General features: G+C 65.0%; 54 protein-coding genes (2 of these 54 running past the window's edge). 24 read left to right on the forward strand and 30 right to left on the reverse strand.

Annotated features, from left to right (window positions below; all coding sequences use genetic code 11):
• From JQ592_RS01645 to JQ592_RS38715, 3 genes are all read left to right on the forward strand, one after another.
• Positions 1–387 carry the 3' portion of an MBL fold metallo-hydrolase gene (locus JQ592_RS01645; protein WP_211401179.1) on the forward strand. Its footprint begins 1203 nt before the window's first position, so only the last 387 of its 1590 coding nucleotides appear in the window; its start codon lies beyond the left edge, outside the window; it ends in the stop codon at positions 385–387.
• A 297-nt stretch (positions 388–684) separates the two neighbouring features.
• Complete coding sequence (locus JQ592_RS01650) at positions 685–3438, forward strand: beta strand repeat-containing protein (RefSeq protein WP_211401180.1); 2754 nt, start codon at positions 685–687, stop codon at positions 3436–3438.
• Between the two features lie 341 nt (positions 3439–3779).
• On the forward strand, positions 3780–3995 hold the full coding sequence (locus JQ592_RS38715; RefSeq protein WP_349630433.1) for a hypothetical protein: 216 nt from the start codon (positions 3780–3782) through the stop codon (positions 3993–3995).
• 130 nt (positions 3996–4125) lie between these two features.
• On the opposite strand, the gene JQ592_RS01660 is transcribed toward JQ592_RS38715, so the two are convergent.
• The 6 genes from JQ592_RS01660 to JQ592_RS01685 form a co-directional block, all read right to left on the reverse strand.
• The gene (locus tag JQ592_RS01660; RefSeq protein WP_211401182.1) at positions 4126–4431 is read right to left on the reverse strand and encodes a putative quinol monooxygenase; all 306 of its coding nucleotides are present in this window, start codon (positions 4429–4431) and stop codon (positions 4126–4128) included.
• A gap of 95 nt (positions 4432–4526) precedes the next feature.
• Positions 4527–5204 (reverse strand): type 1 glutamine amidotransferase domain-containing protein, encoded by a 678-nt coding sequence (locus JQ592_RS01665; RefSeq protein ID WP_211401183.1) that lies wholly within the window; start codon positions 5202–5204, stop codon positions 4527–4529.
• Positions 5205–5330: 126 nt separating this feature from the next.
• Positions 5331–5966 (reverse strand): hypothetical protein, encoded by a 636-nt coding sequence (locus JQ592_RS01670; protein ID WP_246820083.1) that lies wholly within the window; start codon positions 5964–5966, stop codon positions 5331–5333.
• Positions 5967–5972: 6 nt separating this feature from the next.
• Positions 5973–8228 carry a xanthine dehydrogenase family protein molybdopterin-binding subunit gene (locus JQ592_RS01675; protein ID WP_211401184.1) on the reverse strand — a complete coding sequence of 752 codons (2256 nt, stop codon included), beginning with the start codon at positions 8226–8228 and terminating at the stop codon, positions 5973–5975.
• 1 nt (position 8229) lies between these two features.
• Entirely contained in the window at positions 8230–8694 is a 465-nt protein-coding gene (locus tag JQ592_RS01680) for a (2Fe-2S)-binding protein (protein ID WP_211401185.1), read from the reverse strand.
• 82 nt (positions 8695–8776) lie between these two features.
• Positions 8777–9712: a helix-turn-helix domain-containing protein gene (locus JQ592_RS01685; protein WP_211401186.1), complete on the reverse strand. Its 936-nt coding sequence runs from the start codon at positions 9710–9712 to the stop codon at positions 8777–8779.
• A gap of 338 nt (positions 9713–10050) precedes the next feature.
• On the opposite strand from JQ592_RS01685, the gene JQ592_RS01690 reads away from it, so the two are divergent.
• From JQ592_RS01690 to JQ592_RS01725, 8 genes are all read left to right on the forward strand, one after another.
• The gene (locus JQ592_RS01690) at positions 10051–10806 is read left to right on the forward strand and encodes an alpha/beta fold hydrolase (RefSeq protein ID WP_246820085.1); all 756 of its coding nucleotides are present in this window, start codon (positions 10051–10053) and stop codon (positions 10804–10806) included.
• Positions 10807–10846: 40 nt separating this feature from the next.
• A complete protein-coding gene (locus JQ592_RS01695; RefSeq protein ID WP_211401187.1) occupies positions 10847–11860 on the forward strand; it encodes an aldo/keto reductase in 1014 nt (337 codons plus the stop codon).
• Positions 11861–11942: 82 nt separating this feature from the next.
• Complete coding sequence (locus JQ592_RS01700; protein WP_211401188.1) at positions 11943–12785, forward strand: VOC family protein; 843 nt, start codon at positions 11943–11945, stop codon at positions 12783–12785.
• Positions 12786–12912: 127 nt separating this feature from the next.
• Positions 12913–13284 (forward strand): putative quinol monooxygenase, encoded by a 372-nt coding sequence (locus JQ592_RS01705; protein ID WP_349630440.1) that lies wholly within the window; start codon positions 12913–12915, stop codon positions 13282–13284.
• A 144-nt stretch (positions 13285–13428) separates the two neighbouring features.
• Positions 13429–16359, forward strand: a complete 2931-nt coding sequence (locus tag JQ592_RS01710; RefSeq protein ID WP_211401190.1) for an ATP-binding protein — start codon at positions 13429–13431, stop codon at positions 16357–16359.
• An 87-nt stretch (positions 16360–16446) separates the two neighbouring features.
• The gene (locus JQ592_RS01715; protein ID WP_283816080.1) at positions 16447–18102 is read left to right on the forward strand and encodes a thiamine pyrophosphate-requiring protein; all 1656 of its coding nucleotides are present in this window, start codon (positions 16447–16449) and stop codon (positions 18100–18102) included.
• 94 nt (positions 18103–18196) lie between these two features.
• Complete coding sequence (locus JQ592_RS01720; RefSeq protein ID WP_246820087.1) at positions 18197–20209, forward strand: GAF domain-containing protein; 2013 nt, start codon at positions 18197–18199, stop codon at positions 20207–20209.
• Between the two features lie 35 nt (positions 20210–20244).
• Positions 20245–21957: an alpha/beta hydrolase gene (locus tag JQ592_RS01725; RefSeq protein ID WP_246820088.1), complete on the forward strand. Its 1713-nt coding sequence runs from the start codon at positions 20245–20247 to the stop codon at positions 21955–21957.
• Positions 21958–22018: 61 nt separating this feature from the next.
• Here JQ592_RS01725 and JQ592_RS01730 read toward each other — a convergent pair whose 3' ends face one another.
• The gene (locus JQ592_RS01730; RefSeq protein ID WP_211401741.1) at positions 22019–23605 is read right to left on the reverse strand and encodes an MDR family MFS transporter; all 1587 of its coding nucleotides are present in this window, start codon (positions 23603–23605) and stop codon (positions 22019–22021) included.
• Positions 23606–23765: 160 nt separating this feature from the next.
• The gene (locus tag JQ592_RS01735) at positions 23766–24281 is read right to left on the reverse strand and encodes a YcgN family cysteine cluster protein (protein ID WP_211401192.1); all 516 of its coding nucleotides are present in this window, start codon (positions 24279–24281) and stop codon (positions 23766–23768) included.
• Positions 24282–24577: 296 nt separating this feature from the next.
• Here JQ592_RS01735 and JQ592_RS01740 point away from each other — a divergent pair, with 296 nt between their 5' ends.
• From JQ592_RS01740 to JQ592_RS01750, 3 genes are read left to right on the forward strand one after another with little or no spacing between them, the layout of a single operon-like run.
• Positions 24578–26869: a transglycosylase domain-containing protein gene (locus tag JQ592_RS01740; protein WP_211401193.1), complete on the forward strand. Its 2292-nt coding sequence runs from the start codon at positions 24578–24580 to the stop codon at positions 26867–26869.
• 9 nt (positions 26870–26878) lie between these two features.
• Entirely contained in the window at positions 26879–27457 is a 579-nt protein-coding gene (locus JQ592_RS01745; protein ID WP_211401194.1) for a DUF1214 domain-containing protein, read from the forward strand.
• Positions 27454–28038 (forward strand): DUF1254 domain-containing protein, encoded by a 585-nt coding sequence (locus tag JQ592_RS01750; RefSeq protein ID WP_211401195.1) that lies wholly within the window; start codon positions 27454–27456, stop codon positions 28036–28038. The genes JQ592_RS01745 and JQ592_RS01750 overlap by 4 nt, the downstream gene beginning before the upstream one ends.
• A gap of 671 nt (positions 28039–28709) precedes the next feature.
• On the opposite strand, the gene JQ592_RS01755 is transcribed toward JQ592_RS01750, so the two are convergent.
• From JQ592_RS01755 to JQ592_RS38190, 10 genes are all read right to left on the reverse strand, one after another.
• Positions 28710–29348 carry a class I SAM-dependent methyltransferase gene (locus JQ592_RS01755; RefSeq protein ID WP_211401196.1) on the reverse strand — a complete coding sequence of 213 codons (639 nt, stop codon included), beginning with the start codon at positions 29346–29348 and terminating at the stop codon, positions 28710–28712.
• A gap of 63 nt (positions 29349–29411) precedes the next feature.
• Positions 29412–30260, reverse strand: coding sequence for an SDR family NAD(P)-dependent oxidoreductase (locus tag JQ592_RS01760; protein ID WP_211401197.1), 849 nt, complete (start codon positions 30258–30260; stop codon positions 29412–29414).
• A gap of 225 nt (positions 30261–30485) precedes the next feature.
• Positions 30486–31502 (reverse strand): AraC family transcriptional regulator, encoded by a 1017-nt coding sequence (locus JQ592_RS01765; protein ID WP_211401198.1) that lies wholly within the window; start codon positions 31500–31502, stop codon positions 30486–30488.
• A gap of 8 nt (positions 31503–31510) precedes the next feature.
• On the reverse strand, positions 31511–32344 hold the full coding sequence (locus JQ592_RS01770; protein ID WP_211401199.1) for an oxidoreductase: 834 nt from the start codon (positions 32342–32344) through the stop codon (positions 31511–31513).
• A gap of 188 nt (positions 32345–32532) precedes the next feature.
• On the reverse strand, positions 32533–33153 hold the full coding sequence (locus JQ592_RS01775; protein ID WP_246820089.1) for a DUF2147 domain-containing protein: 621 nt from the start codon (positions 33151–33153) through the stop codon (positions 32533–32535).
• Between the two features lie 18 nt (positions 33154–33171).
• Positions 33172–34344 carry an MFS transporter gene (locus JQ592_RS01780; protein ID WP_211401200.1) on the reverse strand — a complete coding sequence of 391 codons (1173 nt, stop codon included), beginning with the start codon at positions 34342–34344 and terminating at the stop codon, positions 33172–33174.
• A gap of 28 nt (positions 34345–34372) precedes the next feature.
• Positions 34373–35593, reverse strand: coding sequence for an MFS transporter (locus tag JQ592_RS01785; RefSeq protein WP_211401201.1), 1221 nt, complete (start codon positions 35591–35593; stop codon positions 34373–34375).
• Positions 35590–36954, reverse strand: coding sequence for an NAD(P)-binding domain-containing protein (locus JQ592_RS01790; protein ID WP_211401202.1), 1365 nt, complete (start codon positions 36952–36954; stop codon positions 35590–35592). Before JQ592_RS01790 ends, JQ592_RS01785 begins: the two co-directional genes overlap by 4 nt.
• A 51-nt stretch (positions 36955–37005) precedes the next feature.
• Entirely contained in the window at positions 37006–37323 is a 318-nt protein-coding gene (locus JQ592_RS01795; protein WP_211401743.1) for an ArsR/SmtB family transcription factor, read from the reverse strand.
• Positions 37324–37413: 90 nt separating this feature from the next.
• Positions 37414–37629: a GDCCVxC domain-containing (seleno)protein gene (locus JQ592_RS38190; RefSeq protein WP_433996391.1), complete on the reverse strand. Its 216-nt coding sequence runs from the start codon at positions 37627–37629 to the stop codon at positions 37414–37416.
• A gap of 103 nt (positions 37630–37732) precedes the next feature.
• On the opposite strand from JQ592_RS38190, the gene JQ592_RS01800 reads away from it, so the two are divergent.
• Genes JQ592_RS01800 through arsC form a run of 4 tightly spaced genes read left to right on the forward strand, consistent with a single transcriptional unit; the run spans position 37733 to position 39714 of the window.
• Complete coding sequence (locus JQ592_RS01800; RefSeq protein WP_211401203.1) at positions 37733–38095, forward strand: ArsR/SmtB family transcription factor; 363 nt, start codon at positions 37733–37735, stop codon at positions 38093–38095.
• Positions 38088–38615 (forward strand): arsenate reductase ArsC, encoded by a 528-nt coding sequence (locus JQ592_RS01805; RefSeq protein ID WP_211401204.1) that lies wholly within the window; start codon positions 38088–38090, stop codon positions 38613–38615. Before JQ592_RS01800 ends, JQ592_RS01805 begins: the two co-directional genes overlap by 8 nt.
• A complete protein-coding gene (locus tag JQ592_RS01810) occupies positions 38615–39316 on the forward strand; it encodes an aquaporin (RefSeq protein ID WP_211401205.1) in 702 nt (233 codons plus the stop codon). Before JQ592_RS01805 ends, JQ592_RS01810 begins: the two co-directional genes overlap by 1 nt.
• On the forward strand, positions 39313–39714 hold the full coding sequence (gene arsC / locus JQ592_RS01815) for an arsenate reductase (glutaredoxin) (protein ID WP_211401206.1): 402 nt from the start codon (positions 39313–39315) through the stop codon (positions 39712–39714). The genes JQ592_RS01810 and arsC overlap by 4 nt, the downstream gene beginning before the upstream one ends.
• Before the next feature lie 54 nt (positions 39715–39768).
• On the opposite strand, the gene JQ592_RS01820 is transcribed toward arsC, so the two are convergent.
• From JQ592_RS01820 to JQ592_RS01840, 5 genes are read right to left on the reverse strand one after another with little or no spacing between them, the layout of a single operon-like run.
• Positions 39769–40524 (reverse strand): amino acid ABC transporter ATP-binding protein, encoded by a 756-nt coding sequence (locus JQ592_RS01820; RefSeq protein ID WP_246820090.1) that lies wholly within the window; start codon positions 40522–40524, stop codon positions 39769–39771.
• Positions 40525–40554: 30 nt separating this feature from the next.
• A complete protein-coding gene (locus JQ592_RS01825; protein WP_211401207.1) occupies positions 40555–41244 on the reverse strand; it encodes an amino acid ABC transporter permease in 690 nt (229 codons plus the stop codon).
• Positions 41241–42035 (reverse strand): amino acid ABC transporter permease, encoded by a 795-nt coding sequence (locus tag JQ592_RS01830; protein WP_211401208.1) that lies wholly within the window; start codon positions 42033–42035, stop codon positions 41241–41243. The genes JQ592_RS01825 and JQ592_RS01830 overlap by 4 nt, the downstream gene beginning before the upstream one ends.
• A gap of 48 nt (positions 42036–42083) precedes the next feature.
• Positions 42084–42986, reverse strand: coding sequence for an amino acid ABC transporter substrate-binding protein (locus JQ592_RS01835; RefSeq protein WP_211401209.1), 903 nt, complete (start codon positions 42984–42986; stop codon positions 42084–42086).
• Positions 42987–43008: 22 nt separating this feature from the next.
• On the reverse strand, positions 43009–44169 hold the full coding sequence (locus tag JQ592_RS01840; RefSeq protein WP_211401210.1) for an aminotransferase class V-fold PLP-dependent enzyme: 1161 nt from the start codon (positions 44167–44169) through the stop codon (positions 43009–43011).
• Positions 44170–44343: 174 nt separating this feature from the next.
• Between JQ592_RS01840 and JQ592_RS01845 the strand changes: the two genes are divergently transcribed.
• Together JQ592_RS01845 and JQ592_RS01850 are read left to right on the forward strand one after the other, a co-directional pair.
• Complete coding sequence (locus JQ592_RS01845) at positions 44344–45144, forward strand: IclR family transcriptional regulator (protein ID WP_211401211.1); 801 nt, start codon at positions 44344–44346, stop codon at positions 45142–45144.
• 171 nt (positions 45145–45315) lie between these two features.
• Entirely contained in the window at positions 45316–45723 is a 408-nt protein-coding gene (locus tag JQ592_RS01850; RefSeq protein WP_211401212.1) for a GFA family protein, read from the forward strand.
• Positions 45724–45750: 27 nt separating this feature from the next.
• On the opposite strand, the gene JQ592_RS01855 is transcribed toward JQ592_RS01850, so the two are convergent.
• Complete coding sequence (locus JQ592_RS01855) at positions 45751–46638, reverse strand: DUF1259 domain-containing protein (RefSeq protein ID WP_211401213.1); 888 nt, start codon at positions 46636–46638, stop codon at positions 45751–45753.
• 42 nt (positions 46639–46680) lie between these two features.
• On the reverse strand, positions 46681–46914 hold the full coding sequence (locus tag JQ592_RS01860) for a hypothetical protein (RefSeq protein WP_211401214.1): 234 nt from the start codon (positions 46912–46914) through the stop codon (positions 46681–46683).
• 417 nt (positions 46915–47331) lie between these two features.
• On the opposite strand from JQ592_RS01860, the gene JQ592_RS01865 reads away from it, so the two are divergent.
• On the forward strand, positions 47332–48411 hold the full coding sequence (locus tag JQ592_RS01865) for a Cj0069 family protein (protein ID WP_211401215.1): 1080 nt from the start codon (positions 47332–47334) through the stop codon (positions 48409–48411).
• Between the two features lie 26 nt (positions 48412–48437).
• Here JQ592_RS01865 and JQ592_RS01870 read toward each other — a convergent pair whose 3' ends face one another.
• From JQ592_RS01870 to JQ592_RS01880, 3 genes are all read right to left on the reverse strand, one after another.
• Complete coding sequence (locus tag JQ592_RS01870; protein ID WP_211401216.1) at positions 48438–49415, reverse strand: tripartite tricarboxylate transporter substrate binding protein; 978 nt, start codon at positions 49413–49415, stop codon at positions 48438–48440.
• A gap of 69 nt (positions 49416–49484) precedes the next feature.
• Positions 49485–50387, reverse strand: coding sequence for a VOC family protein (locus tag JQ592_RS01875; protein WP_211401217.1), 903 nt, complete (start codon positions 50385–50387; stop codon positions 49485–49487).
• A 16-nt stretch (positions 50388–50403) separates the two neighbouring features.
• The gene (locus JQ592_RS01880) at positions 50404–51396 is read right to left on the reverse strand and encodes a zinc-dependent alcohol dehydrogenase family protein (protein ID WP_211401218.1); all 993 of its coding nucleotides are present in this window, start codon (positions 51394–51396) and stop codon (positions 50404–50406) included.
• Positions 51397–51516: 120 nt separating this feature from the next.
• On the opposite strand from JQ592_RS01880, the gene JQ592_RS01885 reads away from it, so the two are divergent.
• From JQ592_RS01885 to JQ592_RS01895, 3 genes are all read left to right on the forward strand, one after another.
• The gene (locus tag JQ592_RS01885) at positions 51517–52218 is read left to right on the forward strand and encodes a GntR family transcriptional regulator (RefSeq protein WP_211401219.1); all 702 of its coding nucleotides are present in this window, start codon (positions 51517–51519) and stop codon (positions 52216–52218) included.
• Between the two features lie 94 nt (positions 52219–52312).
• Positions 52313–53176, forward strand: a complete 864-nt coding sequence (locus JQ592_RS01890) for a fumarylacetoacetate hydrolase family protein (RefSeq protein WP_211401220.1) — start codon at positions 52313–52315, stop codon at positions 53174–53176.
• A gap of 9 nt (positions 53177–53185) precedes the next feature.
• Positions 53186–53764 carry an amino acid synthesis family protein gene (locus tag JQ592_RS01895; protein ID WP_211401221.1) on the forward strand — a complete coding sequence of 193 codons (579 nt, stop codon included), beginning with the start codon at positions 53186–53188 and terminating at the stop codon, positions 53762–53764.
• A gap of 19 nt (positions 53765–53783) precedes the next feature.
• On the opposite strand, the gene JQ592_RS01900 is transcribed toward JQ592_RS01895, so the two are convergent.
• Both JQ592_RS01900 and JQ592_RS01905 read right to left on the reverse strand, forming a co-directional pair.
• The gene (locus JQ592_RS01900) at positions 53784–55676 is read right to left on the reverse strand and encodes a TRAP transporter large permease (protein WP_211401222.1); all 1893 of its coding nucleotides are present in this window, start codon (positions 55674–55676) and stop codon (positions 53784–53786) included.
• A protein-coding gene (locus JQ592_RS01905; RefSeq protein WP_211401223.1) for a TRAP transporter substrate-binding protein crosses the window boundary here: on the reverse strand, positions 55673–56605 show its 3' portion. 93 nt of this gene lie beyond the right edge of the window; only the last 933 of its 1026 coding nucleotides appear in the window; its start codon lies beyond the right edge, outside the window; the stop codon is at positions 55673–55675. Before JQ592_RS01905 ends, JQ592_RS01900 begins: the two co-directional genes overlap by 4 nt.

Here is a 56605-nt window from a genome sequence, read left to right on the forward strand (position 1 = left end):
ATCGACGAATATTCCGGACATGCCGACGCCGCGGGGATGGCCGGCTGGATCGCGGCGCGCCGCCCGATCGCGCGCGGCCTGTTCCTCACCCATGGCGAGCAGGATGCGATCGCCGGACTTGCCGAGCGGCTCGCCGAACGCATCCTCCCGGCCGCAAAAATCTATCAGCCGGTGCTGGACGACATCTACGAGCTCGCAGCGGCCGAGCCGCGCGTCCTCGACGTCGACCATCGCCGCCGCCTCGCGCCCGAGGCCGTCACGCATCTCGACTGGCACAACGAGATGTCGGAGCTGATGCTCGACATCAGCGACAAGGTCGCAGCCGCCGCCGACGACCGCGCCCGCGGCGTCATCATCCGCAGGCTGCGGCGGGCGTTGAATGAGTAGAGCAGCGCCGGAATAGCGTTGGGCGACACGGCGCCTTCACAAACTCGTCATTGAAGCGCTGCTGCATGGGCCCCGGCACAGCAGCTCGCAGTCTCGTTTCACGAGTGATGTGACCGCACTCTCGAAAATCAAGCTGCCCTCAAGGAAAACAGGAGCCAGCCCGAAGGCTTCCGTCAAGCCGGAACTGCCATCTCGGCCTACAGACGTGGTCATTTGCCGTTCACCGCGGGCATCGCGAAAAAGCGTCGCGATACCGCCCGCGGTTCGTTTCGGCGATCACGCAAGCGAGAAGCACACATGGCTGTCACAGCAAATTTTTCCGCCGGAATTCTCTCCATCTTTGGCAATGGCCTGAACAATACGATCGCGGTAGGCCGCAATGCGGCTGGAACGATCGTCGTCAACGGCGGCGCGGTCACGATCAAAGGCGGTCCCGCGACGGTCGCCAACACCAAGTTGATCCAGGCCTTCGGCCAGGACGGTAACGACATCATCACCATCGACGAGAGCAACGGCGCGATGCCCGCGGCGAACCTGTTCGGCGGCGCCGGCAACGATACGCTGACGGGCGGGTCCGGCGGCGACATGCTGTTCGGCCAGTCCGGCAACGACACGCTGTTCGGCAAGGGCGGCAACGACCTGCTGTTCGGAGGCTCCGGCAATGACGTGCTGGTCGGCGGCGACGGCAACGACCAGATGTTCGGCGAAGCCGGCGACGACCGCATGATCTGGAACCCCGGTGACGACAGCGACCTGATGGAAGGCGGTGCAGGCACCGACACCGCCGAGGTGAACGGCGGCAATGGCAGCGAGACTTTCGCCATCACGGCCAACGGCACGCGCGTCCGCTTCGACCGCCTCGAGCCGGCGCCGTTCTCGCTGGACATCGGCACCACGGAGGACCTCGTGGTCCATGCTAATGGCGGCGATGACCTCATCACCGCCACCGGAAATCTCGCCGCGCTCATCACGCTGACGCTCGACGGCGGGGCCGGCAATGACACGATCCTCGGCGGCAATGGTGCGGACCGCCTGCTGGGCGGCGACGGCAACGATTTCATCGACGGCAACCAGGGCAACGACACCGCCTTGCTGGGCGCCGGCAACGATACCTTCCAGTGGGATCCGGGCGACGGCAGCGACAAAGTCGACGGTCAGGCCGGAGCCGACACCCTGCTGTTCAACGGCTCGAACATCGGCGAGAACATCGCCCTCTCTGCCGCCAGCGGCGGACGCGTTCTGCTCACCCGCGATGTCGGCAACATCACGATGGACCTCGACGGCATCGAGACCATCACGATCAACGCGCGCGGCGGCAGCGACAACATCGTCGTCAACAACCTTGCTGGCACCGATGTCAATCAGGTCAATGTCGATCTCGGGTCAGCGGGGGCCGGCGACGGTGCGGCCGATACCGTGACGCTCGAAGGCACGTTAAGTGCCGATACGATCCAGGTGTCCGGCTCGAGCAATTCGGTTTCGGTCACGGGCTTGCCCGCCGCCCTCGCCATCAGCAACGCGGAAGGCGCCAACGATGCGCTCGTCATCGAAGGCCTTGGCGGTAATGACACGATCTCGGCGGCCATGCTTGCAGCGGGGGTCGTGCACCTGACGATCGACGGCGGCGCCGGCAACGACACGATCACTGGCAGCGCCGGCGGCGACACACTGATCGGCGGTGACGGCAATGATACCGTCGTCGGCGGCCGCGGCGATGATCTCGCGCAGCTCGGCGACGGCAGTGACGTGTTCCAGTGGAATCCAGGCGACGGCAGCGACACCGTCGAGGGCGGCGCCGGCGTCGATACGCTGCGGTTCTTCGGTGCCAACATTGCCGAGAATATCGTCATTGCGGCGAACGGCGATCACGCCCGGCTCACGCGCGACGTGGCAAACATCACGATGGACCTGCACGGGGTCGAGCAGGTCGATGTCCACACGCTGGGCGGCGCCGACCATATCGCGGTGGGGGACCTGACCGGGACCGACGTGACGCAGGTGAATATCGACCTCGGTGGTTCAGCCGGCACGGCCGACGGCGCCGTCGATACCGTCTCGGTCGATGCGACCCAGGGCGCCGAGACGTTCGGCGTCAGCGGCAATGCCGGCGGCGTGACCGTGTTCGGCCTGCACGCAGCCATCAACCTCGCCTTCATGGACGCAACCGATCAGCTGACGCTCAACGGCATCGGCGGCGACGACGTGATCGACGCCAGCGGGCTTGCTGCCGGTGTGCTGCAGCTGACGATCAATGGCGGACTTGGCAACGACACCGTTCGCGGCAGCCAGGGCGACGACGTGATCAACGGCGGCGACGGCAACGACGTCGCGCTGATGGGCGCGGGCAACGACACGTTCGTCTGGAATCCCGGCGACGACAACGACACGGTCGAGGGCCAGGGCGGCACCGACACCCTGCTGTTCAACGGCGCCAACATCGCCGAAACCATCAACATCTTCGCGAACGGCGACCGTGCCGAGCTGACGCGGGACGTTGCCTCGATCACGATGGATACGCACGGCGTCGAGACGATCGCGTTCAATGCCCGCGGCGGCGCCGATACGATCAATGTCGGCGACATGAGCGGGACCGACGTGACTGAGGTCAAGATCGACCTCGGCGGCGTTCCGGGCACCCCTGGCGGCGACGGTGCGGCCGACAACATCGTGATCAACGGCACCGGCGGCGACGACGTCATCACGCTTTCGCTTAACAGCAATGGCGCGCTGGTGATCGACGGCCTGGCAAGCCAGGTCGTGATCGAGAACTTCGACTTCAACGACACCATCACCATCAATGGCCTCGGCGGTAACGACGTGATCGAAGCGTCAGGCGTCGGTCCCGGCGGGCCGCACCTCGTTTTCGACGGCGGCGCCGGCGACGACGTGCTCATCGGCAGCGCGGGCAACGACACGCTGCTCGGCGGGCTCGGCGACGATGTGCTGATCGGCGGCGGCGGAACCGACGTGCTGGACGGAGGTCCCGGCGACAACATCGTGATCCAGTCGTTGCTGGCACAAGCGAGCTTCCACGCGGGCACGCTGTTCTGAGCCGACTCGTGCTTCGCCCGGCGATGGCATGTTTTGCTCGCCGGGCGATGCAACCGACCGTAGTCCGGATGGAGCTTTGACGGCCGTGGGAGTCCTGATACTCTGCGCCCCGTCGTGGCTCGGCGCGCCATGCGATCAATCGTTAAACCAAAGCTGCCGAGAGGATGCGGATGAGAAGCGTGACGCTCCTGGCTCTCAGCCTCGTGTTTGTCGGCGCATGGTCGCACGATAGCGCGAGGGGCCAGACCTCGGTCGCGCCGCCGGTTTCGCTTGCTCCGCCCGATGCATCGCCACCGCGCCCGAGTGCCAGGAACTCCAAGCCCAGAGGCGAGCCTGGACGGGTGACGACGGACAGAACTCCGCCGGCGGCGCCGAATCCGGCCGCCGACTACGACGGCTTCAGCGTCGGCACCGTCGACGACAATGACACCCCGAGCCGCGTGACGCCGCCTGTGCGGTCACGCGCCGCAAAGGACAGCAAGTCCAATCTGGATGACCTCGATCAGGAAGACGGCGCGTTAAAGCGAAAGCTGATGATCTGCCAGAACTGCAAATAGGACGTTTGTCCACTGGCCGGCCCGAACTGCGGCTGTGGCCGTTCGCAAGTTCGTAGCCCGGATGGAGCGCGGCGAAATCCGGGGCGCAGTTCGCGCGGATGCAATTACTTCAAAGGTTTGCTGACGGCGTTTACCTGCCCCCAACCTCAACCGCTTCCAAGACCACGGCCGTCCGATCAGCCAGTTCGGGAATTTTGGCCAGGTAGGCCTGATAATGCGGCGTGGTTCGGTGAGCTTCGACGGCCGCAACGTCCCGGTACAGCTCGTCGAGAACGTAGCGATCTTCATTCGATGTGTCGCGCCAGACATCCCAGTGCAGGTTGCCAGGCTCGGCCCTGGAATGCGGTGCCATGCCGACAAGCAGTGCTCTGAGTTCATCGGACTTGCCCGGGCGAGCAACCAGGATAGCGGTGATCTTGGATGGCGATTGCGTCATTCGATAGCTCCCGATGCGGGGGTAAACGCGGCTTTTGGAGATGCCGAGCCCGTCCCCCGCGAATTGCGTCCACTCCGACATTTCAGATGTTCGTGTCACCGGTCCTGTCGCTTGAGGGCGGACAGCAACTCCTTTCCCAGCGGTCCGGCCGAAGCGGGGTTCTGCCCCGTGATGAGCCGGTCATCGACGACGACGTGAGGCTGCCAGTTGGCGGCCGACGAGTACTCGGCACCCTCTGCCCTCAACGCGTCCTCCAGCTCGTAAGGCACATCATCGCGGGCGTAGTCGTATTCTTCCTTCTTCGAGAAGGACGTGAGCTTCTTGCCGCGTACGAACGGGGTGCCATCACCGAGGTTGACGCCAAGCAGCGCGCACGGCCCGTGACAAACAGCGGCGACGAGCTTGCCAGTGCTCCAGGCGCGCACGATGGCATTCTGGACCGTTGCATTGCGCTGGATGTCCACCATGGGCCCAAGACCGCCGGGCACCAGGATGGCGTCGTAGTCGGCGGCGTCCACCTCGGACAATTTGCGACTGCGATTCAGGCGGCGAAAGGCTTTGCTCGCGAGAAAATCCTTCTGAGCGGGATCTTTCTCGTCGTACGCATCGTAAGGCGTCCATCCCCCGGCCGGGGACGCGAACTCCACCGCGACGCCCGCCTTGTCGAGCACCTCGAAAGGATGGGCGACCTCGGCGAAAAAGAAGCCGGTCTTGCGATTATGCGGACCGAGCACGGCTGCGTTGGTGACGATGAAGAGGACATGTTGGGTCACGGTTTTCTCCTTGGAATAACGCTGTGCACTCGGGCGGCCAGAACGCCACGACTGGCCGACCAACAACTTTGTTGCCGAGATCCCGTTCCCACCATTGGGATCGCGTTGGCGCGACGCGGAGAACGGTCAATTCGGACACGGCTGCCCCGCCGCGCCCCAGATCGCCATGTCCTTGACGTGATCCTCGAAGGTGCCCGGCGGCGTCGAGCGGCCTGCTCCGGGGGCCCATCCCCTCGGAATGAAGCCGTTCAGAGACGCATCGTGCCGCAAATGGTCGACGAGGCCGGCGGCGTCGCGGCCGCCATTGCGCTTGGGATCCTTCAGCTGCGCGCAGATCTCGGCGCCGCTCTTGCCGAACCAGATGAAAGCCACCGGCGCGAGCTGCCAGTCGATGCCGGCGCGCGGCGGCGACGGTGCCGGCTCGTTCGCCTGGGTCGAGGTCATGTGGCAGGTCGAGCACGGAATCGCCTCCGCGCCGATGCGGCTCTCTCCGCCATGGATGTTCATGCCGTGCACGCGAGGCCTGGTTTCGCCTGCGGGCGTCCATATCGGGATGGCCTTGGCATCGACGTGGCAGTTGGCACAGCGCGGATGCGTCACCACGGCTTCGATCCGCTTCCAGGCGTCCACCCCCTCCGCCCGGCTGACGCTGCCCGGCGGCAAGACATCTTTCCTGGCTTCGTCCTTGGCCGCGACAATGCCCGTGAGGGCTGCGATTGACGAAGCGGCAAGAACCACCGCGATCAGAGATCTCTTCATCATCCGTCCTCACACGAAATCGATGAACTTGTTGAAAGGCATCTCGCGGATGCGCTTTCCGGTCGCCGCGAAGATCGCATTGGCGAGCGCAGGCGCGGCCGGCGGAACCGGCGGTTCGCCGACGCCTCTCACCTTCGGATCGTTCTCGAGCCCCCGAACCTCGATGACCGGGCACTGATAGATCCGCATCGCTTCGTGGTGATTGTAGTTGGTCTGCTGCACCGCGCCCTTGGCGTAAGTGAGCTCGCAATTGATGGCGTGACCGAGTCCCCAGATCACGCCGCCCTGCACCTGGTTCTCGAAATTGACGGGATCGACGACCTTGCCGACATCGACCGCGACCCAGACCTTGTCGATCCTGATGCCTTCCGGCGTCACCGTCACCTCGACGACCTCGGCGGTCGGGGTCCCGAACGACTCCACGAAGGCGACGCCGCGCCCCCTGCCGTTGCCGAGCGGTCCTTTCCAGTCCGACATCTCCGCGACCGTCTCCAGCACCTTGCGATAGTGCGGCACGGTGCACATCGCGATACGCGCCTTCATCGGATCGAGGCCCGCCGCATGGATCAGCTCGTCGATGAAGCTTTCGGTGAAGAAGCCCGATGTCGAGGCGCCGACCGAACGCCATGTGGTGCTCGGCGACAACCCTTGCGCCTCGTAGCTCGTGGCCCGGAAATTGGGGATGTCGTAATAGACGTTCCACAGGCCGGCGGCCAATTGCCCGTCGGGATCTTGCGAGGGCGTACCGGAACGTTCGAGCAGCCCCTTGAGCGGAGTCGTCGAGGCCAGTTGCAGATCGGCGGCGACGATCTTGCTCTTGTCGACGCTGCCCCGGTGCCTGGCGATCGCAATCTGCCGCGGAATGTCCTGAAGGAAATCTTCCTCGCGCGAGAACACGAGCTTGATCGGCGTGCCCTTCATCTGATTGGCGATCTCGGCGAGAACGCGGACATTCTCGTATTCGAGACGGTGGCCAAAACTTCCACCAGTCCATTGATTGTGGAAGGTGACCTGTTCCGGCTTGAGGCCGATCGCCGTCGCCGCGACATATTGCACGAAGCGGGGGCTCTGATGGCCGACCCAGATTTCCATCCCCTTGTCGGTGACGAGGCCGATCCCGTTGAGCGGCTCGAGCGGCTGATGCGCCACGTAAGGAGCGCGATACTCGGCCTCGACGCGCGTCCCCGTCTTCAGCCCGGCTTCGATATCGCCGATCTTCCGCCACTCCTTGCCCAGGAATTCAGGCTTGAACGAGGATTCCAGCACCTTCCAATGGTCGGCCTGCTCGGCGGGATACACCGAAGGCGCCCACTCGCACGCGATGGCGTCGACCGCCTTCATTGCGTACCAGCTGTTCGTCGCGATCACGGCGACGCCATTCTTGATCTCGAGGATCTTCTTGACCCCCGGCATCGCACGCGCCTTGCTGGCATCGTAGGATTTCAGCGGCTGCCCCTTGTTGGGGTTGAGCTTGACGGAGGCGTAGAGCATGCCCTCCATCTTCAGGTCGATGCCGAACTTCAGCTCGCCCATCACTTTCGAGCGGACGTCGAGCCGCATCATCGGCTTGCCGAGCATGCGCCATTTGGACGGGTCGCGCGGCTGCGCATCGAGCACCGGCGGAATCCTGGCGGCGTCCGCGGACAGGTCGACATAGGCGATCTTGGTCCCGTTGGGCAGGATCACATGGCCCGATTGGGTGCGCAGGTCAGCCACGGCGACGCCCGACCGTTTGGCGGCGGCGGCCTTCAGCGTCTCGCGGGCGACCGCGCCGGCAACACGCAGCTTGTCGTAGGTGTCCGGGATCGTGCTTGATCCGCCCGTCATTTGCAGGCCGGATTGCCTCAGCCATTCGAGCGTCTTGGCGCGCGCTTCCTCTGCGGCCGGGCTTTGGTCGGCGGCCACGAACGGGGCGAACTCGTCGGCGAAGCCTGTGTTGAAATAGGCGGGGCTTGGACCGGCGAAGCGGATTTCGAACTGGCCGGGATCGAGGTCCATCTCCTCGGCGATCATGATCGGTTGCACCGAGCCGACGCCCTGGCCGATGTCGGCGTGCTGCGCGATCAGCGTGATCTTGTCCGGGCTGATCTCGACCCAGGGGTTGAAGGTCACCGAATTCGCGCCGAGGCCGGCGGCCAGCGGATTGCCATCGGCGCCCGGCGCGGCCGCCTCAGCATTGCCATAAGCACCGAAAGCGATGCCGCCGGCGACTGCAGCGGAGCCGAAAACGAAAGCGCGGCGCGAAAGGGTCTGCATGTGGCCCATCTCACTTCTCCGCCATCTTCTTCGCGGCCGCCGCGTGGATCGCCGCGCGGATGCGCGGATAGGTGCCGCAGCGGCAGAGATTGCCGGACATCACCTGATTGATCTCGTCGTCCGTCGGATTGGAGATCAGATCGAGCAGCGAGATGGCCTGCATGATCTGGCCGGTCTGGCAGTAGCCGCATTGCGGCACCTGATGCTCGATCCAGGCCTGGAGAACCGGATGCTGCTCCCTCTTCTCCAGCCCTTCGAGCGTGACAACCGACTTGCCGGCGACCTCGCCGATATGCGCCTGACAGGACCGCACCGCCTTGCCGTTGATGTGAACGGTGCAGGCGCCGCATTGCGCGACCCCGCAGCCGTATTTCGGACTGGTGATGCCGAGCTCGTCGCGCAGCACCCACAAGAGTGGCATCTCGGGGACGACGTCGACCCTATGCTTGATCCCGTTCACCGTGAGCTCGATCATGTCGATGTGTCCCCTAACGGATCTGGTCGGCACAACAGCACTGCCTGATGGACGCTGAGCCGTATTCCCGATTCCTGCGGAATCATGCGCAATCCCTGCGGAGTGCCCTATCGGAACGATCGGTCTTCACGTCCGCCTGGCCGCAGCACAATTCGCGATATTGTCCCGGCGTGAGACTTGCGGCCTTGCGGAACACGCGCGTGAAATTGGCTTGCGAGCCGAAACCGAACTCCAGGGCAATTTCGACCAGAGACAAACGGTCGCGCGCGAGTTCTTGCCGAGCGGCCTGGACGCGGCGATCGGTCACGTAACGGTGTGGTGACAACCCGGTCGCTTCGCGAAACAGCCGGGAAAAATGATAGGGGCTGAGGCAGGCCTGGGCCGCCAGATCCTCGAGCCTGACGTCGCTGCCGAGCAAGCCCTCGATATAGTCCAGCACGCGCTGCAGGCGCCGCGGATCGAGCGCCGGCGACTTGTCGGGTGCGCGCCAGCGGTCGATCGTATAGTTCCCAAGAAGATGCGCCGCGAGCGCAACCTGGATGCCCTCCACGAACAGCGCGTCGGTCGGCTGGCGCGGGCGATGGAGCAGATCGCGAAGCGGCGAGCAGATGTGGAACAGCACCTGGTCCGCCAGACCGTGGGCGTAGGCGATCTCGACTTTTGCCGGATCGATATCAAAATCCGCAAGCGCGCTCTGGTCCAGCAGAGTGGGCGGAAGATAGAGATGAAGACATTCCATCCGGTCCGACAGCTCGAGATGACTCTCCTGCGTCCCGACGGGCACGAGGTAGCTCATGCCCGGCCGTGCGAGGCTCTTCTGGATTTCGCCATTGCCGGCCCGGCACACCATGCCGCCGCCTGACAGCACCATGACGATTTCGGTGCAGATGGGAACGGGCGTTGCCTGGCGTCCCGCCTCGAACTTGCGATGCTCGATGCTCAGCCCCGGCCAGTCGCTGGTCGCCGCGAGCTTCTCGCTGTTCTTGTATTTCTGATCTCCATGCGTCACGAGCGCCATCACGACCTCCGCTGGTTGCGGCGAATCCCGGCCCCGTATCGCGAGCGAGCGATCATTCCATCCGGTGATGAGTTGCAGCCCCGGCCGCTGCCACGCCGATCGCGAATTTCTCACAAGCGGCGACAGCGAAGTCCAGAGGCGGCGCGGTTAAAAGAGGTAAAAGCTAGGCAACGCAAAGGCTTGGAGCGCAGCGCGCCTGGCTTCGAAAGCTGGTCTCATCGCAGGATGAGCAAGATGCGTTCGTCATCGCGCAGGAATCGGAAATACCGCAATGCTCGCCTCCGCTAGTTGAGGGCCCATCAACGGCAATGCCGCCGTATCGAGGATCGGAGCCTGATATGAAGACGCTTATCTCCATACTTGCCGCAATGACGATCGCAACGGCCGCCCCCGCAATCGCGGCCGAGAGGACCGTTTCCATCGTTCTTGTCCACGGCGCCTTCGTCGATGGCTCGGGCTGGAAGGACACCTACGACATCCTCTCCAAGGCAGGCTATGAGGTGCTCGTCGTGCAGCAGCCGACGATCGCGCTGCGAGACGACGTCGCGGAGACCGAACGCGTGATCGCCAAGGCGCGGCATCCGGTCATTCTCGTCGGGCATTCCTATGGTGGAATGGTCATCACGGAAGCCGGCGACAATCCGAAGGTTCGCAGCCTGGTCTATCTCGCGGCATATGCTCCCGATGTCGGGGAGTCGGTCAGCACGCTGTCGGAAGCACCCGTGCCGCCCGGCGAGCACAAGGGTCCGCTGGTCACTGAGGGCAATTATCTCTTCGTCGAGCGCGAAAAATTCCCGAGCTCCTTCGCCGCCGGTGTCGACCCGGCCACGACCCGCTTCATGGCTGCGGCGCAATTGCCGTTCGGACTGCAGGCGGTGCAGACCAAGGTCGAGCGCGTGGCCTGGAAGACGAAGCCGACCTATTACATGGTGACGATGGAGGATCACATTATCCCTCCGAGCTTGCTGCGCACCATGGCCAAGCGCTCGGGCGCGAAGGTGACGGAGATCAAAAGCAGCCACGCGGTGATGCTGTCGCATCCGCGCGAGGTCGCGGCGTTCATCAGAAGCGCAGACACGTCCGCGACCGACTGAACACGGATCGTCCTGGCTGTCACACACAAGGACTCGCAACATGGCCCTCAAGGATATTCTGCCGGGACAATTGGGATTCGGCGCGGCGCCGCTCGGCAACATGTTTCGCGACATCCCGGAGCAAGAAGCGCTCGCGACGGTCAACGCAGCCTGGGACGACGGCATCCGCTATTTCGACACCGCGCCGTTCTACGGCGCGGGCCTTGCCGAGCTCCGCATGGGCGCTGCGCTGGCCGGCCGGCTACGAAGCGACTATGTCATCAGCACCAAGGTCGGGCGCCTGATCCTGGACGAGATCGAGGATGTCGGCAGCCGCGACCTCGGCGAGAAGGGCGGCGTCTTCCAATACGGGCGCCCGAACCGGATTGTGAACGATTACTCCGCCGATGCGACACTGCGCTCGATCGAGGACAGCCTGAAGCGGCTCGGCACAGACCACATCGACATCGCCTTCGTGCATGATGTTGCGCAGGATTTTTACGGCGACGAATGGCTTTCGGTGTTCGAAAGCGCGCGCAAGGGCGCGTTCAAGACGCTCGACCGGCTGCGCGACGAAGGCGTGATCAAGGCGTGGGGCCTCGGCGTCAACCGGGTCGAGCCGATCGAGCTGCTGCTCGCGCTCGAGGAGCCGCGTCCCGACGGCTTCCTTCTCGCGGGCCGCTACACGCTGCTCGATCATGCAAGGGCGCTCCAGCGGGTGATGCCGATGGTGGCGGAGCACGAGCTCGCGATCGTCGTCGGCGGCCCCTACAGTTCGGGCGCGCTGGTCGGCGGCCCGAATTTCGAATATGCGCCCGCGCCTCCGGAAATCCTCAACAAGGTGGCGCGGATCAAGGCCATCGCCGACCGCTACGGCATCAGCATGAAGGCGGCTGGATTGCAGTTTGCACTCGCCAACCCGGTGGTGGCAGCGGTCATTCCCGGTGCGAGCCGCCCGGGCCGCATCGCCGAGGATCGCGCTGCGCTCGAGGAATCCATCCCCGCCGATTTCTGGCGCGAGCTCCGTTCGGAAGGGCTCGTCAACGCCGCAGCTCCGCTTCCCGCCGCCGCTTGAGGTGCCGAGAGCGCAGCAGATTCATCCCGGCCGAGCAGCTCTCCGGCCGGCACGATAACGCACGCAGACGAAGGAGAACGACATGACAGATGAAGCAGACAACGCCACCGACATGGGCCGCCGCACCCTGCTCCAGACAGCCGGCGCAGCCGTCGTCACCGGCCTCGTCACCGGCACGACCGACGCGCGGGCCGCGACGCAAGACGGCATGTCGTCAGCAGAGCGCGACGAGGCGCCGCTCGGCGCGCGACTGCAGGGCGTCCAGCATTTCGGGCTGACGGTGCAGAACATGGAGCGCGCCTATCAGTTCTACACCGAGGTGCTCGGCGGCACGGAGGTGTTCCGTCACGGCGATTTCCAGGGCGACGGGGTGCAGAACACGCTGCTGGCCGACCAGGAGATCGAGGCGAATGCGCGCGGGGTCAATCCGCGGACCATCGGCGTTCCCGACCTCAGAAGCGGAGCGCAGCGGCTCGATGTCCGCTTCATCCAGTTCGACAACATGGTGCTCGAACTGCTGCAATATCGCGAGGCCGATCAGCCCATGGGCAGCGCAAAGAGCTTTGCCGAACCGGTGGAGCATATGAGCCCGGCCTTTCCGCGCATGATGCACATCTGCTTCTATGTTCGCGACGATGTCGATTTCAACAAGTTCATCGCCGACCTCGAAGCCGAATCCGCGCGCCGAGGCATGACGCAGGTGCGGGCGAACCGCACCATTCGCGTCATGACGGAGGCAGATCGCAAGGCCGCTCCCCGCAGCACCAACACAAACCGGGTGACCGCTGAACCCTCGAATGGCTGGGAGCTGATCTATTGCAAGGGGCCGGAGGGCGAGCAGCTCGAATTCGTCAAGGCGCTCGGCCCCGTCAAGAAGCGCTTCAGCGAGGCCCTGGCAAAGCGCCAACAGACAATCGTGCGCTGACCGTCAAACGCCGGGCGACCGGCTTCCGCTGATCGCCCGGCAAAGCGCCCACGATCTCAATGTGAAGGACTTCATCATGCAAACGCTCGTCCGCAATTCGCTTGGCGCGCTGCTGTTCGCCGCCGCGATGGCCATCACCGCGCCACCGGCCCTCGCCCAGGAAGCGCCGCGCGTGCGCTATCAGGAGATTCCGGAAGGCGCCTATTCGGTGGTGGCCCAGGTGCGCGCCAAGGCCGGGAAGGAAGACGCGTTGCGTGCGGCCACGCTTCCGCTGATCGACCTGGTTCGCGGCGATCCCAAGAACCTGGTCTATTTTCTCCAGGAAGACCGCGCCAAACCCGGTCATTTCATCTTCTACGAGGTGTTCGCGAGCCAGGCGGATTTCGACGCGCATAACGCGATGCCTTATGTGAAGGACTGGTTCGCCAAGCTGCCGGAGCTTGCCGATGGCGGCGTCGAGGTCATGCGCATGGCGGTTCTTGGCGTGCCCAAGAAATAGCCGGCGCCGGTGCGAGCCGTTTTGTCGCAGGCATCCTGCGGGCAAATGCCCGCCGCAATCGTGCGAATTCAGAACGGCTCACTCCAACAACTTTGCAGCGCATGATAATTGCAGGCGATCGCTTCGATCGATTGGCAATGATCAATGCAGGCTGCCACCGAGACACGGCAACGGGGCACGCGCCGACAGGAACTTACATACTGCTTCGGCCCATTCCGACTGGTTCCCCGCCGCCAGCTGCTCCTTCTCGAGGGGCGTCCCGTCAAACTGGGCGGGCGCGCATTCGAGCTCTTGCAGCTGCTGGTGCAGCGCTGCGGCGAGTTGGTCAGCAAGAATGAGCTGATGGCGGCGGCCTGGCCGGGCACCTTCCTCCACGACAGCAATCTCAAGGTCAACATGTGGAGCTTACGGCGTTCGCTGGGAGATACCCAGATCGAGCCCGTCTACATCGCGACCGTGGCGCGCCGCGGGTACAAGTTCATCGCGGAGGTGCAAATCAGCATGGGCGAGGTCGAGGACGGACTTGCGTTCGCCGAACCCGTCCCCTTGTCCCGGCCGCCCGTGTTGCGCGGCATCGTTGGTCGTGAAGCGGAAATCGTCGAAATCGCCGATCTGCTCGTCGACAACAGGCACGTGACCCTGGCTGGCGCAGGAGGCATCGGCAAGACGACAGTTGCTGTGGCCGTCGCGCAGGCATTTGCGCCAAGGTGCCGCGACGGCATTTGCTTCGTCGACCTCGCGACGATTTCCGATCCAACGCTGTTCGGCGCGGCGCTGGTGACGGCACTGGGCATCAGAGGCAATACGGACAACGGTCTGGCTGCAGCCCTCGATTATCTGAGGCCGCGGCAGATGCTGCTCATTCTGGACAATTGCGAGCATGTGCTGCCCGCCGCCACGATCTTCGCCGGCAAGTTCCTGGCGGATACATCGCCGTCCAGGCTGCTGGCGACGAGCCGCGAGCCGCTGGGCACCGCCACCGAGCATGTCGTGCGGCTTGGCTCGCTTGCCTCGCCGAAGTCTGGCCTCGACCTGTCGATCGATCAGGCCGTCAGGTTTCCAGCGGTACAGCTGTTCGTCCGCCGCGCCGCCGAATGGTCGGACTACCGGTTCGTCGATGGTGATTGCGAGGCCGTTGCCTCGATCTGCCACTCGCTTGACGGCCTTCCGCTGGCCATCGAGCTGGCAGCGGCGCAGATCGGCAGGTTCAATCCACGCGAATTGGTGGCGCTGCTCGACCAGAAGCTGGGCTTTCGCGCTCCCACCGCCGAGGGTGCGTCGCCGCGCCATGAGACCCTGATGACGACGATCGACTGGAGCTTCCGACTGCTGTCGCAGAAGGAAGCCAGGCTGTTCGCCTTGCTGTCGGTATTCAGTGACGCCTTCGACGCCGAGGATGCGGTTTTCGTCGCGGAAGCGGCAGAGCTCACGCCGATCGACGTCGTCACCGGCCTCGGCAGCCTCGTCGCCAAATCGCTTCTGAGCGCGCAGGCCCGCGGAGCGCAGCTTCGTTACCGGCTGCTCGACAGCACGCGCCGCTATGCGGCCGAGCGGCGCCAGGCCGATCCCGCCTGCGGCCAGGCGCTGCGCCGCCATGCACAGCGCGTTCTCGGGCTCTTCGAACGGTCCGAGGAGGAGTGGAACTGGCGCGAGCCGGCCGATTGGACACAGCGCTACCTTGCTCGCATCGCCGATTTGCGCGCAGCTCTTTCATGGGCGGTTGGCGAGGAAGGCGATCCCGTCCTCGGAATCAGGCTCACGGTTGCGGCGATCACCTTGTGGTCGGAAACCTTCATCCTGTCGGAAGCGCAGGCGCGGCTGGAGGATGCGCTCGCCTTGGCCAAGACGGTCGCGTGCGACGATCTGTCGAAGGCAAAGCTCGCCTGCGCCCTTGGATGGAGCCTGTTCTACGCCCGCAAGATGTCGAATGAGAACGAGGTCGCCTGGCTCGACGCGATCGCCTTTGCAAGGCGTGCCGGCAACATCGAGTATCAGCAGCGAGCGCTGGTGGGTTTTGCCTTTTACCTGCTGCAGATCGGTCAGGTCCCGCGCGCCATAACCTATCTCGAAGAGGCCACCGCGCTAGCCGACCGCGGCCGCGACCTGACGGCGACGTCTGAAGCCGATCGGGCACTGGCCTGGGCCCGCGCCTTTGCCGGTGAGTTGAGCAAGAGCCGCCCGGTTCTGGATCGTCTCGCGGCAACCTATTCGCTGGCCGAGGGCCGTTCGCGCAAGGATGCGAATGAGGTCTACCGGTTCATCACCGTCCGCTTCAACCTGCCCTTCGTGGCGTGGATGCAAGGGCAAGCCGACTACGCGGCAAGGCTGGCCCGCGACGCCGTCGACGCCGCGGACCGCAGCGGCCATTGGGTGTCGCAATCGAACGCACTTGGGCTTGCCGCACTTCCCGTTGCGCTCGAAACCGGCAACCTGGATGCGCTCGAGAGTTTTACGATGCGGCTGCGTCGCAACCTGGAACGCGAGCGCATCTCGCGCTGGGTTCCGGTCGAGCGCTATTTCTCTGCCTGTCTTCGCGACCTGCGTGGCGATCAGCGCGCGGCCGAGGATATTCGCGCCGCGATCGACGAACTGATCGAATGCCGCTTCCTGATGCGGATCGGCAGCTATCTCGCGGTCCTCGCCCGCGCCTATCTTCGGCAGGGCCGGATCGCGGAAGCACGCGAGGCCATCACGCGGGCGATCGGCCATCAGGAACGTCAGGGCGAGCGCTGGTGCCGGCCGGAACTGCAGCGGGTCGACGCATCGGTCCTTCTCCAGGCCGGCGAGCCGCAGCGCGCCGAAAAGCGGCTACAGCAGGCGCTCGCCGAAGCGCACGCCATAGGCGCGATGACATTCCAGTTGCGGATCGCCACCGATCTCGCAGCACACTGGATCGCGACCGGCCGCAGGACCAAGGCCATCCGGCTGCTCGCCCCGATTTATGACGAGTTCACCGAGGGCTTCGAAACGCCGGATCTCATTGCTGCCAGGCGCCTGCTGCAGCGCGCGCGGCCAACGGCGGACGGCTGTGGCCACTCACGCCAATCGGAGCCGGTGCACGCTCGCGGTGCATAGCTGGCCTACCGCCGCGCTCGCCGCGCGCGCTTTACGCTTCCCGGAATTCCTGATCCTCTCTCCTCAACCAGCCGGATCAACCGGCCTCTGCCTGAGGAGAGAGACGCCATGAAGCTCGGCACCGCCATCGCGGAAATCATGAGGCGCGAGGGGATCGAGATCCTCTGCGGCTATCCCGTCAACCACCTGATCGAGCATGCGGCCAGGGCCGAGATCCGCCCCGTCATGGTGCGGCAGGAGCGCGTCGGCATCCACATGGCGGATGCGATCTCGCGGGTGACGTCGGGACGCACGATCGGCGCGTTCTGCATGCAGCATGGGCCGGGCGCGGAGAATGCAATGGGCGGCGTCGCCCAGTGCTTCGGCGAATCCGTGCCCGTGCTGGTGCTGCCGATGGGCTATCAGCGCCGGCTGGCGCACATCGAGCCGAACTTCAATTCCAGCGAGGCGATGAAGCCGTTCGCGAAATCGTCCGAGCCGATCATCCTGGCCGCGGAAGTCGCCAATATCTTCCGCCGCGCCTTTACCAAGCTGAAGAACGGCCGCGGCGGGCCTGTCATCGTCGAGATCCCCTCGGACATGTGGAACGAGGAGGTGCCGGAGCCGCTGAACTACGCGCCGGTGCTGCGCACCCGTTACGGCGCCGATCCCGTTCATGTGAAGGAAGCCGCCAGCCTCCTCGTCAATGCCAAGCGGCCCGTGATCTATGCCGGCCAGGGCGTGCATTACGCGCAGGCGTGGCCTCAATTAAAACGGCTCGCCGAGCGTCTCGCCATTCCCGTCACCACCAGCCTCGGCGGCAAATCATCGTTTCCGGAAACACATCCGCTCGCGCTCGGCTCCGGCGGCCTCGCGGTGCCGCGCGCGGTCCCGAAATTCCTCGCCGAGGCCGACGTCATCTTCGGCGTCGGCTGCTCGTTTACCGAGACCAATTTCGGCATCGCGATGCCCAAGGGCAAGACCATCATCCATTCGACGCTCGATCCGAACCATCTCAACAAGGATGTCGAAGCCAGAATCGGCCTCGTCGGCGACGCCGGCCTCGTGCTCGATGCGCTGCTGGAGGAGATCGGCAAGACCGTCACCTCCGATCGCGATGCATCGGCAGTCGCCGCCGAGATCGCGGCCTCGCACAAGGAATGGCTGGCGAAATGGATGCCGAAGCTCACCAGCAATGACGCGCCCTTAAGCCCGTATCGCGTGCTGTGGGACTTGCAGCACACCGTCGACATCAAGAACACCATCATCACGCACGATGCCGGCAGCCCGCGCGACCAGCTCTCGCCGTTCTGGAAGGCGGTCGAGCCCCTCACCTATCTCGGCTGGGGCAAGACGACGCAGCTCGGCTACGGCCTCGGGCTCGCGATGGGCGCAAAGCTCGCAAAGCCCGACAAGCTCTGCATCAATGTCTGGGGCGATGCCGCAATCGGTTTCACCGGCATGGATTTCGAGACCGCGGTGCGCGAGCGCATTCCGATCATGTCGATCCTGCTCAACAATTTCTCGATGGCGATCGAGTTGAAGGTGATGCCGGTCTCGACCGAAAAATATCGATCGACCGACATCTCCGGCGACTACGCCGCGATGGCGCGCGCCTTCGGCGGCTATGGCGAGCGCGTGACTAGGCCGGAGGACATCGTGCCTGCGATCAGGCGCGGCATCCAGAAGACCCGGGACGGCGTGCCGGTGCTTCTGGAATTCATCACCAGCAAGGAGACCGAGGTGTCGCGGCCGGGCACGTGAAGTTGAGTCTTGTTGACTTGACTCTTGGCCGGCCGGGCGTTTGGCGCTAAAGGGCGCGGCTAAGGGACTTGCTCCCGGCCGCACCGGACGATTGATGACCGCGCTTACCGAGGATATGGCCGCCGCGCTGAGGCGCAGGATCGACGAGCTCGAGCAGCAGCTGAAATCGAGCGCGGCCGAGAACTCGCGCCTCGGCGATGAGCGACGGGAAGCCCTCGAGCGGCAGGCCGCCACGGCCGAGATCCTGAAGGTGATGGCGACCTCGCCGTCCGACGTGCAGCCGGTGTTCGACGCCATCGCCGCCAACGCCAACCGGCTGATCGGCGGGTTCTCCACAGCAGTGCTGCGCTACATCGACGGCGCCGCGCATCTTGCGGCCTTCACGCCGACCGATCCGGCCGGCGACCGCGTGCTGCAGGCTTCATTCCCGGTGCCGTTCGCGCAGTTCCCGGCCTACCAGCTCGTGGCCAATGGTGCGGCGGCGCAATTGCCCGACACCGAGCTCGAGCCGGCCGCGCGCGACATCGCGCGCGCCCGCGGCTATCGCAGCATGCTGTTTGCGCCATTGATGAGCGAGGGCGCCGCGATCGGCGTCATCATCGCCACGCGCCGGACGATCGGCGCCTTCGGCGAGCACCATGTGCGCCTGCTCCAGACCTTCGCCGACCAGGCGGTGATCGCGCTGAGCAATGTCAGCCTGTTCAACACGACCAGAGAGGCGCTGGAGCGTCAGACGGCGACCGCCGATATCCTCAGGGTGATCGCGGCTTCACCTGCCGATGTCACCCCGGTGTTCCAGGCGATCTCCGACAGCGCCAAGGCGCTGATCGGCGGGCATTCCTCCACCGTCACCCGCGTCATCGACGGCATGCTGCATCTCGCCGCCTTCACCACTGACAATGAAGCCGGCAATGCGGACCTGCTCAGCTCCTTCCCGGCGCCGCTGTCCTCCTCGGGCATTCACAGCCGTGTGGCGACGAGCGGAGAGTATGCGTTCCGCAGCGACATGCAGAACGAGCCCGACCTCACCGACGCGATGAAGGAGCTGGCGCGGACGAGAGGTTATCGCAGCATCCTCGTGGTGCCGATGCTGCGCGACGGCGTCGCCATCGGCACCATCGCGGTGACGCGGCGGGAGGCCGGTCAGTTTCCGGACAAGGCAATCAACCTGCTCAAGACCTTCGCCGACCAGGCCGTGATCGCGGTCGAGAACACGCGCCTGTTCAACGAGGTGCAGGACCGCACAAGGGAGCTCGCCAGATCGCTCGATGACTTACGCGCAGCGCAGGACCGGCTGATCCAGACCGAGAAGCTTGCCTCGCTCGGCCAGCTCACCGCCGGCATCGCGCACGAGATCAAGAACCCTCTCAACTTCGTCAACAATTTTGCCTCGCTCTCCGCCGAGCTGACGAGCGAGTTGAACGAGGTGCTGGCGCCCGTCCCGCTCGCGGACGATGTCCGCAGCGAGGTCGACGAGCTGACCGGACTTCTGAAGGACAATCTGGACAAGGTCGTGCAGCACGGGCGGCGCGCCGATTCCATCGTCAAGAACATGCTGCTACTTTCGCGCGAGGGCGGCGGCGAGCATCGCTTAAGCGACATCAACGCGCTGGTCGAGGAGAGCCTCAACCTCGCCTATCACGGCGCCCGCGCCGAGAAGCCGCAGTTCGACGTGACGCTGAGGCACGAGCTCGATCCCGCGGCCGGGCACGCCGAAGTGTTTCCGCAGGAGATCACGCGGGTGCTGCTGAACCTGATCTCGAACGGATTTTACGCGGTGACCAGGCGCAAGGCGGAGGACGACGGCGCCGCCGGCTACGAGCCGGTGGTGATCGCGGCAACCCGCGATCGCGGCGACAGCATCGAGATCCGCATCCGCGATAACGGCACCGGCATCCCGCCGGAAGTGAGGGAGAAGATGTTCAATCCCTTCTTCACGACCAAGCCGGCCGGCGAAGGCACCGGCCTTGGCCTCTCCATCAGCCACGATATCATCGTCAAGCAGCACGGCGGCACGCTCGACATCGAGACTGAGCCCGGCAAGTTCACCGAGTTCAGGATCGTGCTGCCGCGAAAGAGCAATTTTTCGGACAAGGACAGCGGATAACCGTATCGTCTACCGGTTCAGGAAATCGTCGCTCGATGGGTGCTTTGAAGAAGCTGGCGCGGCTCATTCGGCGACAATTGGTCTCGCTGTCCGGCGTCGGCCTCATGCTGGGCGCCCTGTTCTTCGCGGCCGCGCTGACGCCGACGCTGGTGCCGCGGAGCTATCTCACCCAAGGCGCCCTCGCCGGCGCCTGCTTTGCGATCGGTTATCTCGCCGGCAACCTTTGGCGCTGGCTGTGGCACTATCTCGAGCTGCCCGAGCCCTCGACGCGCCTGCGCTCGCAGGCCAATGCGCTGGTCGCGGCCGGCTGCCTGATTATCGTCGTCATCTATCTGTGGCGCGCCGCCGAATGGCAGAACTCGATCCGCGCTGTGATGAAGATCGCGCCGGTCGAAACTGCGCATCCGCTCAAGGTCTGCGCCATCGCCCTCGTCACGTTCGCCGCATTGCTGCTGCTGGGGCGGCTGTTCGCGCTTGTGTCGCGATTTCTCGCCGGGCACGCGAAGCGCATCATTCCGCGCAAGGTCGCGAACGTCATTGGTGTGGTTGTCGCTGGCCTGCTGTTCTGGTCGATCGCCAGCAATGTCCTGATCAGCACGGCATTTCGCGCACTCGATTCGTCCTTCCGTGAGCTCGACGCCATGCACGAGCCCGAACGGCCTCAGCCGACGGCGCCGGATCGCACGGGAAGTCGGGCGTCGCTGGTGAAGTGGACGGAACTCGGGCGCACCGGCCGCCGGTTCATTGCCTCGGGTCCGACCGCAGCGGACATCAGCGCCGTCACGGGCCGGGCCGCACGCGACCCCGTGCGCGTCTATGTGGGCCTCGCCGGCGGAGGCACGGCGCAGGCGCGCGCGAAGCTCGCGCTCGAGGAGCTCAAGCGCCAGCACGGCTTTGAACGCAAGATCCTGATCGTGATCACGCCGACCGGGACCGGTTGGATCGATCCGTCCGCGATGGATACGGTCGAATATCTCCACCACGGCGACGTCGCGAGCGTCGCGATGCAATATTCCTATCTCAACAGCCCGCTGTCGCTGCTGTTTCAGCCCGAATACGGCGCCGAGGCAGCGCGCGCCTTGTTCGCGGAAATCTACGGCTACTGGACGACGCTGCCGAAGGACAAGCGGCCGAAACTGTATCTTCACGGGCTCAGCCTCGGCGCCATGAACTCGGAAAAATCCGCGGAGCTGTTCGAGACGATCGGCGATCCCATTGCCGGCGCGCTATGGAGCGGGCCACCGTTCGAGAGCCGCATCTGGCGCTCGGTGACCGCAAATCGCAACCATGGCTCGCCGGCATGGCTTCCGGAATTCCGCGACAGCCGCTTCGTGCGCTTCATGAACCAGAACGGGCCGACGGTGCCGCCGGATACGCCCTGGGGCCCGATGCGCGTCGTCTACCTGCAATATGCCAGCGACGCGATCACGTTCTTCGCCTATCGCGATGCCTTTCAGGCTCCGGCCTGGATGAACGCACCGCGCGGACCTGACGTCTCACCGGAGCTGCGCTGGTATCCGATCGTGACGATGCTGCAGCTCGCCCTCGACATGGCGGTCGCGACCAATACCCCGATGGGTTTTGGCCATGTCTACGCGCCCGAGCATTACGTCGACGCCTGGGTCGCGGTCACCGATGTCCGTGATTGGTCTACGGATGCACTGGCGCGACTCAAGGAACAGCTCGCAGCGAAAGCGCGGAAGACGGGCGCAGGCAATGCCGACGACGATCCCGACCGCGGCGGATAGAGCATGATCCGGAAAAGTGCGCAGCGGTTTTCCGAAAAGATCATGCTCAAACAATACAGCCCTACTCCGCCATCTCCACCTGCTGCGTGACGGAGGGACCGGCCAGCGGCCGCTCCTCCATCAGGATCAGGCAGAGCGCGGCGCCGGTCATCAGCGCGGTGGCGGCGCCGAAGACGTAGCGGAATGCGTGCCGCATGTCCTCGGTGGGGATCGCAGGGATGCCGCCCGCGACATGATGCTCGCCGGCGAGCGGAATGTCGGCGCCGAGCGCGATCAGCAGGATCGCCGCGAAGGCCGCGACCGTGAACGAGGACATCAGCGAGCGGAAGAAATTCAGCGCACCGGTGATGGTACCGACTTGCGGACGCGGGACCGAATTCTGCAGCGAGACCACGCAGACCGGGAAGGTCGTGCCGAGGCCGAGCGCAAACGCGGCCATCAGCGTCAGCAGCCCCCAGAGCGGCAAGGTCGTGAACGTGAGACCGAGGCCGCACAGCGCGGCCCAGGACGTGCCGACGATGGCGACGCGCTTGTAGTGCTTGGCGCGCGCCATGGTGCGGCCGGCGATCGCCGCACCGCAGGTCGAGACCGCCGCGAGCGGAATCAGCGCAAGCCCCGCCTCGCTGGCACTGAGATGATAGACCGACTCGTAATAGAGCGGGAGCTGCACGGTGAGGCCCGTGATCGCGCCGAGCGCACAGCCGCCGGCGGCCAGGCCGAACGGCGCGACCGATCCGCCGAGCATCGGCAGCGGCAGGAACGGCTCGTCCGCGCGGCGTGCATGCCAGACGAAGGTGACGGCGAGCGCGACGGCCCCGCCCACCATCGCGAGCACGGTCGGCGACAGCCAGGGATAGCGCGTGCCGCCCCAGGTCAGCACCAGCATGAAGACCACGGCGGAGGCCATCAGCAGCACGCCGCCGAGCCAGTCGACCTTGCGCTTGCGGTGGAACACCGGGATCTTCTTCATCTTCGGCAGCAGCAGCGCGAGTGCCGCGGCCGTGAGCGGAAGGTTGATCCAGAAGATCATCGACCAGTGCAGGTGCTCGGCGAAGACGCCGCCGATGACCGGGCCCAAAATGCCGCCGACCATCCAGACGCTGGAGAAATAGGCCTGGTACTGGCCGCGCTCGCGCGGGCTCACGACGTCGGAGATCACCGTCTGCACGACCGGCATGATGCCGCCGCCGCCAAGCCCCTGGAGGCCGCGCGCCAGGATCAGCATCGGCATGTTCGGTGCGATCGCGCACAGGATCGAGCCTGCCACGAACAGGCTCAGCGAGGTGATGATCATGGCCTTGCGGCCATAGATGTCGCTCAGCGTGCCGAACACCGGCGCAACCGCGGTCGAAGCGAGCAGATAGGCCGTGATCACCCAGGACAGGTTCGAGACGTCCTGGAACTGGCGTCCGATGGTCGGCAGCGCGGTCGCCACGATGGTCTGGTCGAGGGCCGCCAGGAACATCGTCAGCATCAGGCTGATAACGATGGTGCGGACCTCGTCGGAGCTCAGCGGAGCCGGCGGCGCGATGGACGGGGCGTCATCGACGCTGATGACCTCGCTCGGAAGGCGGGACAGCTCTTCGGCAATGTCGTCGGGCAACGCCTGGATGTCGGCAGAACTGCTCTGCCGGTCGAACTTGTTCATCTCGATCGGACGCATGGCGCGGCGCAACGCCGCGAAGGATTCGTTCTATGCAGCCAATGTAGACAGCAAAGTTCTTCTCAGGCAGGCACCGCGGCGCATGGGTGCATCCCGCCCCGGGGTCATCCCGAAGACGTGATAGCGGAGAGAGTCAAACGACGGCTCAGTCTTTCGGGCGTCGCTTCAGACGGGCCCGTTTCGGCAGCACGGCCGGCCATTGCACGATGTGGTCCTCGAGCTCCTCGTCGGGGACCTCCTCCTCGCTGCCCTCGACCCGGCCGCGCACAGAGACGCCGGCTTCATGAACGGTGTTGGGATCGCCTGACACCAGCGGATGCCACCAATAGAGGTCGCGCCCCTCGGCGACGAGCTTGTAGCCGCAGCTCGGCGGCAGCCAGTTCAGGGTACGGACATTGGCCGGGGTCAGTCGGACGCAGTCCGGAACCTTGTCGGAGCGATTCGGGTAGTCCTTGCAGGCGCAGCTTGTCCCATCGAGCAGCTTGCAGCCGATATGGGTGAAATAGATCTTCCCGGTATCCTCGTCCTCGAGCTTGTTCAGGCAGCAGCGGCCGCAGCCGTCGCACAGGCTTTCCCACTCCTCCCCAGACATCTCTTCCAACGTCTTGGTTTTCCAGAAGAATCCTTCCTGGTCTGAAGTTCGTTTGGGAGCTGCGGTCATGCGCCTCAACAAGATTCGAAAGAGCTACGGCTAACGCCATCTAGGCCGTGCGGCCGGGACGCTGCAAGCAACGCCCCCGGAAGGCCCGTAATGAACCGGGGTTCAATTAGGCCTGTTGTTCAAAATCGTGAGCCTGACCATTGGTTTATAGGCCCTGCTCGGCTAGAAGGAACAGCAAGTCCCCAGAGGACGCGAACCGGGCGCCTTGGGTTTGCCGCAACATTCCCTCAAGACGTCTCGATGCCGCCCCCGGCCGGGTGCTTGAACGCTTTCGAACCAAGCCTCAAGGGTTCTAGGTGCGCCAGATCATACCACCGCATTGGAAGCAGAGGGTCCGGAATTTCTTCCTGGATCTGGATGCGCGCATCGACTCTTCCCTGTTCTCCTCGGCCAAGGGCATCCGCGAGCTCTACGAGCGCTACTCGACCTTCATGGACCGCTTCTATGTCGGGCGGTGGAAACGCTGGGTGTTCATCGAGCCGCTGTCGGAGGCGGCCACCCTCGGGCTCGGCGGCCTGGTCGTGATGCTCACGCTCGCCATCCCCGCCTTCCGCGAGACCGCGGACGAGGACTGGCTGAAGAAGTCCGACCTGGCGGTGAGCTTCCTCGACCGCTACGGCAACCCGATCGGCAGCCGCGGCATCAAGCACAACGACTCCATCCCGCTGGAGGATTTCCCCGACGTCCTGATCAAGGCGACGCTCGCGACCGAGGACCGCCGCTTCTACGAGCATTTCGGCATCGACATCGCCGGCACAGCGCGCGCGCTCGTCACCAACGCGCAGGCCGGCGGCGTCCGCCAGGGCGGCTCCTCGATCACCCAGCAGCTCGCCAAGAACCTGTTCCTGAGCAACGAGCGCACCATCGAGCGCAAGGTCAACGAGGCCTTCCTCGCGATCTGGCTGGAATGGCGCCTGACCAAGAACGAGATCCTCAAGCTCTATCTCGACCGCGCCTATATGGGCGGCGGCACTTTTGGCGTCGACGGCGCAGCCCACTTCTATTTCAACAAGTCCGCGCGCGACGTGACGCTTTCGGAAGCCGCGATGCTCGCCGGCCTGTTCAAGGCCCCGACGAAGTACGCTCCCCACATCAACCTGCCCGCGGCGCGTGCCCGCGCCAACGTCGTGCTCGACAACCTCGTCGATGCCGGCTTCATGACCGAGGGCCAGGTGTTCGGCGCCCGCCGCAACCCGGCCTTCGCCGTCGACCGCCGCGACGAGGCCTCGCCGAACTATTATCTCGACTACGCCTTCGACGAGATGCGCAAGCTGGTCGACACCTTCCCGAAATCCTACGTCGAGCGCGTCTTCGTAGTACGCCTCGCCATCGACGCCAACGTGCAGAAGGCGGCCGAAGACGCCATCGAGAACCAGCTGCGCCAGTTCGGCCGCGACTATCACGCAACGCAGGCGGCGACCGTCGTCGCCGATCTCGACGGCGGCATCCGCGCCATGGTCGGCGGCCGCGACTATGGCGCCAGCCAGTTCAACCGCGCCACCGACGCCTATCGCCAGCCCGGATCGTCGTTCAAGCCTTACGTCTACACCACCGCGCTCTTGAACGGCTTCACGCCGAACTCGATCGTGGTCGACGGCCCGGTCTGCATCGGCAATTGGTGCCCGCAGAACTATGGCCATTCCTATTCCGGCTCGGTGACGCTGACGCAGGCGATCACGCGCTCGATCAACGTCGTGCCGGTGAAGCTGTCGATCGCGATCGGCCAGAAGGAACAGCCGAAGGCGCCGAACCCGGCCAAGATCGGCCGCGCCAAGATCGTCGAAGTCGCGCGCCGCTTCGGCCTCAAGGCGCCGCTGCCCGACACGCCGTCGCTGCCGATCGGCTCCGACGAAGTCACCGTGCTCGAGCATGCCGTCGCCTACGCGACCTTCCCGAACCGCGGCAAGTCGGTGACCCCGCATGCGGTGCTGGAGGTGCGCACCGGCGCCGGCGACCTGGTCTGGCGCTGGGATCGCGACGGTCCGAAGCCGAAGCAGGCCATTCCGCCGAACATTGCCGCCGACATGGCGGGCATGATGAGCCACGTCGTCAGCGAAGGCACCGCGCGCCGCGCCGCGCTCGACGGCATTCCGACCGCGGGCAAGACCGGCACGACCAACGCGTATCGCGACGCCTGGTTCGTCGGCTACACCGGCAATTTCACCTGCGCGGTCTGGTACGGCAACGACGACTACTCGCCGACCAACCGCATGACCGGCGGCTCGCTGCCGGCGCAGACCTGGCACGACATCATGGTCGCCGCGCATCAGGGCGTCGAGGTCCGGGAAATCCCTGGCATCGGCATGGGCCAGAAGCTGCCGCCGCAGCCGAAGGACGCGAACGCGCAGGCCACCGCGGCGCCAAAAGTGCTGGAGACCAAGCCCGGTCCGCCGCCCGTGCTGACCAAGCGCGGCGCCGACATCCTGGTGCGGGTCGAGAAGCTGCTCGATGACGCGGCCAAGACCACGACCAAATCAACCAGCAACGACACCAAGGCGGCCAAGCCGTCGTCGTCGACGAGCGCGCTCGCCTTCCCGCAGAACTATGCGGAAGAGAATGCGAATGCATCCGCCCCGCGCAAGAACTGATCGAAACCCGTGCGGCTGATCCTGATCACATTGACGGCCCTTCTGCTCGCGACCGTGGTCGGCGTCGGCGCGACCTGGATGACGACGACGCGCGGCACCGAGATCGGCGCGCTCACCATCGGCGCCTGGACCGCGCGCCCGCGCACCGGCACCGCCGACGTCGATCCCTATTCGCGCGCCACCATCGTGCGCAACGGCGAGCTGCCGATCGGCACCGGAGACGGCGTCGCCTTCACCGCGACCACTGATGACAAGAAGAAGGCGCTCGACGGCCGCTGCGACGTCGTCGTGTCAGGCGTGACGCCGCCGGCGCGGTTCTGGACGCTGACGCTGTACGACCGCAAGGGCCACCTCGTCGCCAACTCGCTTGCCCGCTACGGCTTCACCAGCCAGGAGATCGTGCGGTCGTCCGACGGCTCTTTCGAGATCCGCATCGCCTCGCGCTCGCGCGCCGGCAACTGGCTGCCGACCGGCGGCATCGAGCGCTACGCCTTGATGCTGCGCCTCTACGACACTCCTGTCGGCGTCGCGACGCGCACCCAGCGCGACGCACCGATGCCCACCATCTCGACGGTGGGCTGCTCATGATCCGCCTCGCCTTCACCATCGTTGCCGGCGTGGTGCTGGGCCTCGTGGTCCATCTCGTCAGCGTGCTGGCGCTGCCGCGGATCGCGACGCAGGACGCCTATTCGCGGCTGACGCCGATGACCAAGCTCAACGGCGTGACGCAGCTGCCCCTCGCCGATCCGCAGACCTCCCCGATGCCGTTCATGGATCCGGCCTTTGCGCTCGCGATCTGCCGCTACGACCTCTCGGGCGGGCCGATCAAGCTGACGGTGCCGGTGAGCCAAGCCTACACCTCGGTGTCGTTCTACACCCGCAACGAGATCGCCTATTACGCCATCAACGATCGCTCGGCCGGCCGCAAGGTGATCGAGCTCGATCTGATGACGGAAGCGCAGCACGAGGAGCTGCCGGAGGACGAAGAGGTCACCGCGGCCGACCGCCTGATCATCGATTCCCCGAGCACCACCGGCCTGATCGTGATGAAGGCGCTCGCCGCCGAGCCCGGCCTGATGCCGCAGGCCCAGGCGACGCTCCAGGCTGCGACCTGCGGCCCGCAGACCGAGCAGCCGGCCAAGGCCGAAGCGCCGCGCGGCCGGCGGTGAGCGCGACCGTTTCGGCGGTGCCAAACAAAAAGTTGCGAAAACAACCCCATGCACAGTAGCGGGGGCATTGAAATCATTGCGCTATCTCTCTTCGGTCGGGTGCACCCATTTCACCCATTTGTAGGGCGTGATGCTTTGCGCGGTCGTCAGCTCGATCATGTGGACGGGTCGCCGTTGAGGCATTGAGCAATGGTGGGGGCACCAGCCTTGGAACAAGTCGCTTGCCCATGCAGTTTCCTCAACTGGAGAGGAAACCCAGATGAGAACAGCAACGCTTACTTTAGCGATCTTACTGGCCTGCTCGACCGGCTATGCCTCGGCCCACGGCGCCAAACGCCATCACCATCACGGTTGGTTCAACTCAATGAACATGATGCACGGCCCCGGCCGGACTGCAGCAAGGACCGACCCGAACGGGACCGCGGGCGGTCCGACCAGCGTCAGCGGCACTGGCTCGTCGAAGTTCGGAGGACAAATCCCGGGAGCTAGTGGTGCAGCCCGACAATAAGTCGGCACAGCTGACGCCTTAAATCGAAAGGGCGCCGCCTTCCGTCAGTTTTGACTCGTCGGGCAAAACACCAGTATACTGGCATCATCGAAAGTTCGTCACACCCGCGCGGAGTAGTCCGTCGCGGGTGTTTTCATTTGGGAACACGCAGCGCCGTGATCCTCTATCCTGGTATCCAGGACGCAGCTTCCCGAGCTTGCTGATCGATGTCGCCCCCGATCCTGAGCTGCGGACGCCGCCGGATTCGATAAACCGATGCCGGCGGAATGTTAAGCGCCGTTCGCCCGACCAGGCTCGCCTTCAGCCCGAGACGGTCGAGGATGGGCCGGGGCACCGGGCAGCGCGGTCCGTAGGTGAACTGATAGAGCGTGCCGCCCTCCTGCATGTGGCGGAAGGCGCCCGTCAGGATCGCGATCACCTTGCGCGGCGACATCGACAGAAGCGGAAGGCCGCTGACGACGGCCGCGGCCGGCGCCGTGAACGGCTCGTACTGGGCGAGCTGGCGTGCATCCATCCAGAGCACGCGTGCTCTCGGGAAGCGCTCCTGCAACAGACGGACGAAATCCGAACCATATTCGATCAGCAGCAGATCGCGCTCCGCGATGCCGCGCCGGAGCAGCGCCCTGGTGAAGATACCGGTGCCCGGCCCCAATTCGATCACCGGCCCGGTCCCCGGCACGATCTCCTGCGTCATCAGGCGTGCCAGTGACTGGCCCGATGGCGCGATGGCGGAGACTTGCCAGGGATTGGACAGGTACGAGCGGAAGAACTGGAAAAAGTCTGCAACGGCTGTGGCGTTCATCACGATCCTCTCTTTTCTGCTCGCGAAGGAGCAGACGGGCTGTCCGGAAAACGGCTGGTGCGACTACGATGCGATGTTGTGCTGTCTTGCCTCGCCCTGAGCAGCGCTGGAAAGAGGCTCCCACGCTTCCCACGTCGCGAGGCGATCGGCATAGGCGGCGCGGGCGCGCGGCAAGCCTTCCGTACCGACGAAGAACCGCAATGGCGGATTGTCGGCGTCGACGATCTTCAGGATCGCATCGGCCGTCGCCTCCGGTTCGCCAAACGCAAGCTTGGCGCCGGCGGCAAACACCTCCGCTCGTGTGTTGCTGTAGGCGTTGATGACGGGCGCGATCCTGAGCGAGGCCGTGCTGGCAAACCCCGTCGCATAGGCGCCGGGCTCGAGCAGCGTGACCTTCAACCCGAAGCCCTTGACCTCCTGCGCCAGACTCTCATGGAGAGCTTCGATGGCGAATTTCGAGGCGTTGTAGAACCCGGTGATCGGCCCGGCGACGATGCCCGCAACGCTCGACACGCCGATGATGTGGCCGCTGCCCTGCCGTCGCAGCAAGGGAAGCGCGGCCTGGATGACGCGGAGGGTACCGAAGAAGTTCGTGTCGAACTCCGCGCGGACGTCGGCCTCGTGTGCCTCTTCGATCGCCCCGACCAGCGCGTAGCCTGCGTTGTTGAGCACGACGTCCAGCCGTCCGAAATGGGCGTGAGCCCGGGTCACGGCATTCTGCACCGCGTGGGCATTGGTCACGTCCAGGGCGATCGGCAGCACGGCGTCGCCGTAAGCTTGCGAAAGATCAGCCACGTCAGCGAGGATGCGGGCGGTGGCAGCCACCCTGTCGCCGCGCTTGAGGGCTGCCTCCGCCCAGACGCGGCCAAAGCCGCGGGATGCTCCGGTGATGAACCAGACTTTGCCAGACATGCGATATCCTCGATGGATTGAGTTGGACTTACTCGGCAAGTCCTATCCGCGCAGGTCTGGATCGGCAGTGACGAGGCGCGCCAACGAAGTTGCCGCAGGCGCCAAAAAAGGACGCAGCAGCCGTCAGAGCCTTTCCCGTTCCGATGGAATCGGAACGGGGCTCTGGATTCCTATTTTGACGCGTTTTCTTGACACGAACCGGTATCCACTTCGCTCGAAAACGCTCTAGTGAATCTTGTTGCCGTGCAGCTCGCGCCAGCGGCTCGGCGTCACGCCTTCCCAGTACCGGAAAGCGCGATAGAACGAGCTTGCATCCTGATAGCCCAGGAGGCATGCGACCTCGTCGATGTCGGCCGTCGGATCCGACAGAAGCTGCCGCCCGAGCTCCTGACGCGCTTCGACGAGGAGCTCGCGGAAGCTCGCACCTTCCTCGGTGATGCGGCGCTGAAGGGTCCGCTCGCTCAAGCCGAGATCGCGCGCCACGTCTGATAGCTCCGGCCGCCCGCTCGCAAGGCTCCGCTTGAGGACGACCTTCACCTGCTCCCTGACGGAGCTGCGCGCTTCCAATTCGCCCAAGGCGGACGCCAGTGCCGGCGTCAGGATTTCGAGCAGTTCCTTGTTGTGCCCGGGAAACGGACGATCGAGGTCCGCGGATTTCAGGACCAGCAGATTCCGTGCCGCGCCATAGCGGATTTGGCATTCGAAATATGTGCGGTGGACGTCGCTCTTGGGGCGAGGACGAACCAGCTCCACCCGCTTCGGCGTCAGGTGCTGTCCCGTCCCGCGACGCCCGAGCTCGACCAGCGAGGCGAAGGTCACGTCGGTCGAGATCGCGGGCTCCGGATCGGTCGCGTACGGCCACTCCGTCGTGACCACGCACTCGTCCTTGCCTTCGTCGACGTGCAGCTGCTCGGGCGAGCACAGCCGCTTGAAGCGCGCGAGGCGGTGCAGCCCGTCGCGATAATCCCGCGCATAGAACGCAGCGAGGCTCGACGGCGGATGCACCGCCGTCTCGACGCTCTGGACCAGCATCAAGCCGAGCCCGGGCTCCGGCTTCAGCTCCTCGAGCGCCTTCCAGAGCGCAAAGTACTGCACTGTGGTGACCTGCCCCTGATCGTTCAGGTGCAAGGTCGCCGGCAATTTGGCCTGCCGCAACAGCACGGCCGGCGGCACGCCGATATGTTCAACGGCCTGCCAGAAAGCCCGGGGAATCTTGCATCTGTCTGCCGCCGACCCGCTCATGACTAATCCTAGCGCGTCTGGCGGCTCATGATGATGCGGTCGAACGCGCGATCACCAAACCATTCGCGGATCTTGATCATGGGCAGGGCGTACTTGCCCGCAACGTAGCGTGTCCGCGGCCTGGCCTCCTTCACGGCCCTGGAGACGACGTCGGCAATGACGCTCGGATTGGTGCCGAGGCCGTGGCCATAAGCATCCCGGGTCGACTTCGCGACCGCCTGCGTCACCTTGGCGTAAGGCCCCGTCCCCGAGCGCTTGAGCAGGCCATTGGCAACCACATCGCCAAATCCCGTCTCGATCAGGCCGGGCTCGACGACGACGACCTTGATGCCGAACGGCGCAAGCTCGAGCCGAAGGCAATCGGACCAGCCTTCCAGCGCATGCTTGGTCGCGTGGTACCAGGCACCCAGGAGTGTGTAGATCTTGCCGCCCATCGAGGTGATGTTGACGATGGTGCCTGCACGCTTCTCGCGCATCTTCGGCAAAAGAAGCTGCGTCAGGCGGGCGGCGCCGAACAGGTTCACCTCGAACTGGTAACGCGCTTCGTCGATGCCGACGTCCTCGACGGGGCCGTAGAGGCCAAAGCCGGCGTTGTTGACGAGCACATCGACGCCGTCGACCTCGCGCAGGATGGCATCGGCCGCCGCCTGGATGTCGGCCTCGCTCGAAATGTCCATTCTCAGGGACCTCGCCCCGAGCTTGACGAGGTCATCCATCTTGTCGACGTGCCGCGCGGCGACGAAGACCTGAAACCCGTCCTTGATCAGACGCCTTGCGATTTCCTTGCCCATGCCGGAGGAGGCTCCGGTGACGAGCGCGGTCTTTTTCGATCTGTCGAACATCTCAACCTCTCTTCGTTCCGGTCCTTATCCTGCCGCCTCCCCGGTACGAATTGACTGACCAAGCGCGCCAATAGACTTGCACAACGCGCCAATCCTGGCGACCACTTCAAGCAGCTGTACTTGCGGGCAAAAAGCGCGGTCCGGGCGGCCGCGCTTGGACAGAACGGTTCGGGATTGGCGGAAAACCGCTACCCGCGAACGCGGTGGAATGTGCGGGTCTGTCCCATCGCCGGCAGGCCGAGATAGCCTCTCAGATGCATCTTGCCGTCCTTGACGGTGGCCTTGCAGTTGTAGGTGCGGCCGGACGAGGCGTCATAGATGGAGCCGCCGGTCCACTCGCCGCCTTCCCAGCGCAAGCCCGTGATAAAGACGATGTTCTTGAGCGACCGCGAACGCAGCGTGGGATCGGGGTTCTTGGCGTCCTTCTTGAAGGTCAAATTGTCCGCCTCGACAATCTCGTTGCCGTAGAGCATGCGGGCCTGGAATTCCGTTCCGCTCCTGAACATGTCGAGCTTCACGGTGCCGTCGTCCGCCTCCCAGGTCCCGACGATCGCATCGGGGACCGGCGCCTCGCCGTGCGCCATCGGCATCAGTCCGATGTTCAGGGTTGCCATCAGCAGGAAGATGGCGGATCGACGGGAAAGACGTGATATTTGCATGCTGCGTTCCTTGGTTTGCGGATGGGACGAGCGATCGAGGCGCTCGCCGGTCTCGCAAATGTCTCTAGATTTCGGAAACAGCGTTCGCAGCGGCAGAAAGCGCCAGCGGAATTGCGCGGCGCGCCAATCGATGCCGATGGCCAGCGTCATCGAGTACGGCGCGACCGGTCAGGAAACAGTACCGCGCGCCATGCGCGCCCACAGCAGCGCGAACGGCCCCACCGCAATTCCTGCGGCAAGAACGATGAACGCCAGCAGCCAGCCGGTCGCGCTCTGCGGGCCGCCGGCGATGTCGAGTGCGGCGCCGGTGCTCCATGCTCCAAGTGCGGACAGGCCGAAGCCGACCGTCGAATGCAGGGCCAGGGTCGCGCCGCGATGCTCGGACGACGCCGCGGCCGACATGCCGGCGGTCAACGCGCCGGAATCCGCCGGCACCGTCAGGCCATAGGCGAGCAGCAGCAGCGCGAGCGCCCAGGCCGGCGCCGCCGCATTGAGCCCAATCGTCAGCGCGAGACAGGCCGATGCGATCATCACAATGGTGATCGCGCGGTGGCGTCCGAATTTTAGCGCGGCTTCGTTGCCGAGGATGCTCGCGGGCATCGAGATCACCGCGAAGCAGAAGCTCAGCACGACGGGACTCAGCCACGACGGCGCGCCTTGATGCGTGACGACGAACGTCCAGAATCCCACGAGCCAGGTGCGGATGCCGTAAAGCTCGAAACAGTGGGCGCCATAGCCGAGAATGTATCCGAGCGCCTCGCGGTTGGCGAAGACGGGCGCGAAGTTCAGCAGCCTCCCGACCTTCGGCGCGGGCTGCCGCCGGTCGATCAGGAGGCACGCGACCACCATTGCGATCGGGCCGCAGCCGGTGACAAGGAAAGCAGCCCGCCATCCCCAGCTGTCGGCGATCAGTTGCGCGACGAGGAACGAGAGGCCGACACCGACCGAGAAGCTCGACGTGTACAGCGTGACGGCTCGCGATGTGTCGCCGGCAGGAAGCCGGTCCGTCAGCGTCTTCAGGCCCGGCATGTAGGCGCCGGCAAATCCAAGTCCTGCAAGCGACCAGATCGCGGTCCCCGACCAAAATCCTTGCGCGAAGATGCCGAACGCTGCGGTCGCGACGCCACTGACGATCGAGCCCCAGAGCAGGACGAGGCGCGCATCGATCCGGTCGGTCAAGGTCGTCAGCACGGGCACTGCGAGCATGTAGCCGAGCGCATAGCCGCTTGCCATCAGCCCGCCCTCGGCGGCGGAGAGACCCCACGCCGGCATCAGATGCTGCGCGAGGTTTGCGGACAGCGTCACGTGCGGCAGCAGATTGCCGACCTGGCCGATGCACATCACCGCAATCAGGGACCGACCGCTCAGCCTATGAATTTTGTTCTCCCACCTGGAGGGGCGCCGATGTTGCCTGCTCGCTCCGTAACAGCAAGAGCGCAAAGAAGGCCGAGAGCGAGACGAGCGCGCTGATCCACAGCGCGCCGCTGCCGATGTGCTCTACCATCAGCCCCAGCGCGAGCGGTGCGGCGGCACCCGTTACCCTGGAAGGCAACGAGATCATGCCGACGCGCCTGCCGAAACCGGCCGGCCCGAACAGCGCAAGGGGGAGCGTCCCGCGGGCAATGGTGATGATGCCGTTGCCCGCGCCGTACAACACCGTGAAAGTCGTCGCGAGCAAGGGGCCGCCCGCGACCAGCGCGATGACGCCGATCGGATTCATGAGCATGGCCAGCCTCGCCGAGAGCAGCGGATGAAACCTGGCGAGCCATCCCGCCTCCAGCAGCCTCGCGCCAACTTGCGCGGGTCCAACCAACGCTCCGGCGAGCAAGGCCTGCGCCGGAGTCGCACCGAACGCAACCAGCATGGTCGGCAGAATGGCCGAGATTCCCGAGCTGACGAAGCTTGCCGCCGCAAACATGTAAGCCAGCAGCAGCATCGCGAAGGTCTCGCTCTGGCGTCCGGATTGCCGGCTCGCGCCCGTGCCCGGTCGGGGCTGCTGGTCCAATGGAACGGCGCGCGGCAGCGAGAGATTGAGCGGCAACGCGAGAACGATATGGATTGCCGCCCACACCTGGCAGGCGACGCGCCAGCCATACTCGGACTCCAGCCACGTCGTGAGCGGCCAGCCGAGTGTGCTGGCGAAACCGGCGATCAGGGTGATGCCGGTGATGGTTCGCCGCGCATTGGTGCCATAGATGCGCGCAAGCGTTGCGAAGGCCGCTTCATAGAGGCCCATGCCCATGCCGATCCCGAGCAGCACCCAGGCCGCGATCAACACCGCCGCGCCATGGGCCACGGACAGCAGGAGCAACCCTGCCACAAACACGAGGTTCGAGATCGCGAGCAGGCTGCGCCCTCCGAACGTGTCGATGGCATGCCCGACCCGCGGGCCGAGCAGCCCGGAGATGACGAGCGCCCCGGAGAGCGCGCCGAACACATAGGTCGGCGCGAGACCGAGATCGCGTGCGATCGGCGCAGCCAGGATGGCAGGAAGATAATAGCTCGACGCCCACGCAATCGTTTGGGCGGTGCCGAGCGCGAACACGATGGCGAGCGGACCTCGAGCCTGGCCCGCGAGGACTTGCGTCATGAGCAGCCACACCCCGCAGCGCCAGCTTTCTTTGCCGTTTCATCGGCGGCACAGCAGGCTGATAGCTCCTCCTTCGGCGGCCCGCCGCAACATCCAGATGCGGCCCCTGTTTCGACGCCGCCGCGCGTGCAGACGCCGGTCTCGGGCAGCACAAGCTCGACTCTCGCCGCCGCCACCTTGTCGCCGGCGAGATCGGCCGCGATCGAGCGGACCTGCTCGTAACCCGTTATCATCAGGAAGGTGGGGGCGCGACCGTACGACTTCATGCCGGCCATGTAGAAGCCCGGCTCGTCATGCGCGAGCTCGCGCGCGCCGTGCGGGCGCACCGTGCCGCAGCTGTGCTCGTTGGGATCGATCAGCGGCGCGAGCGCGACGGGCGCCTCGATGGCGGGATCGAGCCGCAAGCGCAGCTCGGACAGGAAGGAGACGTCGGGACGGAAGCCGGTCGATACGATCAATTCGTCTGCGATCACGCTGCGCGCACCGCAACGCGAACCGGCCGCGATCTTGAGACGACCGTCGGATTCCGAGAGCTGCGTGACGCCGAATTCGGTTTCGACCTTGATCTTTCCGGAGGCGACGAGTGCGGCGAAGGTGCTGCCAAGCTCGCCGCGTGCAGCGAGCTTGTCGTTCCGGCCGCCACCGAATGCCTTAGCAGGATCGGCGCCACGCAACAGCCAGACCGGTTGCGTGCCCGGCTCTTCGTCGGCGAGATGCACGAGATCGATCAGCGTACCGACGGCGGAATGGCCGGCGCCGAGCACGGCAACGATCTTCCCGGCATATCTGGAGCGAGCGGCACCGCGCACATCCGGCATGCCGTAGGCAACGCGGTCGGCGCATTCAGGCTCGCCGATCGCCGGCAAGCCGTTGCGGCCGGCCGGATTGGGCGAGAACCATGTGCCTGATGTATCGATCACGGCATCCGCGCGCAGCACCTCGGGGCCCTTGCCGTTCCGGTAACGGATTTCGAACGGCGCCTGCTCCCGCCCCTTCGTCTTGGCCTTGTCGAAGCCGGCACGGCTGATGGCCGAGACGCGGCTCGATGTCCGGACCACATCGCGCAGCGGCGTTCTCGTCGCGAGCGGCGTCAGGTAACGGTCAAGCAGCTCACCACCGGTCGGATAGGACTGAGGGTCCGGCGAATTCCATCCCGTCGGCGCCAGCAGGCGCGCGGCGGCCTTGTCGACGTTGTACTCCCAGGGCGAGAACAGCTGGACATGCTGCCACTGCCGGATCGCGTGCCCCGCCTCAGGCCCGGCCTCCAGCACAACGGGCGACATGCCGCGCTCGAGCACATGGGCTGCTGCAGCGAGGCCAACAGGCCCTGCCCCGATGATGGCGACCGTCTTAGCGTTCATTCGGCTTCTCCCATCCTTCTAGAATCATCGAATAACATCGGCAAAAAAAGATCACGCCGCCGTCTGCGCAGTCTTGCATCCGACTTCGTCCGCGCAGCACTCCGCCGCCAGGAAATCGACCAGACCCTGCATGGCCTCGAAGTTCGCGTGACAGACGAGAGTCGTCGATTCCCTGATCTGGCTGACGAGCCCGACCGAGACCAGAGTCTTGATGTGATGCGACAGCGTCGAGGCCGGAATCTTCAGCTTTTCCTGCAAGCGGCCGACGGGCATGCCCGAGCGCCCTGCCCGAACCAGGGCGCGGTAGATCTGAAGCCGGGTCCGGTTGCCCAGAGCCTCCAGGCGCGCTGCTGCGTCATCGATTTTCATGGCCGACACCATGCGCCGTTCGCGTCTCCCTGTCAACTGTATTTCTAGAATATTGGAAATAACAAGCGCGTCTCTGGGCTGAGGCCGGCATCAACAGCACTTTCCGTTCTGCTGGACCGGTGGACAGGGGACAGAGCCGTAAGAACAAAAGACGCAGCAATCGCCGCTCTTGGGCTTCAGCCGCGTCCCGCACCCCTTGCAATCGTAGAAGAACTGACAGGCATCCGTCGGCATGGTTTCCGCTGACGCGTGATGGCAGACCGGACAGGTGATAACCGATTGCATTATAACCGATTGCATTCGCATCGCCGGCTCCCCGCCCGCAAGATCGAGACGAATTTCTACCGCAAACGCAGCCCGTTCCGAAACCTGATTGACGGCCCGAAATCATTTCTATAAATCTGGATATATGGAAACAGAAGAAGCCGTCCTCGCGCTCGCCGCGCTGTCCCAATCGACCCGTCTGGAGGCCTTCCGGACCCTGGTGAGGCACGAGCCCGACGGCCTCGCGGCCGGCGATCTCGCGCGCCAGCTGGAAGTCCCGCCGAATACGCTGTCGGCCCATCTGTCGATCCTGACCCGTGCGCGCCTCGTCACGTCCGAGCGACGCAGCCGCTCGATCGTCTACCGCGCCAACCTCAGCGAATTCCGCGACGTTGCCGTTTTCCTGCTGCGCGATTGTTGCGGCGGGCGACCTGAGGTCTGCGAGCCGGTGGTCGACAGCCTCCAGGCCTGCTGCGCGCCAAAGCGAAAGGGGAAAGTCCGTGCCTGACCAGATGTACAACGTGCTGTTCCTCTGCACCGGCAATTCGGCGCGCTCGATCCTTGCCGAGTCGATCCTTCGCAAGGACGGCGCCGGCCGTTTCCGGTCCTTCTCCGCCGGCAGCACGCCGAAAGGCGCGGTGCATCCACTGGCACTGCGCACACTTGAAAGCATGGATTATCCCACTGAGGGGATGCGCTCCAAGAGCTGGCTGGAGTTCGCCGCTCCCGATGCGCCGGTGATGGATTTCGTCTTCACCGTTTGCGACAACGCCGCCGGCGAGGCCTGCCCGATCTGGCCGGGACAACCGATGACCGCGCATTGGGGGATCGAGGATCCCGCCTCTGCCGAAGGCACCGATCTGGAGAAGCAGGCTCAGTTCGTCACCGCGTTCCGCTATCTCAAGAACCGGATCGACACGTTTGTGAGCCTGCCGCTCAGGAGTATCGACAAGCTGTCCCTCGGCACCAGGCTGCGCGAGATCGGCCGCTCCGAAGGCGCAACGCATCCAGCACCGAAGGCCGGCTGATGGACAATTTCGACCTTCCGCGGCGTTTGGCGGCCGAGGCACTCGGCACCGGCATTCTCGTCGCCACCGTCGTCGGCTCCGGCATCATGGCCGAGACGCTGACCAAGGACGTTGCGCTTGCGCTTCTGTGCAATACCTTGCCGACCGGGGCCATTCTGGTCGTCCTGATCACCGTGCTCGGCCCGATCTCGGGCGCGCATTTCAATCCGGCGGTGACGCTGGTCTTCACCGGCAGGCGCGAGCTGCCGGTGAATGAAGCCGCGCTTTACATTGTCGCGCAGATCGCCGGCGGCATCGCCGGGACGATCGCGGCGCATCTGATGTTCGGTCTGCCCCTGCTCGATCTGTCGACGAAGGTCAGGACCGGCGGAGCGCAATGGTTCGCGGAAGCGGTGGCTGCTTTCGGGCTGGTCGCCACCATTCTCGCCGGCATCCGCTTCCAGCGCGCGGCCGTTCCCTGGCTGGTCGGCCTCTACATCACGGCCGCCTATTGGTTCACCGCATCGACGTCGTTTGCAAATCCGGCGGTCGCCATCGCGCGATCGCTGACCAACACTTTTTCCGGCATTCGCCCGGCTGATCTTCCCGGCTTCATCCTCGCGGAGCTCTGTGGCGCGATCGCGGGCATGCTGCTGATGAATTGGCTGCTCGGACGCGCCCATGTGCGCGGCCCGGTTGCCACTGTGGAGACCCGATCATGAGCGTCACCATCTATCACAACCCGGATTGCGGGACCTCGCGCAACACGCTTGCGATGATCCGGCAGAGCGGCGTCGAGCCCACCGTCATCGAATATCTCAAGACGCCGCCGTCGCGCGACACGCTCAAGGACCTCGTCGCAGCGATGGGGATATCCGTCCGCGCGTTGCTGCGCGAGAAGGGCACGCCCTACAAGGAACTCGGCCTCGCCGACCCCAAATGGACGGATGACGATCTGCTCGATTTCATGATGGCGCACCCCATTCTCATCAACCGTCCGATCGTCGTGACGGCGAAGGGCACGCGACTGTGCCGGCCCTCGGAGGCCGTCGTCGATCTCCTGGACAATCCCGTCGGCCGGTTCGTGAAAGAGGATGGCGAGGTGGTCGAGGCCAAGTAGGCTCACCTCGCGCCTACCCGGAGCTTCATCTACGCTCCAAGCCGGACATCATCTCTAGTGAATGATCTGGCCGAGGAAATCCCTCGCCCGTTCAGTCCTGGGCGCGCGGAAGAAGGTTTCGGGATCGGCCTCCTCGACGATCGAGCCACGGTCCATGAACACCACCCTATCAGCGATCTCGCGGGCAAAGCCCATCTCGTGCGTGACGCTGACCATGGTCATGCCGTCCCGCGCGAGCTCCACCATGGTGTCGAGCACTTCCTTGACCATCTCTGGGTCGAGCGCGGAGGTTGGCTCGTCGAACAGCATGATCTTCGGCTGCATGCACAGCGCCCGCGCGATGGCGACGCGCTGCTGCTGGCCGCCGGAGAGCTGCCCCGGATATTTGTCCGCCTGGTCGTGGATGCGCACCTTGCGCAACAAGCCGATCGCACGCTCATGCGCGTCGGCGCGGGACAGGCCCCTCACCTTCATCGGCGCGAGCATGCAGTTCTCGACGACCGAGAGGTGCGGAAACAGGTTGAAGCTCTGAAACACCATGCCGACCTCGCGGCGGACGCCGTTGATGTCGTCCATCCGGTTCGTCAGCTCGACACCATCGACGACGATCCGGCCACCGTCGTGCTTCTCGATGTGATTGATGCAGCGGATCAAGGTCGACTTGCCGGAACCCGAGGGACCGCACAGCACGATCTTCTCGCCGGCCGCAACGCTGAGGTTGACGTCACTCAGGGCCGTGAAATGGCCGAACCGCTTCACCAGATTTTCGACGGTGACGATGGACGCATTCCTCGCAGCGAGCTGAAGCATTTTTCCTCTCCCAAGAAACAGGATGATGCGCTAGCGGCCCACAATCGCATACCGCTTGCGGAGCGACGCCACGCATTGCGATGCCGCCGAGCTGATCGCGAGGTAGACCACCGCAATGACCAGATACATCTCGACGAGACGGCCGTTGAGCTGCGCGAGCTTCGAGGCTGCGCCAAGCAGATCGGTGAGCGAGAGCACATAGACTAGCGAGGTGTCCTGGAACAGGATGATGGTCTGGCTCAGGATGATCGGGCTCGCCACGCGCAAGACCTGCGGCAGGATCACGCTCCGGTACGTCTCGAAGGTGGACAGCGCGAGCGCCTGGCACGCCTCGAACTGTCCCCGGTTTACTGCTCGCAATCCGACGCGGATGATTTCCGAATAATAGGCGGCCTCGAACAGGCCGAACGTGATGAACGCCGTCCAGGTGGCGCCGATCGGAACCGGCCGTCCGTTGCCGCTGAGATGGCCAAGCACGATCGGCACCAGAAAGAAGAACCAGAACAGAACCAGGATCAGCGGGATCGAGCGCATCAGGGCGACATAGCCCCGCACGAGCTTGCCGAGCACGGGCACTTCGAAGTGCTGCACCAGCGCCAAGCAGGTCCCGAGGATCAAGCCGACCACGAAAGCAACAGCGGTCAGCGCCAGCGAGAACAGCAGGCCTGACCAGAGGTAAGGCCACGCCTGAAGAACAACGGAGAAATCGAGGCTGGTCATTTCACGACCTCCATCGCGTCGGGCAAGGAGCCGACCTGTTGGGCGGCGCGCGTCGCGGCCGGTTCGACCGCGTTCTCCGCACGTCCCGTTCCCGGAATGCGCACGGCCCTGTCGATCAGTGCCATCCCCTGATAGGCGATGAGTGCCAGCGCGAGGTAGACAAGCGTCGCGGCGCCGAAAGCGGTGAAAGTCTGGAACGTCGCTTCGCTGATCTGGCGGGCCTGCGCCGTCAGCTCCATCAGCCCGATGGTGAGCGCGACCGACGTGTTCTTGTAGATGCCCATCACTTCGCTGGTCAGGCTTGGGATGATCAGGCGCAGCGCCTGCGGCACGATGACATGGCGATAGGTCAGATAGCCGCCGAGCCCGAGAGCGCTTGCCGCCTCGACCTGTCCTTTCGGCAGGGCCTCGATCCCGGCGCGAACCTGTTCGGCGATCCGGGCGGCGGTGTAGAGACCAAGGCACACCAGCGCCGGAAAGAACGATCCCCAGGGCGGGGGAATCTGCTTGATGGCGTTTCCGAGCGCGGCGGGAAGGAGCTCCGGCAGGACGAAATACCAGAGAAACATCTGCACCAGCACGGGGATGTTGCGGAAGATCTCCACATACAGGCGCGCAAGCGCCGCGACGGCCCGGTTCTGCACGGTGCGGCCGATACCGACGACCACCCCGACCGCGAAGGCAATCCACCAGCCGAAGAACGCCAGCGCCAAGGTCCAGCCGAGGCCCGACAGAAGCCAATCGATATAGCGCTGGCCATCCGCGGTCTGTTCAAGAAGCACTGCAAACATGGCGAACCTCGGGGCTCGGTTTGCGGGACACTCTCCGCCTTGCCGCGATTAATCGACCGCGTCGCTGGGATGCGCGATCCGTTCCGTGAGCTCGACCGTCAGCGGGAACGCCAGGTTCTCATTCTTGGGCGGAATCGGCCTCGTAAACCATTTTGCATAGGTCTTCTCGAACTGGCCCGACGCCATCTGCTTCGACAGAACGTCGTCGACGAGCGCCTTGAAGCCGGTATCGCCCTTCGTGAACATCAGGCCATAATAGATCTTGGCGTAACCCTCGGGGAGAAATATCAGCGCATCCGGCTTCGGAGCTGCGGCCTTGAGGCCGGCGAGGAGAATGTCGTCTTCCATGAAGGCGGCCGCGCGGCCGGTGTTCAGCATCAGGAAGGATTCGGCATGATCCTTCGCCTGGACGATGTTGAAGCCGAGCTGCTCCTTCGCGTTCACGCCTTGTGCGAAGCCGACGGCATTGGAGCCCTGGGTGACGACGATGGTCTTGCCCTTGAGATCGCCGGCCGTCTTCAGGCCGCTGTCCGCCTTGACCAGCCAGCGCGGCTGGCTGACGAAGGTGGCGACGGAAAACGAGACCTGCTCCTGCCGCTTCCTGTCATTCGCCGTGCCGCCGCACTCGATGTCGACGGTGCCGCTCTGGATAAGCGGGATGCGGTTGGACGAGTTCACCGGAACGTAATTGACCTTAAGACTGGGCAAGCCGGTCTCCGCCTTGATGCGCTCGATGATGGCCGCGCAGAGATCAAGCGAAAAGCCGATCGGCTTCTGGTCGGGACCGAGATAGGAGAACGGTATCGAGGCCTCGCGGTGGCCGATGGTGATGGCGCCGTTCGATTTGATCCTGGCGAGCGTGGGACTGTCGGCGGCTTGCGAGGGCCCGCTGACGGCGCCGAGGACCGCGAGGCCGGACAGAATGCTCAAGACACGCGCAGAATTCGTCATGTACGTCTCCTTGATGGACAGCCTATGCGGCCCTCGATGATGGCTTCACGCCGCGCCGCTGGATGATCTCGATCAGGCGGTCGACATCGGCAATCGTGTTGAACATCCCGAACGAGACGCGAATGCCGTCCCGTTCCGGCGACACGCGGACCCCGTTCTCTTCGAAATGGCCGAGCCATTCGGCGGCGGGCAGCGCGATGACGTAGATGTGCGGCGCGCGATGCTGCCGCGCGCGCGGGCCGACCATGCGCACGTCCAGCGCATCGAGCCTGGCGATGAGGTGGTCGCCGAGATCGAAGCAGTGGTTCTGGATGTTCTGCACGCCCAGCGCTTCGATCATGTCGAGCGAGGCACTGAGGGCATGGATCGCCGGAAGATTGAAATTGCCGAGCTCGAAGCGGCGCGCGCTCGGGGCAGGCTCGAGCTTGTCGGGCCGGGCGGTGAGATCGGCCGGGACTTCCGCAAGGCTGGCGGCCGCGAGATAGGCAGGCTCGAGCTCAGCCCTGGACTTGTCCCAGTAGAGCAGGCCCAGCCCTTGCGGCACGAGCAGCCCCTTGTGACTGCCCGAACCGATGAAGGTCGCGCGCATCGCCCTGGCATCGATCGGCACGACGCCGATCGCCTGCATCACGTCGACGACGAAGTAGAGTCCCTTCTCCTCGCAGAGTGCACCGATGCTTTCGACGTCGAAACGGTGACCGGCGTGGAAGGTCACCTGCGACATCGAGATCGCCCGTGTGCTCGCGTCGACGTACGGACGAAGGCTCTCGGCATCGACGACCTCCGTCATCGGCACGAACTCGACGGTGACGCCCTTGCGCCGCAGATTGAGGAACGCATAGGCGTTGTTCGGATGATCGCCGTGGATCATCAGGACCTTGTCGCCGGCGCGCAGCGGCAGCGCGTTCGCGGCGATATTCATGCTCTCCGAGGTGTTCTTGGTGAAGGCGATCTCGTCGGCCGATGCGCCGAGAAACCGCGCCAGCTTCTCGCGGGTCTGCTCGACGCGATCGAGCCAGACGCTCTTCGGACCGGCGGTCTCGAGACCTTCGCTCAGGAAACGGTCGATCGCCGCCTTGACGGGACGCGCAAGCGGCGTCTGGAAGCCGGAGTCGAGATAGGTGATCCGCTCGGCAGCCGGAAACTCCTTCCGTACGGATTCGACGTCGTAGTGGCCTGACATCCCGATCTCCTGAGCACGTCCGCGGCGGCTCGCGCTGCACAAATCCTGTTCACCGCCTCGCGACGCCAACGATATGGGCAAGGCATCAAAAGCGCCTACATGAATTTTCATATTTCAGTAGTTTTCATTCCGAAAAATGATAATTTATTGTATTTTCGCACCGGGAACGAAAAAGTGCAGCAGCCAAGTACCGACGGACCACTGGACCGCGCCTTCGCGATCATTGGCTATGTCGCCAGCCAGATCAGAGCAGCCTCGGTCGCGGAAATCGCCGCTGCGCTGTCCCTGCCGCTGCCGACTGCGCACCGGCTCATCGGCAATCTGGAGCAGCGCGGGCTGCTTCAGAAAGCCGTGGGAACGAAGCGCTACGTCGTCGGCAATCAACTGGTCACGCTGTCGGCCCGCGTCATCGGCGCAGCTTTCCGCACCGCGCGCCGGCACGCGGTGCTTCGCGCCGTCGCCGCCGAAATCGGCGAGCAATGCGAGATCGGGGTCGTGCGGGACAATGTCGTTGCTTACGTCGACAGCGTCCGCGTGTCGCAACCTCAAGGTCTGCAGTTCAATCCGGGCGAAGCCGCCCCGCTCCACTGCACGTCGACCGGCAAGATCTACATGAGCCGCCTGCCGGAGCGCGCGCGCGAGAAGCTGTGCCGCGCGCTCGCGCTGACGCGATATACCGAAACAACGATCGTGGATGTCGAGCGCCTGATGAAGGTGCTCGACGAGACCCGCAAGCGCGGCTGGGCCAAGACCAACGAAGAATATGTGCGAGGCGTGGTCGGCTGTGCCGTTCCCATCCTCTCGCCGGATCGCGAGCTGATCGCGTGCCTGGGTGTGTCCGTTCCCGTGGCACGCGTGAGCTTCACCGAGCTGGATCGGTTCATCGCTCCATTGCAGAAGGCCGCGGCACTACTATCGGAGACAATCCTCGGAGATGACGAGGACGGCGCAGGCGAAGGATCGGAGGAATTTTGAGCGCGTGCTCCGGCAGTTCCACACGGCCCTTCCGCGATCGAGAGAGCATCAGCGGATGATGGCAGCAGCTGTCACGCGACAGTAGGACGCAATCGAAGATCGACTGCGCCGTTGAAGCGCCGAGTCCCGGGAGCTATCGATCTGAAAATTTGTCGTCGATCGGAGGAACGCATGAGCACCATCACCGGAGGCTGTCACTGCGGCGCAATCCGTTATCAGGTCGAGGGCGAAGTGATCGTTCACGCGCTGTGTCATTGCCGCGACTGCCGGCTCCATGCCGGCGCGCCGGTCGTCGGCTGGACGATGTACGCGGATGACGCCGTCAAGGTGACCAGGGGTGAGCCCAAGGTCTACAATTCCTCGGAACATGGCCGACGGCTCTTCTGCGGCAATTGCGGCACCGGCCTGTTCTATGTCAACGCCAACATGCTGCCCGGCGTCATCGACATCCAGAGTACGACTTACGATGATCCCGACGCCGTACCGGCGACGATGCACATCCAGGTCGCCGAGCGCCTTCGCTGGATGGAGCGCGCGCACGAGCTGCCGACGTTCGACCGCTATCCTCCGCAGACGTAGCAGTGAGACGAGCGGCCCGGTTTCGCATCAGCTCTTCGTGCTCGCCGTCTTGTCGAGCGCGGCCCGCAAACCATTGGCGAGCTTGATCGCATCGTCGTTGGCCCAGAAGTGCATGAAGAACAGGCGCGGCTGTTCGTCCAGCATGTGGCTGTGAAGCGCCGTCACGGCGATGCCGTGCGATCGCAACGCCCTAATGACCGGGTTCACCTCGTCGCCGGTCAGCACGAAGTCACCGGTGATGGCCGCCTTGCCCGCACCGGTGGGCTGGAAGTTGATGGCGGTCGCGACGCCCAGCGGCCCGACCGGGCTCAGCTGCATTCCCTGCTCAGTGACCGGATCACGGCGGGGCACGTTGAACTGGTAGACGCCGCCATTGGCCTGTCCCTTGACGCCGATGATCTGGTCGAGCTGCGCGGTGTCGAGATCGACCGCAGGCGGCGGGGCCGCGGGAGCCGGCACTGAGAGCGGCGTCCTGCTTTCGGCGAGCGCGTCCTTGATAGCGGTCGCGATCTTGAGCGGGTCGCCGTGTCCGGCGACGTGCATGTAGAACGTCGCCGGGCTCGCGCCGAGCAGATGATTGTGCACGGCCGTGATCTCCAGCCCGTTCGCAATCATCTTCAGCATGACCGGGTTGATCTCAGACTCGAGCAGCACCAGATCGCCCATCGCCATGACGCCGCCATGGGCCGGCTTGAACGCGACCCAGCCGCCGAGCGCCAGCGCCGGCTTGATGGTCACGCCGTCGAGCGTCACCGTAAGGTCGGTGCGCGGAAAACCGTAGCGATGCACGTCGCCGGCCACGGAAGGCTTTCGGCCCAGCGCGTCATCGACCTTCTGCCAGTCGACCTCCTGCGCGCGGGCGGTTGCGATGAAGCAGGCGCTGATGGCCAACAGCGCCGAGATTGTCTTGCGCATTGATCTCTTCCCTTGAGCTTGAATTCGGTTTCCGGAGCCGTCTCAGTTCCGCTCCTTGATCTGGCCGCTGCTGTCGACAACGAGCCGCACCGGCTTGCCGTTCTTGATCGCCTTGGCGGTCGTCCCCTCTGCGGTCGACTTGATGTCGCTGACCTCGGTGTAACCAGCCGCCTTGATCCTGGCGACGAGCTCGTCCTGAGTCAGCGCGCGTGCGGCAGACGCGCCGCCAATCAGCGCCAGAATGAGGAAAGCGTGAAGGATTGTCCGTGTGCGCATGGTCGTTCTCCTGGTCGTGTCCCCGCCCCAGGTGAAGTCCGTTTCGCGAGGTTACGCATCGACAAGGCCGGCGCCCCGCGCCGGACCGATGAGCCGAAATGATGGGTTCGATGATATCGGGGTGTCAGATGACATGTGGCGTCCTTGGTGAAGATCAGGACGCGATTCTTGGGCATGTCGCCTCACGGGGAGATCGCACATCCCCGACACGCTGAGTAGAAGCCGGGGTGGCCAAGCTGTCAACTCACCCGTCCCCCAGGATCGTCACAAAGAATTTTGCACTCCGTTTGGAACCGCCAACCACTCTTGAAACCTGAAGACCATCTCACGTAAGCTGGTCAGCACGGGGACAATGCAGACTCCCCTTGAGACCCCGGTCCAAGCTCTGCGCAGCACGCAAATACGTGGAGCTTGCGCATGGACACCGAACGTCACTCCTCTCCCCGCCAGACCGTAGCCATCCTCTCACGCGGCGACGCTGCCGCGCGCCGCGAGGCCACGGCGCAGAACAGCCGCTTCGTCCGCGTCTTCGAAGCGCTCGCCGCTGTCGGCATCGAAGCCTCGCCGGTGATCTACGACGAAAGCTTCGCGGGCGCCGTCCGCGATCAATTGCTCGCAGCCGACGGCGTGCTGGTCTGGGTCGATCCGATCCACCAGGGCAAGACGCGCGCCGAGCTCGATGCCCTGCTGCGCGAGGTCGCGGCGCTGGGGACATGGGTGAGCGCGCATCCCGACATCATCTTGAAGATAGGCGTCAAGGAGGTGCTCTACCGCACGCGTCATCTGGGCTGGGGCGCCGACACGCATCGCTATGACACCGCCGCAAGCTTCCGCACCGAATTTCCGGTGCGCCTTCGTGCCAATGGTCCGCGCGTGCTGAAGCAGAACCGCGGCAATGGCGGCCAGGGCGTCTGGAAGGTGGAGGCACTGCCCGACACCCAAGACATGGTGCGCGTGCTGCATGCACAGCGCGGCAGTATCCCAGAGGATATACCGCTCGATGCCCTGCTCGCGCGGTGCGAGCCGTATTTCGGCTGGGGCGGCTGCATCATCGACCAGGCGTTTCAATCGCGCCTGCCCGACGGCATGATCCGCTGCTACATGAGCGGGTCCAAGGTCGCAGGCTTCGGGCATCAGAAGATCAAGGCCCTGATCCCGCCGCCGCCGGAGGGGCCGGATTCCCCCGAAGCTCAACCTGGTCCGCGCATCATGCACGGCCCTGACGCACCGCAATTCCAGGCGCTGCGCAAATCCATGGAGGAGCAGTGGACACCGCAGATGATGGACACGCTCGGCATCGATGAGCCGTCATTGCCGGTCATCTGGGACGCGGACTTTCTGTACGGGCCGCGCGATGCGGCCGGCGTCGATACCTACGTGCTGTGCGAGATCAACGCGAGCTCGTGCTTTGCGATCCCCGATGAGGCACCGGCGGCGATCGCGCGGACGGTGAAGCAACGCATGCTGCGGACTACAGGCGTGCATTCGGGCACATAGCGGGACAGCGGGCGAGCTCCCGCAGATCAGATCTTCGGGAGCTTCGCCCGCTCCACCACGCCGGTCCATTTGACGATCTCGGTCTCGATCAGCGCCTTCATCTCCGCCGGCGAGCTGCCGCGGACCTCGCCGCCGACGGCCGTCTCCAGGCGCTGCTTGATGTCGGGGTCCCTGAGCACCTCGAGCGTCGCGGCGTTGAGCGTGGCCATGATCGCGGGCGGCGTGCCCTTCGGAGCCAGGAGCCCTGCCCAGGTGCGCACGTCGTAGCCCTTGATGCCGGCTTCCTGAACCGTGGGGACATCGGGCAGCAAGGCGGTGCGCGTCGGCGAGGTCACCGCGAGGCCGCGGATCGCGCCAGCCTGGATCTGCGGCGCCAGCAGGACGGGCGTACCGACAATGATGGGGACTTCGCCGCCGAGCAGCGCGGTGATGGACTGCGAATCGCCGCGATACGGTACGTGCACGATCTCGACGCCGGCCGCCGCGTTCAACAGCTCTCCCGCCAGATGATGCGTGCTGCCGAAGCCGACCGAACCGAAGCTGAGCGCGCCCGGCTTCGCCTTGGCGATAGTGATGAGCTCGCCGAGCGATTTTGCCGGGTGATCGTTGCGCACGGCGATGACGAGCGCGTAGTAGACCAGCGTCGAGATCATCTCGAAACTCTCGGCCGGCTGGTAGGCGAGGCTCTTGTAGGTCGCCGCGGAAATCGCATGCGCCCCGGTGACGAGCCCGAGCGTGTAGCCGTCGGGTGCGGCCTTTGCGATCGCATCCGCGGCGATGTTGCCGCCCGCCCCCGGCTTGGCCTCGACGATGATCGGCTGCCCGAGCTTCTTCGAGAGCCCGTCGGCGACGATGCGCGACAGCGTGTCGGCCGCACCGCCCGCGGCAAATCCGTGCAGCAGGCGGATCGGGCGCGACGGATAGTTGTCCGCCGGCGCCGGGGTGGTTGCAAGACAACCGCCGAGCAGAAAAATGGCCGCAGCAAGCCGCTTCATCCCTCGCATGGATGCGTCTCCCTTTGATTATTCTATCGTTGGCCGCAGCGCGTGCGGCGTCTTCAAGTCGCGATCGCGCTAGCGCGCAAACTCCGTGCATTCAGGCGAAGGCGGCATGCCCCAGACGTCTCGCGGCAACCCGACCCAGATCTTCGGCCGCTGCGGACGATCGCGGTGCCAGGGCCGCGGCTCGAAATAGCCGAGCGCCTCGTCGGTCATGCGGTCGAGATCGCAAAACAGCTCGACCAGATGGCCGTCGGGATTGCGGTGATAGATCGCAGTGTTGTGGCCGGGGCCGTGACGCACCGGTCCCCAGAGCACCGGCAGCTTGTGCCGCGCCAGGTGATCGCAGGCGCGATGCATATGCTCGGGCCCGCGCAGCTCGAAGGCGAAGTGATGCAGGCTGCGTTCGGATGCACGAGCGAAGTTCAGCGTGTGATGCTCGAAGCCGCTGCGCATGAAGACGAAGCGGTCCTCGATCCAGTCGGAGACCCGCAGGCCCATCACATCAGCGTAAAACTCCGAAGCGGCTTTCGGATCGGGCGTGCGCAGCGCGACATGGCCGAGCTTGGCGACTGCGAGCCCTCCGATCCGCTCCTGCGCGGGTGTCGGCGTCCAGCCCTGGATCAATTCGAAGCGCGTGCCTTCAGGGTCGCTGAAGGACAGCACACTGGAAACGCCAGGCAGGACATCGCTGTGAAGCTGGGGCCGTAGATCCGCCTGCTTCAGTGCGGCGCCCAGCGCCTCCAGCTGGACATCGGGGGATATCTCGAAGGCGATGCTCTTCAGCGCGGCGTCGCCGGGCTCGATCACCAGCGAGAGCTGCTCGGAATCGTTGGCGAGGAACAGGCGGCCTCCGTCGCGGCCGACGAGGCCAAGACCGATCACGCCGCGATAATAGTCGAGCAGCCGCTCGGGATCGGGCGAGGTGAAGGTCGCGTGCCGCAGCCGGGTGAAGCGTGCAATGGGTGCTTGTGTCATCGTGCGGTCCACCCCCTCATGGCGTCATGATGATCTTGCCGAGCGCGGAGCCCTGCTCCAGCAGCATATGGGCTTTCCTGACCTCGTCGAGCTTCAGCACCGCCGAGATCGCCGGCCTGATCGCATTGCGGCTCAACGCCTCGATCACGCTGCGCATCAGGGCGCGGCGGCCGTCGCGATCATGGTCGTAGATGTGGAAGGAGAAGCAGCGCACCGCCGGACAGATGTCGAGATGATTGCGCATTGCCGCCATCAGATTCTCTTCCGGCAATCCGGCGAACGCGTTGTAGGACAGCAGCGTGCCCCATTTGCCGAGCGCGCCGAGGTAGGCGGTGAACTCCGGCCCGCAGACATGATCGAGCACGAGGCCGACGCCCTCGCCCTTCGTCAGCTCGCGCGTCCGCGCCACCACATCCTCGCTGCGGTAGAAGAGGACGTGATCGGCGCCGTTGGCCTTCGCGAACGCGGCCTTCTCCTCGGTCGAGACCGTGCCGATCACGGTCATCTCAGCGAGTTTTGCCAGTTGCACCAGCGCGGTGCCGACGCCGCCGGCGGCGCCGATCACCAGCACGCTTTTGGGCGCGCGCGGGTGGCGGCATTCGTGCAGCAGCGCATAGGCGACCTGGTAGTTCGACAGGCACACGGCGGCCTGCAGATCGACATGGTCGGGCAGCGCGTGCACGGCGTCCGCGGGTGCCACCACATAGTCGGCGTAGCAGCCGCCGCGCTGGGACAGATCGCGCGCGCTCAGCAGCACCTTCTGGCCGACGGCAAATCCCTCGACATCAGGTCCGAGCGCAGAGATGCGGCCCGCGACGTCATTGCCGGGATTGGCCGGCAGCGGCGGCATCCATTTGTAGACGCCGCGCCGGATCAGCGCGTCGGGCTGCCCGACCCCGAACGCTTCGGCCCGGATCTGCACCTGGCCTGCGCCCGGCACGGGCACCGGAAGCTCGACCACCTCAAGTGCATCCGGCCCACCCGGCTGACGCACCAGCACTGCCCTCATATCTTCTCGCTCCCCAGACGTCTTCAAAAGCCATATTTTCGAAAATCATACCGTTTACGAAAATTATTGCAAGATGGTCGTTGCCGCGTCATCTTGAGCCATCGATTCATTGGCAGGCCCATGTCCGACATCGCCATTCGCCCCCGCAAGGAATTCGGCAAGACCATTGCCGCCGACATCACCCATCGGCTGCGCGAGGAGATCATTGCCTGCGGCCTTGCACCTGGCGAGCCGCTGCGCTTCGACGTGCTGCGCGAACGGTTCGGCGCGAGCTTTACGACGCTGCGCGAGGCGCTGACGGCGCTTGCCGCGGAAGGGCTGGTTGACGCGCAGGAGCAGCGGGGGTTTCGCGTGGCTCCCGTTAGCCGCCAGGATCTGGTGGAGGTCACCGATGCGCGGGTGCTGATCGAGGTGGAATTGATCCGCCGCTCGATCGAGCGCGGCGACGACGACTGGGAAATCGCCGTGATCTCGACGCTGCACCGCCTGAAGCGGATCGAGCAGCGCGATCCCGAACATCCCTTACGCGATCCCGAATGGAAGATCGCCCATCGCCAGTTCCACCAGGCGCTGGTCTCCGCCTGCGGCTCGGCGACGCTGCTCGCGATCCGCGCCGATCTGTTCGACCGCGCCGAGCGCTACCGGCATCTGTCGGCCAATTTCCGGCCGCGTCCGCGCGACAAGGCCGGCGAGCATCAGGCGATCATGCAGGCCGCGATCTCGCGCAATGCCGATCTCGCCGTGCAGCTGATCGAGGCGCATATCCGCTCGACCTCCGACAACGTGGCAAAATACGCCGGCCATCTGCTCGACGCCGAATAGCGCTTCCGCACTTTCGAAGACGGCGGGCTTGCGCGCGGGCTAATTTTCGAAAATAATACTATACATCGAAAATCGAAACCCTTGGGGCGAAACCATGAAGCTGCTGTCGTTCTTGGACGGAAACCGGGAAAGCTGGGGCGCCGTTGTCGAAAATGCCGTCGTCGATCTCGGCCGCGCCCTGCCCCAGTATCCGACCCTCGCCGACTTCCTCGGCAGCGACGACTATGCGCGCCGCCAAGCCATCGTTGCCGCGCAAAAACCCACCCTGGCGCTCGGCGACATCAAATACCTGCCGGTGATCCCGCGGCCCGAGAAGATCGTCTGCGCCGTGCGCAATTATCTCGACCACCACAACGAGGCGGTGGCGTTCGGCATGAAGCGCGAGATCACCGAGTTTCCGCCGATCTTCCTGCGGGTCTGGCGCTCCCAGGTCGCGCACAATGCGCCGGTGATCCGGCCCAAGGTCTCGGACAATTTCGACTGGGAGGGTGAGCTCGCCGTCGTCATCGGCAAGGGCGGCCGCCACATCAGCCAGGCCGATGCCTGGAATCACGTCGCGGGCTACTCGATCTACAACGACGTCAGCGTGCGCGACTGGCAGCGCCACGCCCAGCAGATCGCCTCCGGCAAGAACTTCGTCGGCACCGGCCCGTTCGGACCATGGCTGGTCACGCCGGACGAGATCGGCGATCCCACCAGGCTGAAGCTGGAGACACGCGTCAACGGCGCGACCGTGCAATCCTCCGACACCTCGATGCTGATCTTCTCGATCCCGCGGCTGATCGAATATTGCTCGACCATCTTCGACCTCGTGCCCGGCGACGTCATCGCCACCGGCACGCCGGCCGGCGTCGGCTTCACCCGCAAGCCGCCGATCTTCCTCAAACCCGGCGACGTGGTCGAGGTCGAGATCGAGAATATCGGCGTACTGCGCAATCCCGTCGTGGACGAGGCATAAGGCCTACGCATGTCCTACGACATTCGCAAGACCGCGCTCAGCGTCGAGACCGTCTGGCATGAGCGCGGCCCGCGCCTGGAGAAGCCGCTGCTGGTGGGGACCGCTGTCGCGGTAATCCGCAATCCGTTCGCCGGCCGCTATGAGCCCGATCTGATGCCGTTCCAGGCGTCATTGCGTGAGCTCGGGCGCGAGCTCGCGACGCAATTGATCGCGCAGCTCGGCGGCGCCGGGCGCATCGAAGCCTATGGCAAGGGCATCATCGTCGGCGAGGACGGCGAGCTCGAGCACGGCGCCGTCTGGCACGAGGCCGGCGGCCACGGCATGCGCGAGGTCCTCGGACAACCCAAGGCGATCGTCCCGGCGGCGAAGACCATCGGCGGGCCCGGCACGCGCCTGATGGTGCCGCTCGGCCACATCCACGCGGCCTATGTCCGCAGCCATTTCGGCACCGCGGAGATGACGCTGTGGGATGCGCCACGGCGTGACGAGATTGCCTTCGGCCTCGTGATGGCAACCGGCGGCCGCCCGCACGCCCGCATCGGCGGCCTCAAGGCGTCGGAGATCTCCGTGCACGACGGGCAGCGTTGACGCGCTGCCCGTCTCCGCGTCACAGGAAGCCGGTCGATATCCAAGGGATCGCCGCGACGATCAGCGTGCCGATCAGCAGGGCCACGATATAGCCGACGATCGGCTTGATGCCCTCGTCGGGATTGACGCGGCTGATGGCGCAGGCTGCGTAGTAGCCGACGCCGAAGGGCGGGGCGAACAGGCCGATGCCCATGGCGAGAACGACGACCATCGCGTAGTGCACCTCGTGCACGCCGACCTGGCGAGCGATCGGAAAAAGCAGCGGTCCGAACAGAACGATTGCGGGGATGCCTTCGAGCACGCTGCCCAGAATGACGAACGCCACGATGGTCACGCCAAGGAAGACCGGCGTTCCGCCCGGCAGCGCGGTCATGAACTTCGCGAGCGATGCCGAAAAGCCCGATTGCGTCAGAGCCCATGCCATCCCGGTCGCGGCGCCGATGATCAGCAGGATCGCGCCGGATAGCGATGCGGTCTCCACCAGCATCGGATAAAGCCGGCGCCAGGAGAACTGCCGATAGATCAGGAGCCCGGTGAGAACCGAGTAGACGATGCCGATGGTCGACACCTCGGTCGCGGTCGCAACGCCCTCGACCACCGCGGCGCGGATGACGAAGGGCAGTGCCATCGCCGGAATGGCAATGACGAAGGCGCGGCCGATCTCCCTGCCCGTCGCCCGCTTCACATGCGACAGGTTCTCGCCGCGGTATCGCCACCAGACCACCGCACAGAGGCCGACGGCGAGCACGATGCCGGGCAGCAGGCCGCCGGTGAACAGCGCAGCGATCGACACGCCCGTCACCGAACCGATCGTGATCAGCACGAGCGAGGGCGGAATGGTCTCGGTCTGGGCCCCGGTGGCCGCGAGCAACGCGACGAGATCGCCGGGCTTGGCGCCGCGCTTGGTCATCTCGGGAAACAGCACGGGCGCCACGGCGGCCATGTCGGCCGCCTTCGAGCCTGAGATGCCCGACACTAGGTACATCGCGCCGACCAGCACGTAGTGCAGACCGCCGCGCACGTGTCCGAGCAGGCTGGCGAGAAAGCCGACCATGGCGCGCGCCATGCCGGTCATTTCGATCAGCAGCCCGAGAAACACGAAGAGAGGTACGGCCAGCAGGATCAGATGGCTCATGCCTTCGTCCATCCGTCCGATGATGACGACATCGGGCGTGCTCGTCGTCAGCGCCAGATAGCCGACGGTGGCGAGCCCAAAGGCAAAGGCGATCGGCACCGCGGCCAACACCATGGCGCCGACGACGAACACGAAGAAGATCAGCAGGTTGAGATTGCCGAGCGGTTTCAATACCGGCGCGATGAGGACAAGCGCGGCGATGATGCCGGCGACGAGCGCCACGGCCGCGAGCAGGCTGCGCAAGCCCGAGATGCGGACGAGCCGCAGGACCGCCGCGATCAGCATCAATCCGATGCCGACGGGTAACGCCGCAGCCCGCCAGCTGTTGACGATTTCGAGCGCCGGTGTCGTGACGAACACCTCGTCGGCCGCGAACTCGTAAGCGGGATGAATCACCAGCAGCAGGAACGCCAGCGATGCCGCGGCGGCGACCACGTCCAGGAATGCACGCGCGTTGGGACGAAGCATGCCGATGATGGCTGTCATCCGCATGTGCTCACCGCGCTGGAACGCGATCACCGACCCCAGCATGGCAAGCCACAGGAACAGGATGCCGGCGAGTTCGTCGGCCCAGATGATCGGGGCGTGAAAAACGTATCGTCCGACGATGCCGGCCGACAACACGACGATCTCGGCCAGCACCAGCAGCGCCGCCGGGATCGCAACCACATGACCGAGCACCTTGTTGGCCGTGACGGCCCACCGGCGCACACCGGATTGAGGCGCCGGGATTGCGGCGCCCTGATCGATAGCAGGCATATGGTTGATCGCGGTCATGACAGCTTGCCCGCCGCTTTCTCGAGCTGCGCCCAGGCCTCATCGCCAAACTTGGCCTTCCAGTCGGCATAGAAGCTGGTCTTCGCCAGCGCCTGGCGAAACGCGCCGCGGTCGACGTCGATGAACTGCATGCCCTTGGCGGTCAGATCGGCACGCAGGGATTCGCTGAGCTTGGCGACGTCGGCGCGCTCGTCCTTCGCCGAGCGATCCAACTCGCGCGTCACGATCTCCTGCACGTCCTTGGGTAACTTCTCGAAGGCGCGCTTGTTGCCGAGGATCCAGTAATTGTCCCAGACATGTCCGGTCAGGGAGCAGGTTTTCTGCACCTCGTAGAGCCGGGCGGTCGCGATGATCGGCAGCGGGTTCTCCTGACCGTCGACCACCTTGGTCTGGAGCGCGGAGTAGACCTCATTGAAATTGATCGGCGCAGGACCTGCGCCGAGCGCCTGGAACAGCGACGTCAGATTGGGAGCGGCCGGCACGCGCAGCTTGAAATTCTTGAGGTCCTCGGGCGTCCTGATCTCGCGGCCGGATGAAGTCACGTGCCGGAAGCCGTTGTCCCAGGGCCTCGAGACCGCCGTGATCGGCGTCCTCGCGATCTGGGCGCGAATGTAGGCGCCGAGTTCGCCATCCATCGCCTTCCAGACCGCATCATAGCTCGTGAAGAGAAAGCCGAGGTTGACGATGCCCGCGGCCGGCACCAGCGTCGCGAGGATCAACGACGACAGGTTGAAGAACTCGACACCGCCGTTGCGGACCTGCGTCAGAAGGTCGGTATCGGAGCCGAGCTGGTTGGCCGGAAACAGGTTGATCTCGAGCCGGCCGCTCGTTGCCTCGCGAATGCGATCGGCAGCTTCCTTGGCGCGGATATTGACCGGGTGCGTCGGGTCCTGCCCGGTCGCGAGCTTGTAGGTGAATTCTGCGGCCGA

Origin of the sequence: Bradyrhizobium iriomotense, assembly GCF_018129405.1 — a bacterium.
Classification (GTDB): Bacteria; Pseudomonadota; Alphaproteobacteria; order Rhizobiales; family Xanthobacteraceae; genus Bradyrhizobium; species Bradyrhizobium iriomotense_B.

Coding starts and splice junctions, on each gene's coding strand:
- JQ592_RS01650 (WP_211401180.1), top strand. CDS start 685: ATGGCTGTCACAGCAAATTTTTCCGCCGGAATTCTCTCCATCTTTGGC.
- JQ592_RS01660 (WP_211401182.1), bottom strand. CDS start 4,431: ATGACGCAATCGCCATCCAAGATCACCGCTATCCTGGTTGCTCGCCCG.
- JQ592_RS01670 (WP_246820083.1), bottom strand. CDS start 5,966: ATGATGAAGAGATCTCTGATCGCGGTGGTTCTTGCCGCTTCGTCAATC.
- JQ592_RS01675 (WP_211401184.1), bottom strand. CDS start 8,228: ATGGGCCACATGCAGACCCTTTCGCGCCGCGCTTTCGTTTTCGGCTCC.
- JQ592_RS01680 (WP_211401185.1), bottom strand. CDS start 8,694: ATGATCGAGCTCACGGTGAACGGGATCAAGCATAGGGTCGACGTCGTC.
- JQ592_RS01685 (WP_211401186.1), bottom strand. CDS start 9,712: ATGGCGCTCGTGACGCATGGAGATCAGAAATACAAGAACAGCGAGAAG.
- JQ592_RS01690 (WP_246820085.1), top strand. CDS start 10,051: ATGAAGACGCTTATCTCCATACTTGCCGCAATGACGATCGCAACGGCC.
- JQ592_RS01695 (WP_211401187.1), top strand. CDS start 10,847: ATGGCCCTCAAGGATATTCTGCCGGGACAATTGGGATTCGGCGCGGCG.
- JQ592_RS01700 (WP_211401188.1), top strand. CDS start 11,943: ATGACAGATGAAGCAGACAACGCCACCGACATGGGCCGCCGCACCCTG.
- JQ592_RS01705 (WP_349630440.1), top strand. CDS start 12,913: ATGGCCATCACCGCGCCACCGGCCCTCGCCCAGGAAGCGCCGCGCGTG.
- JQ592_RS01710 (WP_211401190.1), top strand. CDS start 13,429: ATGCAGGCTGCCACCGAGACACGGCAACGGGGCACGCGCCGACAGGAA.
- JQ592_RS01720 (WP_246820087.1), top strand. CDS start 18,197: ATGACCGCGCTTACCGAGGATATGGCCGCCGCGCTGAGGCGCAGGATC.
- JQ592_RS01725 (WP_246820088.1), top strand. CDS start 20,245: ATGGGTGCTTTGAAGAAGCTGGCGCGGCTCATTCGGCGACAATTGGTC.
- JQ592_RS01730 (WP_211401741.1), bottom strand. CDS start 23,605: ATGAACAAGTTCGACCGGCAGAGCAGTTCTGCCGACATCCAGGCGTTG.
- JQ592_RS01735 (WP_211401192.1), bottom strand. CDS start 24,281: ATGACCGCAGCTCCCAAACGAACTTCAGACCAGGAAGGATTCTTCTGG.
- JQ592_RS01750 (WP_211401195.1), top strand. CDS start 27,454: ATGATCCGCCTCGCCTTCACCATCGTTGCCGGCGTGGTGCTGGGCCTC.
- JQ592_RS01755 (WP_211401196.1), bottom strand. CDS start 29,348: ATGAACGCCACAGCCGTTGCAGACTTTTTCCAGTTCTTCCGCTCGTAC.
- JQ592_RS01760 (WP_211401197.1), bottom strand. CDS start 30,260: ATGTCTGGCAAAGTCTGGTTCATCACCGGAGCATCCCGCGGCTTTGGC.
- JQ592_RS01765 (WP_211401198.1), bottom strand. CDS start 31,502: ATGAGCGGGTCGGCGGCAGACAGATGCAAGATTCCCCGGGCTTTCTGG.
- JQ592_RS01770 (WP_211401199.1), bottom strand. CDS start 32,344: ATGTTCGACAGATCGAAAAAGACCGCGCTCGTCACCGGAGCCTCCTCC.
- JQ592_RS01775 (WP_246820089.1), bottom strand. CDS start 33,153: ATGACGCTGGCCATCGGCATCGATTGGCGCGCCGCGCAATTCCGCTGG.
- JQ592_RS01780 (WP_211401200.1), bottom strand. CDS start 34,344: ATGTGCATCGGCCAGGTCGGCAATCTGCTGCCGCACGTGACGCTGTCC.
- JQ592_RS01785 (WP_211401201.1), bottom strand. CDS start 35,593: ATGACGCAAGTCCTCGCGGGCCAGGCTCGAGGTCCGCTCGCCATCGTG.
- JQ592_RS01790 (WP_211401202.1), bottom strand. CDS start 36,954: ATGAACGCTAAGACGGTCGCCATCATCGGGGCAGGGCCTGTTGGCCTC.
- JQ592_RS01795 (WP_211401743.1), bottom strand. CDS start 37,323: ATGAAAATCGATGACGCAGCAGCGCGCCTGGAGGCTCTGGGCAACCGG.
- JQ592_RS38190 (WP_433996391.1), bottom strand. CDS start 37,629: ATGCGAATGCAATCGGTTATAATGCAATCGGTTATCACCTGTCCGGTC.
- JQ592_RS01800 (WP_211401203.1), top strand. CDS start 37,733: ATGGAAACAGAAGAAGCCGTCCTCGCGCTCGCCGCGCTGTCCCAATCG.
- JQ592_RS01810 (WP_211401205.1), top strand. CDS start 38,615: ATGGACAATTTCGACCTTCCGCGGCGTTTGGCGGCCGAGGCACTCGGC.
- arsC (WP_211401206.1), top strand. CDS start 39,313: ATGAGCGTCACCATCTATCACAACCCGGATTGCGGGACCTCGCGCAAC.
- JQ592_RS01820 (WP_246820090.1), bottom strand. CDS start 40,524: ATGCTTCAGCTCGCTGCGAGGAATGCGTCCATCGTCACCGTCGAAAAT.
- JQ592_RS01825 (WP_211401207.1), bottom strand. CDS start 41,244: ATGACCAGCCTCGATTTCTCCGTTGTTCTTCAGGCGTGGCCTTACCTC.
- JQ592_RS01830 (WP_211401208.1), bottom strand. CDS start 42,035: ATGTTTGCAGTGCTTCTTGAACAGACCGCGGATGGCCAGCGCTATATC.
- JQ592_RS01835 (WP_211401209.1), bottom strand. CDS start 42,986: ATGACGAATTCTGCGCGTGTCTTGAGCATTCTGTCCGGCCTCGCGGTC.
- JQ592_RS01840 (WP_211401210.1), bottom strand. CDS start 44,169: ATGTCAGGCCACTACGACGTCGAATCCGTACGGAAGGAGTTTCCGGCT.
- JQ592_RS01850 (WP_211401212.1), top strand. CDS start 45,316: ATGAGCACCATCACCGGAGGCTGTCACTGCGGCGCAATCCGTTATCAG.
- JQ592_RS01855 (WP_211401213.1), bottom strand. CDS start 46,638: ATGCGCAAGACAATCTCGGCGCTGTTGGCCATCAGCGCCTGCTTCATC.
- JQ592_RS01860 (WP_211401214.1), bottom strand. CDS start 46,914: ATGCGCACACGGACAATCCTTCACGCTTTCCTCATTCTGGCGCTGATT.
- JQ592_RS01865 (WP_211401215.1), top strand. CDS start 47,332: ATGGACACCGAACGTCACTCCTCTCCCCGCCAGACCGTAGCCATCCTC.
- JQ592_RS01870 (WP_211401216.1), bottom strand. CDS start 49,415: ATGCGAGGGATGAAGCGGCTTGCTGCGGCCATTTTTCTGCTCGGCGGT.
- JQ592_RS01875 (WP_211401217.1), bottom strand. CDS start 50,387: ATGACACAAGCACCCATTGCACGCTTCACCCGGCTGCGGCACGCGACC.
- JQ592_RS01880 (WP_211401218.1), bottom strand. CDS start 51,396: ATGAGGGCAGTGCTGGTGCGTCAGCCGGGTGGGCCGGATGCACTTGAG.
- JQ592_RS01885 (WP_211401219.1), top strand. CDS start 51,517: ATGTCCGACATCGCCATTCGCCCCCGCAAGGAATTCGGCAAGACCATT.
- JQ592_RS01890 (WP_211401220.1), top strand. CDS start 52,313: ATGAAGCTGCTGTCGTTCTTGGACGGAAACCGGGAAAGCTGGGGCGCC.
- JQ592_RS01895 (WP_211401221.1), top strand. CDS start 53,186: ATGTCCTACGACATTCGCAAGACCGCGCTCAGCGTCGAGACCGTCTGG.
- JQ592_RS01900 (WP_211401222.1), bottom strand. CDS start 55,676: ATGACCGCGATCAACCATATGCCTGCTATCGATCAGGGCGCCGCAATC.